46 protein-coding genes and 1 other RNA gene (2 of these 47 running past the window's edge) are annotated in these 57,671 nt (G+C 46.9%); 25 read left to right on the top strand and 22 right to left on the bottom strand.

All coding sequences use genetic code 11. The annotated features are described in order from the left end of the window. Both H3L97_RS10970 and H3L97_RS10965 read right to left on the bottom strand, forming a co-directional pair. Window positions 1–1,298: the beginning of a S6 family peptidase gene (locus tag H3L97_RS10970; protein ID WP_182073074.1), read on the bottom strand. 7,645 nt of this gene lie to the left of the window's left edge; 1,298 of the gene's 8,943 nt are visible here — the first part of the coding sequence; its start codon is at window positions 1,296–1,298; its stop codon lies beyond the left edge, outside the window. Between the two features lie 162 nt (window positions 1,299–1,460). After that, window positions 1,461–11,678, bottom strand: coding sequence for a S6 family peptidase (locus tag H3L97_RS10965; RefSeq protein WP_182073073.1), 10,218 nt, complete (start codon window positions 11,676–11,678; stop codon window positions 1,461–1,463). A 226-nt stretch (window positions 11,679–11,904) separates the two neighbouring features. On the opposite strand from H3L97_RS10965, the gene recG reads away from it, so the two are divergent. The 3 genes from recG to H3L97_RS10950 all read left to right on the top strand — a co-directional run bounded on the left by recG (window position 11,905) and on the right by H3L97_RS10950 (window position 16,439). Continuing rightward, a complete protein-coding gene (gene recG, locus H3L97_RS10960) occupies window positions 11,905–13,950 on the top strand; it encodes an ATP-dependent DNA helicase RecG (protein ID WP_097114493.1) in 2,046 nt (681 codons plus the stop codon). Between the two features lie 91 nt (window positions 13,951–14,041). Further along, window positions 14,042–14,983: a LysR substrate-binding domain-containing protein gene (locus H3L97_RS10955; protein ID WP_097114492.1), complete on the top strand. Its 942-nt coding sequence runs from the start codon at window positions 14,042–14,044 to the stop codon at window positions 14,981–14,983. Window positions 14,984–15,068: 85 nt separating this feature from the next. Continuing rightward, on the top strand, window positions 15,069–16,439 hold the full coding sequence (locus H3L97_RS10950; protein WP_224446346.1) for a YihY family inner membrane protein: 1,371 nt from the start codon (window positions 15,069–15,071) through the stop codon (window positions 16,437–16,439). Here H3L97_RS10950 and H3L97_RS10945 read toward each other — a convergent pair. The 4 genes from H3L97_RS10945 to H3L97_RS10930 all read right to left on the bottom strand — a co-directional run bounded on the left by H3L97_RS10945 (window position 16,370) and on the right by H3L97_RS10930 (window position 21,475). Then, window positions 16,370–16,993: an NUDIX hydrolase gene (locus tag H3L97_RS10945; protein ID WP_224446347.1), complete on the bottom strand. Its 624-nt coding sequence runs from the start codon at window positions 16,991–16,993 to the stop codon at window positions 16,370–16,372. The genes H3L97_RS10950 and H3L97_RS10945 overlap by 70 nt on opposite strands. 329 nt (window positions 16,994–17,322) lie before the next feature. Further along, a complete protein-coding gene (gene prfB / locus H3L97_RS10940) occupies window positions 17,323–18,426 on the bottom strand; it encodes a peptide chain release factor 2 (protein ID WP_097114490.1) in 1,104 nt (367 codons plus the stop codon). A gap of 228 nt (window positions 18,427–18,654) precedes the next feature. Continuing rightward, window positions 18,655–20,076 carry a basic amino acid/polyamine antiporter gene (locus H3L97_RS10935; RefSeq protein ID WP_097114489.1) on the bottom strand — a complete coding sequence of 474 codons (1,422 nt, stop codon included), beginning with the start codon at window positions 20,074–20,076 and terminating at the stop codon, window positions 18,655–18,657. A 505-nt stretch (window positions 20,077–20,581) separates the two neighbouring features. Then, on the bottom strand, window positions 20,582–21,475 hold the full coding sequence (locus H3L97_RS10930; RefSeq protein ID WP_097114488.1) for a homocysteine S-methyltransferase family protein: 894 nt from the start codon (window positions 21,473–21,475) through the stop codon (window positions 20,582–20,584). A gap of 66 nt (window positions 21,476–21,541) precedes the next feature. On the opposite strand from H3L97_RS10930, the gene H3L97_RS10925 reads away from it, so the two are divergent. Together H3L97_RS10925 and H3L97_RS10920 are read left to right on the top strand one after the other, a co-directional pair. Continuing rightward, a complete protein-coding gene (locus tag H3L97_RS10925; RefSeq protein WP_097114487.1) occupies window positions 21,542–21,958 on the top strand; it encodes a CopD family protein in 417 nt (138 codons plus the stop codon). 3 nt (window positions 21,959–21,961) lie between these two features. Further along, window positions 21,962–22,429: a CYTH domain-containing protein gene (locus H3L97_RS10920; RefSeq protein WP_097114486.1), complete on the top strand. Its 468-nt coding sequence runs from the start codon at window positions 21,962–21,964 to the stop codon at window positions 22,427–22,429. Window positions 22,430–22,483: 54 nt separating this feature from the next. Here H3L97_RS10920 and H3L97_RS10915 read toward each other — a convergent pair whose 3' ends face one another. From H3L97_RS10915 to H3L97_RS10900, 4 genes are read right to left on the bottom strand one after another with little or no spacing between them, the layout of a single operon-like run. After that, window positions 22,484–23,677 carry a heme biosynthesis HemY N-terminal domain-containing protein gene (locus H3L97_RS10915; protein WP_097114485.1) on the bottom strand — a complete coding sequence of 398 codons (1,194 nt, stop codon included), beginning with the start codon at window positions 23,675–23,677 and terminating at the stop codon, window positions 22,484–22,486. Between the two features lie 14 nt (window positions 23,678–23,691). Next, window positions 23,692–25,713 carry a uroporphyrinogen-III C-methyltransferase gene (locus H3L97_RS10910; RefSeq protein WP_097114484.1) on the bottom strand — a complete coding sequence of 674 codons (2,022 nt, stop codon included), beginning with the start codon at window positions 25,711–25,713 and terminating at the stop codon, window positions 23,692–23,694. 9 nt (window positions 25,714–25,722) lie between these two features. Next, complete coding sequence (locus tag H3L97_RS10905) at window positions 25,723–26,445, bottom strand: uroporphyrinogen-III synthase (RefSeq protein WP_097114483.1); 723 nt, start codon at window positions 26,443–26,445, stop codon at window positions 25,723–25,725. A 41-nt stretch (window positions 26,446–26,486) separates the two neighbouring features. Continuing rightward, window positions 26,487–27,872 (bottom strand): sensor histidine kinase, encoded by a 1,386-nt coding sequence (locus H3L97_RS10900; RefSeq protein ID WP_224446348.1) that lies wholly within the window; start codon window positions 27,870–27,872, stop codon window positions 26,487–26,489. Window positions 27,873–27,895: 23 nt separating this feature from the next. Between H3L97_RS10900 and H3L97_RS10895 the strand changes: the two genes are divergently transcribed. Further along, window positions 27,896–28,561 (top strand): response regulator, encoded by a 666-nt coding sequence (locus H3L97_RS10895; protein ID WP_097114481.1) that lies wholly within the window; start codon window positions 27,896–27,898, stop codon window positions 28,559–28,561. 485 nt (window positions 28,562–29,046) lie between these two features. Here the strand turns inward: H3L97_RS10895 and fic are convergent, their stop codons facing one another. The 12 genes from fic to ssrA all read right to left on the bottom strand — a co-directional run bounded on the left by fic (window position 29,047) and on the right by ssrA (window position 39,427). Further along, entirely contained in the window at window positions 29,047–30,156 is a 1,110-nt protein-coding gene (fic, locus tag H3L97_RS10890; RefSeq protein WP_097114499.1) for a protein adenylyltransferase Fic, read from the bottom strand. 176 nt (window positions 30,157–30,332) lie between these two features. Next, complete coding sequence (locus H3L97_RS10885) at window positions 30,333–32,129, bottom strand: DUF927 domain-containing protein (RefSeq protein WP_097114480.1); 1,797 nt, start codon at window positions 32,127–32,129, stop codon at window positions 30,333–30,335. A gap of 227 nt (window positions 32,130–32,356) precedes the next feature. Beyond that, window positions 32,357–32,974, bottom strand: a complete 618-nt coding sequence (locus tag H3L97_RS10880) for a hypothetical protein (RefSeq protein WP_097114479.1) — start codon at window positions 32,972–32,974, stop codon at window positions 32,357–32,359. Window positions 32,975–33,135: 161 nt separating this feature from the next. Continuing rightward, window positions 33,136–34,221 (bottom strand): DUF7146 domain-containing protein, encoded by a 1,086-nt coding sequence (locus tag H3L97_RS10875; RefSeq protein WP_097114478.1) that lies wholly within the window; start codon window positions 34,219–34,221, stop codon window positions 33,136–33,138. A 98-nt stretch (window positions 34,222–34,319) separates the two neighbouring features. Continuing rightward, window positions 34,320–34,670, bottom strand: coding sequence for a hypothetical protein (locus tag H3L97_RS10870; RefSeq protein WP_097114477.1), 351 nt, complete (start codon window positions 34,668–34,670; stop codon window positions 34,320–34,322). Window positions 34,671–34,757: 87 nt separating this feature from the next. Further along, window positions 34,758–34,922, bottom strand: coding sequence for a hypothetical protein (locus H3L97_RS10865; protein WP_179655845.1), 165 nt, complete (start codon window positions 34,920–34,922; stop codon window positions 34,758–34,760). A gap of 667 nt (window positions 34,923–35,589) precedes the next feature. Next, window positions 35,590–35,793, bottom strand: coding sequence for a hypothetical protein (locus tag H3L97_RS10860; protein WP_097114476.1), 204 nt, complete (start codon window positions 35,791–35,793; stop codon window positions 35,590–35,592). 180 nt (window positions 35,794–35,973) lie between these two features. After that, the gene (locus H3L97_RS10855) at window positions 35,974–36,213 is read right to left on the bottom strand and encodes a helix-turn-helix domain-containing protein (protein ID WP_179655844.1); all 240 of its coding nucleotides are present in this window, start codon (window positions 36,211–36,213) and stop codon (window positions 35,974–35,976) included. After that, window positions 36,210–36,455, bottom strand: coding sequence for a helix-turn-helix transcriptional regulator (locus H3L97_RS10850; protein WP_097114475.1), 246 nt, complete (start codon window positions 36,453–36,455; stop codon window positions 36,210–36,212). Before H3L97_RS10850 ends, H3L97_RS10855 begins: the two co-directional genes overlap by 4 nt. Window positions 36,456–36,568: 113 nt before the next feature. Continuing rightward, window positions 36,569–37,345, bottom strand: a complete 777-nt coding sequence (locus H3L97_RS10845) for a hypothetical protein (protein ID WP_097114474.1) — start codon at window positions 37,343–37,345, stop codon at window positions 36,569–36,571. Window positions 37,346–37,637: 292 nt separating this feature from the next. Further along, entirely contained in the window at window positions 37,638–38,837 is a 1,200-nt protein-coding gene (locus H3L97_RS10840; RefSeq protein ID WP_097114473.1) for a tyrosine-type recombinase/integrase, read from the bottom strand. 229 nt (window positions 38,838–39,066) lie between these two features. Next, window positions 39,067–39,427: a transfer-messenger RNA gene (gene ssrA / locus H3L97_RS10835) on the bottom strand. 87 nt (window positions 39,428–39,514) lie between these two features. Between ssrA and H3L97_RS10830 the strand changes: the two genes are divergently transcribed. From H3L97_RS10830 to H3L97_RS10740, 19 genes are all read left to right on the top strand, one after another. Continuing rightward, on the top strand, window positions 39,515–40,018 hold the full coding sequence (locus H3L97_RS10830) for a DUF1841 family protein (RefSeq protein WP_097114497.1): 504 nt from the start codon (window positions 39,515–39,517) through the stop codon (window positions 40,016–40,018). A gap of 93 nt (window positions 40,019–40,111) precedes the next feature. After that, window positions 40,112–41,035 carry a CRISPR system precrRNA processing endoribonuclease RAMP protein Cas6 gene (gene cas6, locus H3L97_RS10825; protein ID WP_097114472.1) on the top strand — a complete coding sequence of 308 codons (924 nt, stop codon included), beginning with the start codon at window positions 40,112–40,114 and terminating at the stop codon, window positions 41,033–41,035. A 530-nt stretch (window positions 41,036–41,565) separates the two neighbouring features. Continuing rightward, window positions 41,566–41,865 carry a CRISPR-associated protein Csx16 gene (csx16, locus tag H3L97_RS10820; RefSeq protein ID WP_097114471.1) on the top strand — a complete coding sequence of 100 codons (300 nt, stop codon included), beginning with the start codon at window positions 41,566–41,568 and terminating at the stop codon, window positions 41,863–41,865. Further along, entirely contained in the window at window positions 41,862–42,107 is a 246-nt protein-coding gene (locus H3L97_RS10815) for a CRISPR-associated ring nuclease (protein ID WP_097114470.1), read from the top strand. Before csx16 ends, H3L97_RS10815 begins: the two co-directional genes overlap by 4 nt. A gap of 137 nt (window positions 42,108–42,244) precedes the next feature. Then, entirely contained in the window at window positions 42,245–43,399 is a 1,155-nt protein-coding gene (locus H3L97_RS10810) for a Card1-like endonuclease domain-containing protein (RefSeq protein ID WP_097114469.1), read from the top strand. After that, window positions 43,399–44,751, top strand: coding sequence for a type III-B CRISPR module RAMP protein Cmr1 (cmr1, locus tag H3L97_RS10805; protein ID WP_097114468.1), 1,353 nt, complete (start codon window positions 43,399–43,401; stop codon window positions 44,749–44,751). The genes H3L97_RS10810 and cmr1 overlap by 1 nt, the downstream gene beginning before the upstream one ends. Before the next feature lie 10 nt (window positions 44,752–44,761). Next, the gene (gene cas10, locus H3L97_RS10800; RefSeq protein ID WP_097114467.1) at window positions 44,762–46,561 is read left to right on the top strand and encodes a type III-B CRISPR-associated protein Cas10/Cmr2; all 1,800 of its coding nucleotides are present in this window, start codon (window positions 44,762–44,764) and stop codon (window positions 46,559–46,561) included. After that, on the top strand, window positions 46,554–47,714 hold the full coding sequence (locus tag H3L97_RS10795) for a type III-B CRISPR module-associated Cmr3 family protein (RefSeq protein WP_097114466.1): 1,161 nt from the start codon (window positions 46,554–46,556) through the stop codon (window positions 47,712–47,714). Before cas10 ends, H3L97_RS10795 begins: the two co-directional genes overlap by 8 nt. An 18-nt stretch (window positions 47,715–47,732) precedes the next feature. Beyond that, window positions 47,733–48,617, top strand: a complete 885-nt coding sequence (cmr4, locus tag H3L97_RS10790) for a type III-B CRISPR module RAMP protein Cmr4 (RefSeq protein WP_097114465.1) — start codon at window positions 47,733–47,735, stop codon at window positions 48,615–48,617. A 7-nt stretch (window positions 48,618–48,624) separates the two neighbouring features. Continuing rightward, entirely contained in the window at window positions 48,625–49,140 is a 516-nt protein-coding gene (cmr5, locus tag H3L97_RS10785) for a type III-B CRISPR module-associated protein Cmr5 (protein WP_224446349.1), read from the top strand. Beyond that, window positions 49,133–50,254 (top strand): type III-B CRISPR module RAMP protein Cmr6, encoded by a 1,122-nt coding sequence (gene cmr6, locus H3L97_RS10780; RefSeq protein ID WP_097114463.1) that lies wholly within the window; start codon window positions 49,133–49,135, stop codon window positions 50,252–50,254. Before cmr5 ends, cmr6 begins: the two co-directional genes overlap by 8 nt. Before the next feature lie 96 nt (window positions 50,255–50,350). Then, window positions 50,351–51,229, top strand: a complete 879-nt coding sequence (gene argB, locus H3L97_RS10775) for an acetylglutamate kinase (RefSeq protein WP_097114462.1) — start codon at window positions 50,351–50,353, stop codon at window positions 51,227–51,229. A gap of 100 nt (window positions 51,230–51,329) precedes the next feature. After that, complete coding sequence (gene queD / locus H3L97_RS10770; RefSeq protein ID WP_097114461.1) at window positions 51,330–51,755, top strand: 6-carboxytetrahydropterin synthase QueD; 426 nt, start codon at window positions 51,330–51,332, stop codon at window positions 51,753–51,755. Then, window positions 51,752–52,369, top strand: coding sequence for a 7-carboxy-7-deazaguanine synthase QueE (locus tag H3L97_RS10765; protein ID WP_097114460.1), 618 nt, complete (start codon window positions 51,752–51,754; stop codon window positions 52,367–52,369). Before queD ends, H3L97_RS10765 begins: the two co-directional genes overlap by 4 nt. A gap of 19 nt (window positions 52,370–52,388) precedes the next feature. After that, entirely contained in the window at window positions 52,389–53,477 is a 1,089-nt protein-coding gene (tsaD, locus tag H3L97_RS10760) for a tRNA (adenosine(37)-N6)-threonylcarbamoyltransferase complex transferase subunit TsaD (protein WP_097114459.1), read from the top strand. A gap of 19 nt (window positions 53,478–53,496) precedes the next feature. Next, window positions 53,497–54,210, top strand: coding sequence for a phosphoribosyltransferase (locus H3L97_RS10755; protein WP_097114458.1), 714 nt, complete (start codon window positions 53,497–53,499; stop codon window positions 54,208–54,210). A 223-nt stretch (window positions 54,211–54,433) separates the two neighbouring features. Beyond that, window positions 54,434–56,290: a lipid A export permease/ATP-binding protein MsbA gene (msbA, locus tag H3L97_RS10750; protein ID WP_097114457.1), complete on the top strand. Its 1,857-nt coding sequence runs from the start codon at window positions 54,434–54,436 to the stop codon at window positions 56,288–56,290. Window positions 56,291–56,345: 55 nt separating this feature from the next. After that, entirely contained in the window at window positions 56,346–57,164 is an 819-nt protein-coding gene (locus H3L97_RS10745; protein ID WP_179655843.1) for a glycosyltransferase family 2 protein, read from the top strand. 17 nt (window positions 57,165–57,181) lie between these two features. Beyond that, on the top strand, window positions 57,182–57,671 hold the 5' portion of the coding sequence (locus H3L97_RS10740) for an HAD family hydrolase (RefSeq protein WP_097114455.1). The gene runs 1,475 nt beyond the window's last position; the window shows 490 of its 1,965 coding nt (coding positions 1–490); the start codon lies at window positions 57,182–57,184; its stop codon lies off the right edge, out of view.

Genomic DNA, 57,671 nt, shown 5'->3' with positions numbered 1-57,671 from the left:
ACATTAAGCGTCCCTTGCCCAATTTTGGACAAACGGTCGCCTTGTGGATTATGCACTTGCCAATCCACCGTTTTATCTTGGGCAACATTCACGCCAGCCCCCAGCCAAGTGGCATTGTGGCGTGAACCGATGACCGTCATATTATTGTGAAAATGCAACGCCCCAGCCCCTTGATGAATGTCGCCACCCAAACGCAAAGTTGCCGATTCGCCTGTAAAATGAATGCTTTGTCCGTGATTTAAATCAGGGTGAGAACGCACATCATTGGGATTGGCTAAACTTTCATCACGCAAATTGACCGTTTGACGCAAAGCATTATCGTGTGGACTGGTAATGGTGGAAGTTTTGCCATTGGCAAGCCAGTTAATGCGTGCATCTTTGACTTTATTGTCAATGGTGATGTGGTCTTCTTTGATTTTTTCATCAATAAAATCATTTTGATGTAACACCACCCAGTTGCCATTGGCACGGTTGCCAGCACGATGAACGGCAATGGCAACCCATTGTTGTTGTTCGGCATCGTAAGCCAAAACTGGCGAACCGCTATCGCCCCCCACCGTAATGGTTGGCAAAGGTCCATAACTGCTGGTATTGACCGCATCTTGGCGATTGGGTGAACCGATGTGCAGCACGCCATTGTTTTGCACATTGATGCCATTCATAATGTTGCCGCCAATCAAATAGGTGTAAGGGTCTGCCAAATGCGTGTCATCGCCTTCGCTGGGGCGAAGCCAATGTGCACCTGCCCCGTTGCGAACAATATGCGGAAAGCGTTTGCGGTCTTGCAACACTTTCCAATCATCAACACGCAACACGGGAATGGTGGCGGTTTCGGTAACCAATTTGTGCAAACGGGGAATGTGGTAATCGTCTCGGTCGGTTTCTTTGCCGTTGTCGCCACTGGCGGGTTTGTTGTTTCTGTCCACCAGCAAATAATTGAAATTGGCTTCTGGGTGGCGATTGAGCTGGGTTTCGCCAAATTGTACCGATGTGTAACCTGAATTGTGTTTGACGCTGGCAATGTATTGTGGGTCTATCAAATGTGCCACGCCGTTGTTGCTGGAAGTCATTGACCAATCGGGCATAGGAGTGCCATCAGCAAACAATGTGCCACGAGAAACGCCTTTTTTATCAATCACTTCAATATTGCTTGCTCCCACCGCAAATTTGCCTTTGTTTTCGGCAAAATCCCTAAAATATTGGTAATCTATGGTGTCGGTTACGGTGGCGGCATAGGTATCTAGGGCAATCAGGCTGATTGCGCTGGTTAAGAGGGTTTTTTTAAAATGAAATGACATAATCAATATCCGTAATTTGTAATGGAATGAAATTGTAATACAAGGCTGATTGGGATTCATCTGTGCTGATGAATGAATTTTTAATGGATGTGATTAAAAAAAGGCTGCCTGAATCCCCATTTTCGGTTTTCAGGCAGCCTGATTGCACTCAATCCATCACAATCAGAACTTCCAATTCACGCCCAACAATGCCGACTTTTTCTCGCCCGACTCATTGTTTTTCGCATAATCGGCTTTCAGTTGCACTTCCCAACTGCCTTTGCCCACGCTCACGCCCACTTGTCCTTTGACTTCGTTGGCGAATTTTTGCGTCAGCTCTTGACCGTTGATGGCAACTTTCGCGCTGCTGTTGTTGTGGCGATACGCCACCCCTGCGTGTGGGCGGATTTTCACGCCATTGGCGGTTTCCACCGTTTTGCCCACATTCACGCCCGCTTGATAGCTGGTGATGCCAATTTTGCCTTGTTGGACTTGAACTTGGCTACCGTCTTGTGCCTCAATCGCGTAATCCGCTTTGCCCAAGTGCTGATGGCGAACGCCCGTATGTGCTTGAATTTCCACACCGCCCACGTTCCAATCTTGCGAAATGCCCACGCCCACGCTGCCCACATCGCGTTTGATGTCGGATTTTGGCGCAGAGGCATGACGTGTCGTCAATTCCGATTTGGCTTGACCTGCCGACACGTCCGCATTCACAGCAAAGCCGCTTTCGCCATGCCATTTGCCGTAAACCGTGCCTGTGGTGGTTTGACCTTTACCTTTGAAATCATCGGCATAGCTGGCATCGTAACGCAAATGATTGAGTGCGGCACCCACCGTCAGGCTGCCTGTACCGATTTCCACCGTTTTGTCCAAACCGATTTGCGTGAGTTTGCTGTCTTGCTCATAACCGCGATATTGGTCGGATTGATGTTGGGTTTTGCTGGTATCGGTTTGCGCCCAAGCACCCGAATTTTTGCCATTAAGATGTTGTAAACGCTCATCAATTCGGCTGGCGATGTGTTGCTGTTGGTGTGCCGTTGCCGACACTTCCGACAAAGCCGCATTCGCATATTGGCTGATGATTTCAGACTGCTTTTTCTGCTTGGCGGCTTCGGCTTGCTGCTTGGCAATTTCGGCAGCGAGTACCGCTCTTTGGCGTTCCGCTTCCGCTTGGGCGGCAGCCAATTCCTGTTCTTTTTCTTGGATTTGCGCCAATGCCAAGTTGGTTTGAGCCTGCGCTTGTGCCAATTCGCCCGCTTGGGTTTGGGCTTGGTTCAAAGCCTGCGCCAATTGTTTGGCGATTTGGTCGCGTTCGTGTTCCAACTGGGCTGCTTGGGCGATTTTCTCTTGTGCCAACTGTTCTGCTTGGGCAAGTGCTTGCTGTGCCTGTTGTTTTTCGCGTTCAGACTGGCTTTGTGCCGCAATCGCGTTCAACTTGGCTTGTTCGGCTGCTTGCTGTACTTGTTCGGCAGCTTGTTGGGCGATTTGCGCTTGCTCGCGCAAAGTTTTCTCCTGATTGAGTTGCGCCTGAATTTGCGTGTTTTGTGCTTGCACCTGAGTCAATTGCGCCTGTTTTTGCGTCAAATCTTGCTGGGCAGCCTGAACCGCTTGGGCGGTTTCATTTGCCAAAGCCTGCGCTTTTGCCAATTCATTGCGGATTTGTGCGATGGTTTGCGCGTCCGCTTGGGCGGCTGCCTGCAAACGCTGATTCCAAGCCTCCAATTCAGCCTGTGCCGTTTGCGCCTGTTTGAGTGCCAACTGTGCCACTTGCTGTGCGGCTTCGGCGATGGCTTGGGCTTTTTGGGCATTTTGCGCTTGCAGTTGCGCGGCTTGTTTGGCGATTTCAGACTGTGCCGCAGCCGTGGCTTGACGCGTGGCTTCCACTTCGGCGCGTTTTTGCGCGGTTTGGGCTTGCTGGGCGGCTAAATCGGCTTGCAATTTGGCTTGTTCCGATTTTTGTTTCGCCAAATCAGAGGTTTGCTTATCTTGTTCCGCTTTCGCTTTATCCGCTTGCGCTTGCGTTAAGGCTGCCTGAATTTGCGTCAAAGTCTGCTCTGCGTCCGTTTTGGCTTTTTCCGCTTGTGCCAGAGAAGTCAAAGCGGTATCACGTTGATTCTCTGCCAATTTTTGAGCGGATTCAGCCGCTTGCTGTGCGTTTTGGGCTGCCTGTAAAGCCTGTTCCTTATCTTGAACAAGTTGGTTTGCCTGTGCCAAATCGCTTTGCAATTTCGCCACATCTTGATTGCCACTGTCTTGTGCCAATTTCAAAGCGTCTTCGGCGATTTTTTTGTCGTGAAGGGCGGTTGCCAATTCGGATTCCGCTTGTTTTTGAGCGGTTTCAGCCGCAGTTTTGGCGGTTAAGGCTGCCTGTAATTGGTTTTCGGCATTTTGTCGTGCGGTTTCAGCCAATTCTTTGGCAGATTCAGCAGCCGTTTTGGCAGCTTCGGCTTTTGTCAAGTCGGTTTGTGCTTGATTTTTCGCGTCTTCTGCCAATTTGAGGGCGTTTTGTGCGGCAACTTTAGCGGTTTCGGCTTGACGAGCCAATTCAGCTTGACGCTCGGCTTCTGCAATGGCGTTGGCTTTGTCTTCTTCGGCTTTTTGTTTTGCCAAATCGGAGGCTTGCTTGTCTTGCTCTGCTTTAACTTTATCTTCTTCGGCTTTTTGTTTCGCCAAATCAGACGCTTGTTTATCTTGTTCCGCTTTCACTTTATCCGCTTGTGCTTGATTTAAGGCTGCCTGAATTTGCGTTACAGCCTGCTCTGCGTCCGTTTTGGCTTTTTCCGCTTGTGCCAGAGAAGTCAAAGCGGTATCGCGTTGGTTTTCTGCCAGTTTTTGAGCAGATTCAGCCGCTTGCTGGGCGTTTTGGGCTGCCTGTAAAGCCTGTTCCTTATCTTGAACAAGTTGGTTGGCTTGTGCCAAATCGCTTTGCAATTTCGCCACGTCTTGATTGCCGCTATCCTGTGCCAATTTTAACGCGTCTTCGGCGATTTTTTTGTCGCGCAGGGCGGTTGCCAATTCAGTTTGGGCTTTGGTTTTCTCGGTTTCTGCGACATCTTTTGCGGTTAAAGCTGCCTGTAACTGGCTTTCGGCATTTTGTCGTGCGGTTTCCGCCAATTCTTTGGCAGATTCAGCAGCCATTTTGGCGGCCTCGGCTGTTGCCAAATCAATTTGTGCTTGATTTTTCGCGTCTTCTGCCAATTTAAGGGCGTTTTGTGCGGCAACTTTGGCGGTTTCGGCTTGACGTGCCAATTCAGCTTGACGTTCGGCTTCTGCAATGGCGTTGGCTTTGTCTTCTTCGGCTTTTTGTTTTGCCAAATCGGAGGCTTGCTTGTCTTGCTCTGCTTTAACTTTATCTTCTTCGGCTTTTTGTTTCTCCAAATCGGAGGCTTGCTTGTCTTGTTCCGCTTTCGCTTTATCCGCTTGTGCTTGCGTTAAGGCTGCCTGAATTTGCGTTACAGCCTGCTCTGCGTCCGTTTTGGCTTTTTCCGCTTGTGCCAGAGAAGTCAAAGCGGTATCACGTTGATTCTCTGCCAATTTTTGAGCGGATTCAGCCGCTTGCTGGGCATTTTGGGCTGCCTGTAAAGCCTGTTCTTTGTCTTGAACAAGTTGGTTGGCTTGCGCCAAATCGCTTTGCAATTTCGCCACGTCTTGATTGCCGCTGTCTTGCGCCAATTTCAAAGCGTCTTCGGCGATTTTTTTGTCGCGCAGGGCGGTTGCCAATTCGGATTCCGCTTGTTGTTGAGCGGTTTCAGCAGCAGTTTTGGCGGTTAAAGCTGCCTGTAACTGGTTTTCGGCATTTTGTCGTGCGGTTTCCGCCAATTCTTTGGCAGATTCAGCAGCCGTTTTGGCAGCTTCGGCTGTTGCCAAATCGGTTTGTGCTTGATTTTTAGCGTCTTCTGCCAATTTGAGGGCGTTTTGTGCGGCAACTTTGGCGGTTTCGGCTTGACGAGCCAATTCAGCTTGACGTTCGGCTTCTGCAATGGCGTTGGCTTTGTCTTCTTCAGCTTTTTGTTTTGCCAAATCGGAGGCTTGCTTGTCTTGTTCCGCTTGTTGTTTAGCCAAATCAGACGCTTGTTTGTCTTGTTCCGCTTTCGCTTTATCCGCTTGCGCTTGGGTTAAGGCTGCCTGAATTTGCGTCAAAGCCTGCTCTGCGTCCGTTTTGGCTTTCTCCGCTTGTGCCAAAGAAGTCAAAGCGGTATCGCGTTGGTTTTCAGCGATTTTTTGAGCGGATTCAGCCGCTTGCTGGGCGTTTTGGGCTGTCTGTAAAGCCTGTTCGTGTTCACGAACTTTGGCATTGGCAGCGTCCAAAGCCTTTTGTGCGTCAGCAAGGACTTGACCGCCAGTAGCTTGGGCGTTTTGCAGGGCTTTTTGAGCGTCTTCCTTGTCTTTTAAGGCTTGTGCCAATTCAGTTTGGGCTTTGGTTTTCTCGGTTTCTGCGACATCTTTTGCGGTCAGGGCTGCCTGTAATTGGTTTTCGGCATTTTGTCGTGCGGTTTCCGCCAATTCTTTGGCAGATTCAGCAGCCGTTTTGGCGGCTTCGGCTGTTGCCAAGTCGGTTTGTGCTTGATTTTTCGCGTCTTCTGCCAATTTGAGGGCGTTTTGTGCGGCAACTTTGGCGGTTTCCGCTTGACGAGCCAGTTCAGCTTGACGTTCGGCTTCTGCAATGGCGTTCGCTTTGTCTTCTTCGGCTTTTTGTTTAGCCAAATCAGACGCTTGTTTATCCGCTTGTACTTGGGTTAAGGCTGCCTGAATTTGCGTTATAGCTTGTTCTGCGTCCGTTTTGGCTTTCTCCGCTTGTGCCAAAGAGTTCAAAGCGGTATCGCGTTGGTTCTCTGCCAATTTTTGAGCGGATTCAGCCGCTTGCTGGGCGTTTTGGGCAGCTTGTAAAGCCTGTTCTTTGTCTTGAACAAGTTGGTTTGCCTGTGCCAAATCGCTTTGCAATTTCGCCACGTCTTGATTGCCGCTGTCTTGTGCCAATTTAAGCGCGTCTTCGGCGATTTTTTTGTCGCGCAGGGCGGTTGCCAATTCGGATTCCGCTTGTTGTTGAGCGGTTTCAGCAGCAGTTTTGGCGGTTAAAGCTACCTGTAATTGGTTTTCGGCATTTTGTCGTGCGGTTTCCGCCAATTTTTTGGCAGATTCAGCAGCCGTTTTGGCAGCTTCGGCTTTTGTCAAGTCGGTTTGTGCTTGATTTTTCGCGTCTTCTGCCAATTTAAGGGCATTTTGCGCGGCAACTTTGGCGGTTTCGGCTTGACGCGCCAATTCAGCTTGACGTTCGGCTTCTGCAATGGCGTTCGCTTTATCTTCTTCGGCTTTTTGTTTTGCTAAATCAGACGCTTGTTTATCCGCTTGCGCTTGGGTTAAGGCTGCCTGAATTTGTGTCAAAGTCTGCTCTGCGTCCGTTTTGGCTTTCTCCGCTTGTGCCAAAGAACTCAAAGCGGTATCGCGTTGGTTCTCTGCCAATTTTTGAGCAGATTCAGCCGCTTGTTGTGCGTTTTGGGCAGCTTGTACAGCCTGTTCGTGTTCACGAACTTTGGCATTGGCAGCGTCCAAAGCTTTTTGAGCGTCAGCAAGGGCTTGACCACCATCCGCTTGGGCATTTTGCAGGGCTTTTTGAGCGTCTTCCTTGTCTTTTAAGGCTTGTGCCAATTCAGCTTGGGCTGTGTTTTTATCGGTTTGGGCTTTTGCCAAATCAGCTTGTGCTTGATTTTTCGCGTCTTCTGCCAATTTGAGGGCGTTTTGCGCGGTAACTTTGGCGGCTTCGGCTTGACGTGCCAGTTCAGCTTGACGTTTGGCTTCTGCAATGGCGTTGGCTTTGTCTTCTTCGGCTTTTTGTTTCGCCAAATCAGACGCTTGTTTATCCGCTTGTGCTTGATTTAAGGCTGCCTGAATTTGCGTTACAGCCTGCTCTGCGTCCGTTTTGGCTTTTTCAGCTTGTGCCAGAGAAGTCAAAGCGGTATCGCGTTGATTCTCCGCCAATTTTTGAGCGGATTCAGCCGCTTGCTGGGCGGTTTGGGCTGCCTGTAAAGCCTGTTCGTGTTCACGAACTTTGGCATTGGCAGCGTCCAAAGCCTTTTGTGCGTCAGCAAGGGCTTGACCGCCAGTAGCTTGGGCGTTTTGCAGGGCTTTTTGAGCGTCTTCCTTGTCTTTTAAGGCTTGTGCCAATTCAGCTTGGGCTGTGTTTTTATCGGTTTGGGCTTTTGCTAAATCGGTTTGTGCTTGATTTTTCGCGTCTTCTGCCAATTTGAGGGCGTTTTGCGCGGCAACTTTTGCGGTTTCGGCTTGACGAGCCAATTCAGCTTGACGTTCGGCTTCTGCAATGGCGTTTGCTTTGTCTTCTTCGGCTTTTTGTTTCGCCAAATCAGAGGCTTGTTTGGCAAGTTCCGCTTGACGTGCCAATTCCGCCTGACGCGCACTTTCGGCTTCGGCTTTTTCTTTGGCATCTTGCAATTTGGCGATTTCGTTTTGAGCGGCAGTTTGGGCATCTTCTGCGGCTTTTTGGGCGGCTTCGGCTTGCTCACGGGCGGTGTCGGCTGCCAATTTTTGTTCTTGCAAGACGCTTAATTGTTGCTCGGCTTGGGCGGTTTGCGCTTCGGCATCGGCAAGCTGTTGGGTGGTTTGATTTAATTTCGCCTGAATTTGGTCTTTTTGCTGTTGCAATGCCGTGGCTTGCTCTTCCGCTTCATCTTTTTTGCGGCGGGCGGTTGCTAAATCATTTTGTGCTTGGGTAAATTGGCTTTCTGCCTGTTTTTGGGCATTTTCAGCTTGGGTTTTGGCGGTCTCTGCTTGTTCTTTGGCAGTGTTGGCTTGATTGAGTGCCTGTGTTTTCTCATCAAGTTGTGTGTTGGCTTGGGCAAGTTGTTCACGCAAAGCCGCCAATTCTTCGCCACTTGCCGTTTGTGAATTTTGGGCATTGGTAAGCTGTCGTTGCAATTCCGCTTTTTGAGCTTGGGCTGCCTGTAAATCTTGCAGGGCTTTGGCTTTATCGGCATCGGCTTGTCGTTGAGCGGCTTGCGCGTTTTGCAAAGCGGTTTGGGCTTGATTTTGGGCTTGCTCGGCTTCGTTTTTGGCGTTGATTGCCTCTTGCAAGGCGGTTTGTGCGGTGTCGGCGGCTTCTTGGGCTTGTTGTTTTTGTGTGTTTGCCTCGTTAAGTTGTTGTTGCAGGGTATTTTTTTCTGATTCAATTTCTTGTTTTTGCGCTTCGGCTTGTTCTTTGGCTTTTTGCGCGGCGGTTAATGAATCAAACATTTCTTGCATGAGTTTTTGAACGGTCTCTTCTTGACGCTTGGCTTCTGCCAATTCGGTTTTGGCTTGCTCGGCTTGTTTTTCGGCTTGGGCAAGTTGTTGGCGCAATGCGTCCAGTTGGGCATTGTTGTTGCCTGTTTGGGCGGCAGCAAGGGCGGCTTCGGCATCGGCTTTGGCTTTTTGTGCGTCTGCAAGGGCTTGTTTGGCTTTTTCGGCTTCGGCGGCGGCTTTTTTGGCTTCTTCTTCACGCAATTTGGCAAGTTCTGCTGCGCGTTTGGGGTTGCTCAAATAGTATTCTTTGCCTGCGTCATTTTTGAGGGTGTAGCGATACGCGCCAGCATCCACATAGCCACCCGATAATTGGAAGGACACATCATCGCCATTTTGAACGGCATTTTGCAATTCAACCAAAGTCAGTTTTTGAATATTGGCTTCTGCGCCTGTGTTGCGTACGGACAGGGTGTGGTCGCCTGCGGCATAGCCTTTGACCACCAATTTGTCGGCTTGTTGTTGTGCCACATTGCTCAAATAATTGAAATGAATGTTGCCGTCTAAATTGCCGTTTACGGTTAAAGTGTTGAATGATGTGGCTGTTTCTACGCCTTCTTTATTTTGGGCGTTGAGCGTGATTTGGCTGCCTGAAACGCCGTCCAAATTGCCAATGGCTTGGCTGGACGGTAAAGTCCAATGACCGTTGTTGGCAAGTTCAATGGTGGTGGCGTTGCTGGCGGTGATGTTGCGGTCGTAATCCACATTTAGGCGCAAGGTGGCATTGTCGCGCAAATTGATGTTGCCATTGACGCGGGTTTCGGGAATGTATGCCAAAATGTCTGCGTCATAGGTTTTGTTTTCGGCGGTGGTGATGCCTGTGTGCAATGAACGGGTGTAGATTTCTTCGCCATTGACAAAGCCCAATTCGGCACGGGCATTGCCCGATACGCTGATGTTGGCGGTGATGTTGCCCACGTTGCGGCTGGTTTTCAGGCTGCCTGAATCCACGTTGATGTGGGTGGCGTTGAAATCGCGCGTTACCCAATCGTGGTCAAGCATGACTTCGGTGCCGTTTAAGTGGTCGTAGGCATGAGGCGTGGGTGTGCCAGATAACACCAGCGTGCCGTTTTGAACGCTGATGTTGCCATTGAGATTGCTGCCACCGTTTAAAATGTAAATGTCGTCTTTTAAGCTGGGATTGAAATGCACGTCCAAGCGACCGTTGGGTAAAGTGGCGTTGGTTTCGCCCAATTTGCCGAAAAATGCGTCTTTTTTGGCAAGCAAAGGTGCGTTGGCTTTCATTTTCAAGAAAATATTGAGTGCTTCATCGCGGTCGCTGCTCAAATAACGCCACGTTGCACCGTTGCTTTTTTGAGCAGGAAAGCCCACGCTGGCAGGATTGCGCCCTTCATTCACGGCATAGTAATCAATGGAACCATCGCTGCGTTTGGCAAGATAAATCGCATAATCGTGTTTTTTGTTGCGATTTTCTTCAAAAACCACATTTTGTGGCGTCACTTCTTTGCTGCGTGCAAGGGTAACGCTGGCTGCCTGATTGGTATTGTGATTGACAATTTGTGCGCCATCATCGGTATTTTGAATGCGTTCAAAAGTCAAATGGTTGCCATTCAAATCCAAGCGTCCACCGCGTGAACCAAAATAAATATTATTATTGTCAAGTAATTGTTTGTTGTCGCCCAACACCACCGTACCGCGACCGCTTGTTAAACCCACTTGGCTGAATGCCTGTTTTTGTCCTGTCGCGTCTGCTTGTTGATTTAAAACGACTTTACCATCGCCCACGCTGATTGAGCCTTGGTTCATGCCCACGCCTGTGATATTCAGCGTACCGCCACCAATTTTGGATAAACGGTCGTCTTTGGGATTATGCACTTGCCAATTCACGGTTTTGCCGTTGGCAACAGATACGCCTGCGCCCAGCCAAGTGGTGTTGGCTTGGCTGCCTGAAACGGTAAAATTCGCGTCAAAATACAAAGCCCCTGCGCCTTGATTGATGTCTTGTGTCAAATGCAAAGTGCCGTTGCTGCCTGAAATATTGACGGTTTTGCCATGATTGGCGCTGGGAATGTGGGGCGAGCCTGTGGTGGGTTTGGGCAAAGCGTCATCACGCAAATCCACTTTCAACGTGGTGCTGCCACCTGTGATGTTGGAGGTGTTGCCCGTTGGTGTCCAGTTGTAGCGTTGATTATTGACGCGGTTGCTGATGTTGCCCGCAATGTCTTCTTTCACACGTTCTTCAAAAAATGCTTTACGCGCAATCATCGCACGACCCCATGGAATGCTTTCATTGCCATTGGACGATTGATGATGTGCTACCGTAACCCATTGATTTAATGTGGTATCAAAGCCCAAAATGGCAGAGCCACTGTCGCCTTTGCGCGGTTGGGTTGCCAAGGGGTCCACGCCATCGGTAAACAAGCCTTTGGTGGCGTTGTATTCCACCGCCTCATTCATCGCGGTGGGAATAAAGGGCAGCAATGAACCACCAGCCAAGTAATTGTAAGAATTGCTGACTTGGTTGGGTTTTGCACCTGCTGCGTCAATGGTAAATTGTCGTCCTGCGCCAATGCGGGCAAAGGCGGCAAAACGTGGGTTGTTGATGAGTTCTGTGTTGCTCAATGAGATGTTGGCAATGGGGGCGGGTATGGCTTCGGTGACCAATTTTTCCAAACGTGGTGTGCCATAATCCCAATGTGGGATATTTTTATCGGTTTTTTCGGCATCGTTGCGGTCGGCAAGTTGGTAGTGGTAGCGATTGGAATCGGGATTGAGTTTGCCCGTTTGCCCAAAGCGCACACCTGCATTGACGTTGTGTGCCACCGTGCCGTAATACTGCGGTGTCATCATGATGCCCAAACCTGCTTCCACAAATGTGCCAATTTGCGGTACGCCAGAAAAATCGGGCATGGGCAAGCCTTTTAGGGTTACGCCCAAGTTGTTGCCTTTTTTATCGTAAACTTCAATGTTTTGTGTGCCTGCGACAAATTGCCCTTTGTTTTCGGCAAAATCGCGGAAATATTGGTAATCAATGTCGCTGCGAACAATGGAGGCGTGCGCTGATGTTGCTGCCAATGAAATCAGCGAGGCAAGCGCGGTGCGGCGAAAGGTTTGATTTTGATGACGTTGGGTGGATTTCTTTTTCATGATGGATTCGCAATTTAAATAATAATCAAATTTGGGGTTGAAATTGGCGTAAAAGTTCTATTTTAAGCCATATTTTTCCGTATTTTACGTCATTTTGGGGATAAATATGGCAGATTTTTTTCTATTTGTGCGATTGGGTTTTCAGGCTGCCTGAAACGCTTTTTTCCCCCCATGGCGCAATTTGTGTTAAAACACGCCCCATTGACAATGATGTTTGTGGAAAATCATGCTGCCTGAAACCCGCCAACTGCTCAAAATCACCGACCACACCGCCGATAAATTGCACAAACTCCACTTAAACAGCGCTTGGGATTTGGTGTTGCACCTGCCACTTCGTTATGAAGATGAAACGCAAATTGTCCCCATTGCCCACGCGCCTTTGGGCGAACCTTGCCAAGTGGAGGGCGAAGTGGTGCATTTGCACGTTCAATATCAGCCACGCAAACAACTCATTGCGCGGATTCAAGATGAATCGGGTGCGATATTGAATTTGCGTTTCATTCATTTTTATCCCAATCATGTGAAACAGCTTGCGGAGGGGCAAATGGTTCGTGCTTTGGGCGAAATCAAGCACGGTTATCATGGCGATGAGATGATACACCCCAAAATCAAATCGCCCGATAAAACGGATTTGGCGCAAAGCCTTACCCCCATTTACCCCACCACGCAGGGTTTGAATCAGCCCATTTTGCGTAAAGCCATCAATCAGGCTTTGGAAACGGTGGATTTGCAAGAGGTGTTGCCCAGCGACATTTTGCACGATTTAAGGCTGCCTGAATTGGCGGAAAGTTTGCGCGTGTTGCACAATCCGCCGCCGCATTTGGACATGAAAACGCTGGCAAATGGTGCATTTCCCGCGTGGCAGCGTTTGAAATTTGATGAATTGCTGGCGCAGCAGCTTTCCATGCGTTTGGCGAAACAAAGGCGGCTTTCAGGCAGCGCGAAACCTTTGCGTGGCACGGGCGAATTATCGGCAAAACTGTTGGCAAAATTGCCGTTTACGCTCACGGCAGCGCAGCAAAGGGTGCTGGACGAAATCGCGGCGGATTTGGCGCAAACCACGCCCATGCACCGCTTGTTGCAAGGCGATGTGGGCAGTGGCAAAACCATTGTTGCCGCATTGAGCGCATTGGTGGCTTTGGAAAGCGAGGGCGATTTTCAGGCAGCCATCATGGCACCCACCGAAATTTTAGCCGAACAGCATTATGTGAAATTCAAACAATGGTTTGAACCTTTGGGCATAGATGTGGCGTGGCTTTCAGGCAGCCTGAAAAAAAAGGAAAAAGACCAAGTCAAAACCCAACTGGCAAACGGCACAATTCGCTTGGCGGTTGGCACACACGCGCTGTTTCAAGACGACGTGGTGTTTCACAATTTGGGTTTGGTGATGGTTGATGAGCAACACCGTTTTGGCGTGGCACAGCGTTTGGCTTTAAAAAACAAAGGGCAAGACGTACACCAACTGATGATGTCTGCCACGCCCATACCGCGCACTTTGGCGATGAGTTTCTTTGCCGATTTGGACGTTTCCGTGATAGACGAATTGCCACCCAATCGCACCCCCATTCAAACCAAGCTGATACACAGCGCAAGGCGCAGCCAAGTAGAAGGCTTTGTGCTGAACACCTGCCAAAAAGGGCAACAAGCCTATTGGGTCTGCCCCCTGATTGAAGAAAGCGAAACCCTACAACTGCAAACCGCCACCGAAACGCTGGAAAATTTACAGGCAGCCTTGCCCAGTCTCAACATCGGTTTGGTACACGGGCGCATGAAAGCTGCCGAAAAAGCAGCCGTCATGGCAGAATTTATTGCGGGAAAAATCAACGTGTTGGTTGCCACCACCGTGATTGAAGTGGGCGTGGACGTGCCAAACGCCAGCCTGATGGTGATTGAACACGCCGAACGCATGGGTTTATCACAACTGCACCAATTGCGTGGCAGGGTAGGGCGTGGCGTGGCAGCCAGCAGTTGCCTGCTCATGTTTACCGAGCCATTGAGCCAAATGGCGCGAGAACGCCTGAAAGTCATTTACGAAAACACAGACGGTTTTGAAATTGCCCGCCACGATTTGAATTTGCGCGGGCCAGGCGAATTTTTGGGCGCAAGACAAAGTGGCGCACCCATGTTGCGTTTTGCCGATTTGCAAAATGATTTGATTTTGTTGGAAAAAGCACGCGAAATCGCCCCCAAGCTCATCGCCCAACACCCCGAAGTGGTCGCGCAACATTTGCAACGCTGGTTGGGCAGCCGCGAAGGTTTTTTGGCAGCCTGAAAGCATATCGCACATAAATAAAAAGTCTTTCATTTTCGCCAAGGCTTGTTTTAATATGGCAGATTGGTTTGTCAAGAAATAGAGAATAAACGTGAAATTACAACAACTTCGCTATGCCGTAGAAACCCATCGCCGCAATTTGAATGTGTCGGAAGCCGCCGAAGCCCTGTTTACATCGCAACCTGGGGTGTCCAAACAAATCCGCTTGCTGGAAGAGGAATTGGGCGTGCAAATTTTCATACGCAGTGGCAAACGCATGGTTGCCGTTACCCCAGCAGGACGTGCCGTATTGGAAATTGCCGAGCAAATTTTACAAAATGTCCAAAAAATCAAAGCAGTGGGCAGTGAATTTGCCAACCAAGATTCAGGCAGCCTGAACATCGCCACCACCCCCACCATTGCCCGTTATGTGTTGCCCAATGTGTTGCGCCAATTTATGCAACGCCACCCCAGCGTCAAATTGAATTTGCGCCAAGCCCACACCGAGCAGCTCAATGAAATGGTGTTGCATGGCGAAGTGGATTTTGCCCTTGGCAACCAAAGTGGCGGCAATGCCAACGAAGTGCGGCGTTTGTTGGGCAAACCGTGGGCGTGTGCGCTGGTGTTGCCGCCTGACAACCCATTGGCGCAGCAAAACCACATCGCATGGGAACACATCATCAGCCAGCCCATTTTGACTTACGATGACGCGCTGTTGCCCCAATCCGCCTTGCACAAAGCCCTGAATAAAGCAGGACAAAACGATGCCCACATCGCCTTTGCCAGCAACGACCACGAAACGCTGTTTGATTACATTCGCTTGGGTTTGGGCGTGGGCATTGTGGACAAAATCGCTTGCCAACATTTGCACGATTTGGCAGTGCGCGACATCAGCCATTTGTTTGAACCCATGCACTTGCAAATTTTGTTGAGACAAAACAATTTATTGCGTACACTTGCCTACGATTTTATTGAATTGTTGCAGCCTGAATGGCAACGCAGCGCAATCCAAAATCTGCTTTACGCGCCTGCTGTGCAGGATTTTTCCATTTAACACAACGTGAGTTTGGGATAAAAATCATTGATAAATGTAAGTAACTTTACGCCCTCTCCCAGTGGGAGAGGGTTGGGGAGAGGGTATGCTGCTCAACCAACCCTCTCTCCAACGCTTTCCCATAGGGAGAGAGGGCTGCTTGGTTGGCAAATGGACAGTTACTTATTCCGAGTCCACGTTAAAACAAACACATCAAAACATGAGAATCGTGAATTTACCCCAACAGCGTTGGTTTCAATTTGCCCTGTTTATTTTGCGCCGATTCAATCAAATTGGCGTGGCGCAAGTGGCAGGCAGCCTGACTTTTACCACACTCTTGGCACTGGTGCCTGTGCTGACGGTGATGTTGGTGGTGGTGGCAGCATTTCCCATGTTTGAAGATGTGTCGGCACAATTTATGGAAATGGTGAACGATGTGCTGGTGCCAAGTGGCGCATCAACCATCATGGCATACCTGAATCAATTCAAAGACAAAGCCAATGGTTTAACCGCCATCAGTTTGCTGGGCATGGGCATCACGTCCATTTTGCTCATTCAAACCATAGACCAAACCTTCAACCGCATTTGGCGCGTCAAAACCACACGCTCCCTGTTTCAACAAATTCCGATTTATTGGGCATTGCTCACGCTTGCGCCTGTGGCATTGGGTTTGGGCGCATCGCTCACGCGCAAAATTCAGGCAGCCCTGCCGCATTTGTCGGACGGTGCGATTGGGCATTTGCCACAACTTTTGTTCACACTTGCGGTGTTGTATTTTGCCTATCGCGTGGTGCCAAATCGCTATGTTCCCAGCAAACACGCTTTGTGTGGCGCGTTCATGACCGCGCTGGCGGTGGAAATTGCCAAATGGGGTTTTGGGATTTACATTCGCAATTTCAACAGCTACGAACTCATTTATGGCGTGTTTGCGGCTGTGCCTGTGTTTTTGATTTGGTTGAATGTGTTGTGGATTTTGGTGCTGACGGGGGCGGTGATGACCGCCAGTTTTTCGTATTGGCGCGGCAATGCTTTTTTACGCAGCCGCATGAAAAACCACAGTTTTGATGAAGTTTTGACCTTGCTGTTGTTGTTGAAACAAGCGCATTTGCAAGGTAAAAGTTTGTCGTTGCCCGACTTTCGCCAACACGTTCACATGGGCTATGATGAATTGGGCGATTTGCTGGAAACTTTGGCGCAACACGATTATGTGAGCCAAGACAAAAACCGTTGGGTAATGAAAAAATCATCTGAAAACATCATTTTATTGGATTTGGCGAATATTTTTGTGTACAAGCTGCCTGAAATCCACACGCCCATTCAGGCAGCTTTGCAGGATTTGGTGCGGCCTTGTGTGCAATCGCTCAATGTGAATTTGGACGAATTTGCCAAGCAACACGATTTGCACGCTCAACCGATTTTGCCTGCGCGTTTGTCCAAAATGCTGTCGGATTTGGCAGACCAGCATTCCGCCAAATAATGCAACATCAAAGCGGTTGCGCCCCAAATGTCGTAATGCAAATGGGGCAGGGCGGGCAAATTGGCGCGGCTGGTGTAGCGCGATGCGTCCACCGCAACATCAAGTGGCAACCAAAAAATTTCTGCCACTTCTTGTGCATTGGCTTGGGTTTCAGGCAGCCTGTCGCAATGCGCCAACACGGGCGTGATGGCATAGCCCGATGGCGTACAACACACAGGCAGGCAGCCTGAAACGCGCCAAACATTTGGCGAAATGCCTGTTTCTTCAAACGTTTCGCGCAAGGCGGTGGCGATGGGGCTGGGGTCGTTGGGGTCGCATTTGCCGCCAGCGAAAGCGATTTGCCCCGTGTGGTGGCGCAAGGTTTCAGCGCGGCGTGTGAGCAGAATTTGCCATGCACCCGTTTTCGCGTGTGGCGCAATGCCGATTAACACCGCCGCCGCACGATGTTGTGGCGAACAGAGCGTTTGGCTGCGTTGCTGTAAGCGCGACACAATCGGCACAGACACGCAATATGCCAAAAAATCGCTTAAATCGTCTTCATTGAATATCATCATTTTGGGGGTTTCAGGCAGCCTGAAACCTTTGCAAAACCTACTTTTAAACTGACGTAGGGGCGGATTTCATATCCGCCTCTTTTCAATTTATGTAAAAATAGGACGAGTGTAGGGTGCAACTTGTTGCACCATTTTCCTGATAAAACATGTATTTGGTGCAACAAGTTGCACCCTACATGGCGTCCCAAAAATAAAAATTTCTGCAAGTCTAAACAGGGCAAATATGAAATCTGCCCTTGCGAACCGAGTTTTGCAAAGGTTTCAGCCTGAAAATGGAAAAAAGGTTCAATAAGAGAAAGGGGCAGATGTAAAATCTGCCCCCATTTTTGTTACACGCCCTGTTTCAGGCTGGCTTCAATAAAACCGTCCAAATCGCCGTCCAAAACCGCTTTGGTGTTGCCCACTTCATAGCCCGTACGCAAATCCTTAATCCGTGAAGAATCCAACACATACGAGCGAATTTGGCTGCCCCAACCCACGTCCGATTTGCCGTCTTCAAGGGCTTGTTTTTCTTCATTGCGCTTACGCATTTCCAATTCAAACAATTTGGCACGCAACATTTCTTCACACACGCGGCGGTTTTCGTGTTGCGAGCGGCTGTTTTGCGATTGCACCACAATGCCCGTTGGAATGTGCGTCATGCGCACGGCAGAATCGGTTTTGTTGATGTGCTGACCGCCCGCACCCGATGCGCGGTAAGTGTCGGTACGCACATCGGCAGGGTTGATTTCAATTTCAATGGAATCATCAACTTCGGGATAAATGAACACAGACGCGAAAGACGTATGGCGTTTGTTGTTGGAGTCAAATGGCGAGTAGCGCACCAAGCGGTGTACGCCCGTTTCGGTTCGCAATAAACCGTAGGCGTATTCGCCTTCCACGCGGATTGTGGCGCGGTTGATGCCCGCGATTTCGCCATCGTCTTCTTCCAAAATTTCAATTTTGAAACCTTTGCGCTCGGCATAACGCGAATACATGCGAAACAGCATACCAGCCCAATCTTCCGCTTCCGTGCCGCCTGCGCCAGCCGTGATGTCAATGAAACAGTTGTTTGGGTCGGCAGGCTGGTTGAACATGCGTTTGAATTCCAAATCCGCCATTTGCTTTTCCAATTCGGCAACATCGGCAACAATGGCGGCAAAGCCGTCTGTGTCGTTTTCTTCCACCACCATTTCAATCAATTCGCGGTTGTCGGCAATGCCGTTTTCAATGTTGTCCAAAGTCAGCACCACGCCTTCCAGCAGTTTGCGTTCTTTGCCGATTTCTTGGGCGCGTTTGGGGTCGTTCCACAATTCGGGGTCTTCCGACAAGCCGACCACTTCTTCCAAGCGGTCTTTTTTGCCTTGATAGTCCATGTAGTTGCGAATGTCGCGGTTGCGTTGGGCTAAATCGTCTAATTGGTTGTTTAATTGGTTGATTTGTTCGGTTTCCATGTTTCTGTATTCCTTGAAAAATTTTGGGGCGTATTGTAACGTATTTTTCAGGCTGCCTGAAACTTTTGCAAAAATCGGTTCGTAGGGGCAGATTTCATATCTGCCCCGTTTGAGCTTGTGGCAATTTTCATTTTTATCAATAAATTGAAAAAAGGGCGGATATGAAATCCGCCCCTACGTCAGCTTGCAAGTGGGTTTTGCAAAGGTTTCAGCTTAAAAAATGTGTTTTTACTGCGCCAAAAACATCTTCACAGCAGGCACTGCCAAAATCAACAACACCGCCACAATCGCCCATTCCGCGCGTTTAAATGGCAATTTGCCGTGAAACTGTTTTTGCGAATAGGCAAACAATGCCACGCCCACAGCATACAACAACACAGAAAACAGCAAATATTTCACCCCAGCCGCATACACAATCCACAAAGCATACACGCTGGCGATTGCACCAATCGCCTTGTATTTGAACGCCAAATTCTGCTTCATCGCCTGTTGCAACAAAAACAAGCCCACCAACAAATACGGCACCAAAATCATGGACGTGGAAATCAACAACAAGGCTTGGTAACTGTTGCCCGTTTGCCAAACCAAAAACAGGCAAAGTTGCACGGTCAAAGTTGTGAACAACAAAGCGTTTTTCGGTACAAGATTGCCGTTTAAAGTCAAAAATGATTTGGGGAATGCGCCATTTTTCGCGCCCAAATGCGGAATTTCGGTCGCGTACAAAGTCCAGCTCAAATAAGACGACAACACCGACACAATCAAACACACGCTAATCAAAATCTTGCCCCAATCGCCCACCATGTGCGCCAACACCCCAGCCATAGATGGATTGGACATTGTCGCAATCTCGCTGCGCGGCAACACACCTTGCGCCAACAGCGTGATTGCCACATACAACACCAGCACCAAACCCACACCCAAAATGGTTGCTTTGCCCACATCGCTGCGGTTTTTGGCGTGTTTGGACAACACAGACGCGCCTTCAATACCCGTAAAAACCCATAATGTAATCAACATGGTATTTTTGACTTGGCTCATGATGCTGTTGTCTGCGCCTTCTTCGGGGACGATGCTTGCGCCTGTCCAGTCTGCCATAAAAATGTCTGCGCGGAAAAAATACACCGCCAAACCCACAAACACCATCAAAGGGAAAATTTTAACCACAGTCGCCAACAAATTGATGCCAGCCGCTTCACGAATACCGCGTGCCACCAAACCGTAAATCAACCATGCCACCGCGCTTTCGCCCACAAACGCCCAAAACGTGTTGCCCTGCCCAAACAGCGTGAATTGTGGCGTATCGGTAAATGTGCCGACCGCTTCAAACGCCACCACCAAATAGCCCACAATGCCAATCGTGGTACACAACCAATAACCCCACGCCGACAAAAAGCCCACCAAATCGCCAAAACCCGCACGCGCGTAGGTGTAAATGCCGCCGTCCAAATCGGGGCGCAATTTGGCAAGACAAGCGAATGAAATCCCCAAGAAAATAATCCCAAAGCCCGTAATCAACCAACCGATTAACAAAGCCTGCGAACCCGCCACCGCCGACATATTTTGCGGCAGACTGAAAACGCCTGAACCGACCATGGAACTGATGACCAAAGCCGTGAGCGCGGTCAAACCAATTTGTGTTTTGCTAGACATAAAATACTCTGATTATTAAAAGAAATTTTGAAAAGAAAAGCCGCGATTTTACCGCATTTTTTTGATTTTGATGATGAAATGATTTTTGATGTACCGCAATCTCATTCCCTCTCCTTGTGGGAGAGGGTTAGGGAGAGGGTAAAACCGTTGAGTTTGTGGCACTTTTGCCCTCTCCCCAGCCCTCTCCCACAAGGAGAGGGAGCAAAATGCTGGCACGATAACAATTTCTGGCAATCATGATGTAGGGTGGACACCGTCCCCCCCCAAAAAAAACCAGACTTGCCAAGTTCTGTACTTCGTAGGGGCAGATTTCATATCTGCCCTTTCTACGATATTTGAATTGTGGTACTTCCCACAGGGCGGATATAAAATCCGCCCCTACGACACGATGAGAACTTGGCAGGTCTGGGGTGGGGGTTAGAAACCCAAGGTGCCACCCCCACCCTAACCCTCCCCCGCCAGACGGGGGAGGGGACAAATTGCAGGCAGCCTGAAAGCCGTAGATTCAACGACAGTTCAAATACCGCGCCAACATCTCAATGTGTTCAGGCGCAATCCCACAGCAACCGCCCACAATATCCGCCCCTGCGTCCACCCAAGTCCGCGCCCACGCCACATAATTTTCGGGCGAGTTATCGGTGCGAATGGGGTCAAGTTCGCCATTTGCGTCATTCATTTCGCCCTGTACAGGCTCAAAGGCATTGGCATACACCCCAATTTTCATGCGATTGTGCAAAACCTGTTTGGCGGCAGCAATCGCGTTTGCCATGATTTCAGGCTGGCTGCAATTAAACAAAATCGCGTCAATATCCCAATTTTTGACTGTTTGGGCAGCCTGAAACACCGTTTCGCCAGAACGCAAAACCGCCTGTTCATGTTGTTTCGTGTCGTCTAGGGTAAACGACAACCAAATCGGTTTGCCTGAATGTTTCAATTTGCCATACCAAAATGCCGCTTCTTGCAGGCTGCTGACCGTTTCCGCCAATGCCATATCCGCATACGGCAACAAACCGTCCAACAAAGGTTGAGCCAATTCATCGGCGCGATTTTCATCAAACAAATCAGGTCTGTACGAGCCAAAAAGCGGCGGAAAAGACGCAGCAATTTGCACTTTTACGCCACATGCTTGCACCGCCTGTTGTGCCAATTTTCCAGATAAATCAGCCAGTTGTCGCGCTTCATTCGCAAAACGCGTTTCGCCAATGTGAAACGGCACAATCGCATAACTGTTGGTTGTGATGACTTGCGCTCCAGCACGAATAAAATCCGCATGAACCGCTTGTACGCTTTCGGGCGACTCGGTCAATGCCAAAGCCGACCATTCGGGTTGGCGAAACGGTGCGCCACGCCGATGGAGTTCGCGCCCCATGCCACCGTCCAAAATGATGATGTTTTTCATATCAATCGTCTCAAAGCAAAATATCGCGTAAAATAACACGTTTTAACGTTTCAGGCAGCCTGAAAAATGTATTTGTGGTTGAAATTGTTTCACATTTTTTTCATTGTCGCGTGGTTTGCGGGATTGTTTTATTTGCCGCGCCTGTTTGTCAATTTGGCGATGGCAGCGCAGCCAGCCGAATACGCCCGATTGTTGCAAATGGCTGAAAAATTGTTCAAATTCATGCAACCGTGGGCGGTGGGCAGTTTGGCTTGCGGTTTGGCTTTGCTCATTACCCAATTTGGTTTTCAGGCAGGCTGGGCGCACGGCAAATTGCTGATTGGCTTGATTTTATTGGCATACCACATTTATTGCGGCAAATTGCTGGGCGATTTTCGCCACAACCGCAACATTCGCAGCCACAAATGGTATCGCGTGTTTAACGAATTGCCCGTGTTTGCCCTGTTGTTTGCCTTGTATCTTGTTATTTTTAAACCATTTTGAATCATGAATCATATTGAAATAGAACGCCGTTTTCTGTTGAAAAACGACAGTTGGCGACAACACGCCAGCGCACCCCAAATTTTGCAACAAGGCTATTTGTCGGTGGAAAAAGCATGCACCATGCGCGTCCGCATTGTTGGCGAACAAGCATGGCTGACCATAAAAGGCTATGTGAGCGATGTGAGCCGCAGCGAGTTTGAATACCCCATTCCACTTAACGATGCCCAAATGATGTTGGCGACTTTGTGTCCATTTAAATTGGAAAAACACCGCTACACCGTGGCGTATGAAGGTTTTGTGTTTGAAATAGATGAATTTTTTGGCGAAAACGCGCCCTTGATTGTTGCCGAATTGGAATTGCCCAGCGAAGATGCCGCCTTTGCACGCCCCGATTGGTTGGGCGAAGAAATTACATCACATGGCAAATTCACCAATGCCTATTTAAGCAAACACCCTTATTCAACGTGGTAATGCCACAATCATAAAGGGCAGATGTGAAATCTGCCCTTTTTTGTGATTGTGGTTTTATTGTGCCACTTCGTTCAAAACCAAACGGCGTTGTTCGGCAGCCAAAGTTTCCACATTCATTTCATCAAACACTTTTGCCAAAGCCAAACGCGCTTGCACGGTCGGTTTTACGGCAATGCTGGCTTCCAAATAGCTTTGCGCTTTGCCCCAAAGTTGCTTATTGAACGCCATTTCGCCCAAATTCAACAACAAAGCCGCGTCTTTGGGTTTGTGTTTCAGCCAGCCATCGGCAAGGTCAATGGCGCGGCGTTGTTCCGCATCGCTCAAATAGCGCACGCTGCGTACAAAGGGTTGCAGCAAGCCTGATTTTTGCGTGTGGGGATAATAACTGCTCACCCACGCCACCGCATCGCCATATAAACCCAATTTTTCGTATTGCTCGGCAATGGCAACGCACAATTCGTTGGCTCTTTGTGCATCGGGAATGCGCTTGATGGCGGTTTTCAGGCTGCCTGAATTTTGCGCTTGGCGCACCAAGGTTTCATACGCCACATTGCGGTGTTTCATGGCTTCGCTTTCGGTCATGGCGTTGGCTTTTTGCAGCTTGTCGGTTTTGTCCAGCACCGAAAGCGCATCGTTTTGCGCCAAAGCATAATTTAATTGCAAGCGCACCAGTTGGGTTAAATGGCTGTCCAGTTTTTCGGCAGCCTGTAAATGCTCGTTGGCGGTGGCATAGTCTTGATTTGCCAAAGCACTTTCAGCCACCAGCAAATGACGTGGCAATTGCGATTTATCGGGCAAATGTGTGGCAATGTCGTCCAAATATTGATTGCGTAAATGGTGGTCGCCATTTTTGTCGGCGGCTTGGGCGGCAATCATCAATGCCAAAATGCGGTTGTCGCCAGCGTGTTTGTTGCCCAACACTTTGGCGGCTTCGTGTTCCGCTTTTTGGTAGCGACCTTCAAAAAACGCCACACCTGCGGCGTGCAAGGCTTCCATGGCTTTGCGACTTTTGCGGCTGCTGCCAAAGCGGCTCATTTTGCTGGGGGTGGCGATTAAGCCAAAAACGATTTTGACCAAAAAATACAAGGCACACACGCCAAGCAATAAACCAACCACAAACAAATGCAAATTCAATCGGATAAGTGTTTGCTCAATGGCAATATACACATTCCCCGAATAGCTGTGTACGCCAATTGCCGCAGCAACAGCAATCAAAAACAGCACAATAATCCAAATGAGACTTTTCATCTCTGTTCCTTACATTAACTTGATTTTTTGAGATTCAAATCACGCAAAACAGGGTCGCGTTTGCCGCCAAATGTTTCCAAGCCGTCAATTTTGTTGCGTAAAATGGGGCGAGGTTGCACCACTTCCACATTGGCAAAACGAACGGCATCTTTGGGATTGATGAAACCTTCGCGCACCACCGTTTGGGTTTTGGGTGGATTGAATGCGCGTTCAAGGTTTTGGCTCAATTCGGTTTTGGGCGATTTGGGGGCGGGGGGCGATTTTTTCGCTTTTTGGGCAACCAACTGCGTTTCAGGCTGCCTGAACGCTTTGTTTGGCGCAATTTTGTTGGTTTTTGCCTGTTTTGCGATTTCAGGTGCGGCTTTTTTGCTGGGCGCATTTTTGGGCGCAGCTTTTGCCGCAGCCTGAATGTGATTCAAATGAAGGGCATGGGCGGGTTTCACCAGTTCAGCTTTCGCCGATTCAGCAGCAGCACGGATTGGGGCTGCAAGAGCAGACGATGCCACGTCTGCTTGCTTACTGGTTTCAGGCTTTCCCGCGTTGTTTGCCTTTTTTTCTTCTGATTTTTTATCCGATTTTTTGTCATCGGATTTTTTTTCAGCAGGTTTGGGTTTGGGCTTGGTTTCGCGTTCTTTGGTTTCGGTGGCTTTGGCAGGTGATGACGCGCTGTTGGCGTTGGCTGCCATTGCTGCCGTGGTTGCGGCTGCCACAGGTGCGGCTATGCCCATGTCCGTGTTTTCACTTGCTGCTTGTGCTTTGGGTGCCGATGCGGGCGTGGCAACAGGCGACAATGCCACAGCAGGCAGCGAAGCCGCTTTGGGCGTGATGGCGGGTACGCTGGCTGCCTGAATGGGTGGAATGTGCGCCGTGTGGTTGTTTAAAGTAACAGACGCAAGCGGCTCAACAGGCGTTAAATTCACAGGATTGGCGGTGCGTGAATTATTTTGGAAATTGCGTACGGCAGCTTGGCTTTGTTTCAAGGCTTCATCGGAAACCATGTGTACATCTAAATTTTTTAAGGCAGCCAAATCGTCCAACCATTTTTGGGTGCTGGGCGATTGGGTGTCAAAATACTGTTTGACGGTGCTTTCCACGGCGGTTAAGTTGTTTTTGTACACTTCGCCATTGTGTTGCAACAGTGCCAAACGCGCATCAAGCAAGCGCAAACGCAAATTGGAACGCACAAAATAGATTTGTTCGGGCGCGAGCAACATGGCATCGTTGCTGTCAAGTTTGCGGATTTCCACCATGCCTTTTAATACGCCCAAGGTTTTGTCCCAAGTGCGCGTCCAAAAATCGGCAGAAGTGGGCGTGGCAACTTCTTGTGTGGGCGAGGCTTGCAAAGTGCTGTCCACCAACAGGGGCAGGGCAGGTACGCCTTTTTCCAAGCTGTCCAGTTTCAACACGGTGCCTGATACGTCCAAATAGGGGCGTTGTTTGAGCAATGCCAAATCTGCGCTGATGGCTTTTTTGATTGGCAACAAATCGGATTGTTCAAAGCGACTCAAACGCTGTTCAATGCTTTCCAGCACGGTAATTGCCACTGGCACATTGCCCGACAACAGCAATTGTTGTGAGGCAACATTGAGGGTCACTTCCACCTCATCAACCAGCCAATTAACGCGACCTTTGAGCAATTCTTGGTAGCCGCGTTGCACATCGGCAATGTGGTTGCGGTTTTGCTGTGCGCCTGCGTCCAGTTGGCTGACCATTTGGTTCAATTTGGCTTGTTCGTCCAATGAATTGGCAAGTTTGCGTGCGTTTTCGCTTTCGCCCAAGGCGGCGTTGTCCAATTCTTGTTTCAGGCGCAATTCTTGTTGGTTGAAGACGTTTTGTCCTTGCACAAACAAAAATCCGCTTGCGCCCAAGGCGATGATGGACAATATCAAGGCACCTGTTGCCAAGCCTTTGCCACTGCTTTTTTGTTCAATCACAATGGGGTGCTGGGTGGCAACAACGGGCTTGCTGGTGGATAGGGCAAGGTTGTTGGGCGGCACGGCAGCAGGCGTGATGTCGTTGTTTTGATTATCGGACATGGTTTATCCTTATGTTTTATTTATGTGTTTGAGTTGATGGAGTGCGTTTTGCAAATGCTCAACTTGATAAATTTGGGTGGCGTGGTATTCGCGTAATCGCTCTACAATGCGCCGATGATGTGTGAAGTATATCAAGGATTTCAGGTTTTGCGTTAGTGATACGTTGGCTTGTGTAAAAAGTAAATCTGCTAATTGTGTTGATGTTATCCACGCGGCGTGAATTTGGGCTGCCTGAAAGGCTTGCCAATCGGGGCTTTGGGCAATGCGGCGGTAGATGGGGGCGTATTGGATTTGAAAGTGCATTTGTTGTAAATGATGGGCGAGTTCTTCGCGTCCTGTGTCGCCGCGTATGATGATGATGGTGTGGTTGGCAGGCAGCGTTTGCCAAATGGGTAGGGCGAGTGCGGCGGTGCTGTCGTTGCCGTGCGATGAGACGTGTATGTTTTGTGCGCCTGCTTGTGCCAAGGCGTGTGCGGTGGCTTTGCCCACGGCAATATGTGGCAGGGCGGTGGACGATAAGTCGGCATATTGTGCGGCAATTTCCACCGCGCTGGGGCTGACCCAAAAGGCGGCGCAGGCTGCCTGAAAATATTGGGGTAATTGCCGTAAAACTTCGTGTTGGTGTGCCAGTTTTAATAGCGGAAAGGGCAGGGCGGCAATGCCGTTTTGTTGGCACAATGCAACATCTTGGGCAAGGCGGTTTTCGGGGCGGACGAGCAGTAGGGTTTTCATCAATTTAATCCATTTTTATTTAAATCAATGTGTTGGTTTGTTCAGGCTGCCTGAATGCTGGTGGCGGCTTTGCTCAAATGCACTTGTACCCACAAGCCGTGGGTGAATTTTTGGCTGTTGTGCAATTCAATTTTGCCGTCATGGTTTTGTGCGATGGTGTGGGCGATTGCCAAACCCAAACCTGAACCTTCTTGTTCGTTGCCCAAAATGCGGTAAAACGGGTCAAACACGCGCAATCGTTCGTGTGGGGGTATGCCTATGCCGTTGTCTTCAATGTGGATAATCCATTCGGTGTCGGTTTCGCTTAACGACAAATCAATTTGCCCATTTTCGGGGGTGTAGCGTATGGCATTGTCGCATAAGGTTTTGATGAGTATATACAAATCGGTTTCGTTGGCAAACAGTTGTGCGTTCCATTCGCTGCTCACGCCCAAATCTTGCATTTTGCTTTGGGCGAGTGGCAGCAAATCTTGTATCACTTGGCGAAACAGGGTTTGTATGGCAATTTGGCTTTTGGGGCGTGAGCCATCGGGCGATTGGGCGCGGGCGTGTTGCAGCAATTGTTCTAAAAGTTGGCGATTGCGGCGTATGCCTTGTTGCAAGTCGGCGAGCGGCTGGCGCAGGTTTTCGGGCAGGGTTTCGTGTTGCAGGCGTTCGGCTTGTACCGACAGGGCGGTCATGGGGGTACGCAATTCGTGGGCGGCATCGGCAATGAAACGTTGCTGTTGGTTGAGGGTGTGTTCGGTGGTGTGGAGCAAATGGTTGAATGATTTGATTAAATCATGCAATTCCACAGGAATGTTGTTTAAAGACAAGGGGCTTAAATCGGCAGAGGTGCGCGTTTTCAGGCTGCCTGAAAGCTGGGCAATGGGCGCAAGCGTGCGGCGCACCACCCACCAAGTCAGCGCGTAAAACAGGGGAATGAGCAACAACAAGGGCAAAATGCTGTACAAAACCGATTGCCAAATCAACTCGTTGCGCGTTGCCATGCTTTGCCACACCACGGTGGGTTGCGGTTCGGTGTCGTGAATGTAAACGCGATACCAAGTTTGTTGGTGCAAAATGGTGTGGTAGCCGCCGCCCAATCCTGCCACGTTCAAACGCTGCTGGCTGGGCGTGTTTGCCGTTTGGGTGTGAATGGGGGCATCGTCATCATCGTCTTCATCATCATGATGAATGGGCGTGTTGGGCGCGAGGTTTTGGGCGACTTGTTTGAGTAAATCGTCTTGAAATTCATGGGTTTCATTGTAGCTGTCTCGCGCAACCAGCACGGCGGCGGTCAGCGCAAACAGCAATGCCAATGCACTCAACGAACGGCTCAATCGCCCCTGAATGGAGTGGGTGTGGGAAAACATAACAAAATGGCAAAAAGGGTGGTTCAGGCAGCCTGAAAATTGGATTAAAATCGGATTTGAGATTATACCCACTCATGTGATTTTGGTAGATAAAAATGCGGATTTTATTGGTAGAAGACGACAAAATGATTGCCCACACCCTTTCAGGCAGCCTGAAAGACGTGGGCTATGCCGTAGATTGGGTCAATACGGGCAAATTGGCATTGTCGGCAACGGCAGCGCAGGCTTACGATTTGATTTTATTGGATTTGGGGCTGCCTGAAAAAGACGGTTTACACGTTTTGGCACAATGGCGCAGCGAAAACAATACCACGCCCATCATCATCTTAACCGCGCGTGATGACATACACAGCCGACTGGCAGGTCTAGACGGTGGTGCAGATGATTATTTGGTCAAACCCTTTGATTTGTCAGAACTTCATGCCCGAATGCGTGCCGTGTTGCGCCGAAAAAGCGGCAACGCCACCCCAAAACCCAGCAACGGCATTTTGACGCTTGACCCCACCACTTACCAAGTACAAATCGCAGGGCAGCCTGAAAGCATATTATTGAGCAACAAAGAATTTGCGATTTTGAACGCCCTGATTTTGCGTGCAGGTATCATTCATTCGCGTGCCGAATTGGAAGACAAATTGTACGGTTGGGGCGATGAAGTGGAAAGCAATGCGGTGGATTATTTGATACACGCCCTACGCAAAAAAATCGGCAAGGAACACATCAAAAACGTGCGTGGCGTGGGGTGGTTGGTAAGTAAGGAGTGAGTGGTGGGGTTTTAGGCAGCCTGAAAATGCAAAATCCCTGAAAATCAGCTGATTTCAGGGATTGTGTGAATTTGGTGGAGGCGGCGTCTTTTGAACTGGCAATTTAAGGTATTGAAATATTGATATTTTATTTCAGGTATATGCTTAAATGTACCTAAATTTGTACCTAAAAATCTTTATGCTACCCCTTTTTTAGGGGTGTTTTTCTGTTAAATCCCTTTGGCATTATCGCATAAAAAATCGTGTGACAATTTTCATTTTTCAGGTAGCCCGTTTGCCCAAAAACAAATAATACATATATGCAAAAAAGTGGTGTGATGAGTGTGATATGTGTGATTTTATTTAAAATCAATTACTTAAAAAATAAATTGGTGTGATGACGGTGTGATGAAAGCCATTTTTGAGTGTGATTTCTTTTAAAATCATAATGTTGCTGGTGTGATGAAAATCAAAACACCAGCAAAACGCGCTTGCTGGTGTTGTGTTTAAAATGGGGTAAATTCGTTTTCATTGCCACGCAATAAATTCATCAAGCGCGGATTGATAAACAGTTTATCCCTGCCAATTTGCACTTCATTCAATACGCCTAAATCGTTCAATTCTTTCAGATATTTTGAAGCAGTCTGTCGTTTGGCAATGCCTGCGCTTTCCAAGTTAGCAATGCGTGTGTAAGGCTGCTCAAACAGCAAATTCAATAATTCATGCGTGTAAATATGTGGGGCGTGTTGCTGCACATATTGGCGCGTTTGTTCAAAAAGTTGGCGTATGGCATTGATTTTGTTTACCGTCCAATCGGCGGTTTCTTGTACGCCTTTCAGTATGTAGATAATCCAGCTTTCCCAATCCTGCTCACTGGTTACGCGCAACAAAAGATGATAGTAATCTGCTTTATTTTCAATGATGTATCGGCTTAAATACAAAATCGGTAAAGACAATAAACCTTTATCAATCAACAATAAGCTGTTTAAAATTCGCCCTGTTCTGCCGTTGCCATCTGTGAATGGGTGGATTGCTTCAAATTGATAATGTGCGATTGCCATAATGATTAAAGGGTCTAAATCATCGCTTTCATGGATAAATTTTTCCCAATTTGCCAATTTGTCGCGGATAACGCTTTCACTTTCGGGTGGCGTATAAATGGTTTTGCCTGTTGTGCCACTTTTTAGTGCTGTGCCTGTTGTTTGGCGGATTGTCATTTCATGCGGCTGCTTAATGGCATTGCACACCAATACAGCCGTTTGTGTGCAAAGGGGTAAACGTGCCAACGATTGAAAGCCTTGAAATAGGGCGTTTCGGTATTGCAAGGCTTCTTTGGTGGCTGGGTCTATGTTGTCGTTGTCCAGTTGCAAAGATTGAAACAGTTTGTCGGTGGTGGTTACGATGTTTTCAATTTCGCTACTGGCTCGCGCTTCCATAATGGGCAGCGTGTTAATCAACATACTTTGATTGGGGATAAGTTCTGCTGCTTGTTTGAGTTGTGCCAATGCTGCTCTTGCTGTGATACAATGTTTTAAAATATTTTTTGTTTCAATGTCTTGCTGTGGTGGTAAATGGGGTAAATCATTGTAGGGAATGTGGGCTTGCCATTGTGTCATGTTTAAAAAATCCGAAAATTTAAAGATGTGGGGCAGTATATGTTTATCGCGTAAACATATCAAGGCGGATATGTTTAAAAAATGGCGATTTTTAAACATGACAAAAAACACCAGCAAAAAGGCGGTTTTTGCTGGTGTAATATTAAGTTTTATTAAGTTTTCAGGCTGCCTGAATGTCATTCGTTGCGGTCGGGTGGTGTGCTGCCATTGAATTGCATATATCGCCTACCGCCCATGTGTTTGCGGTTTTTTTGGTGTGCGCCATAGTGCTTTTTGTCGCTGCCCATAATCAGCCACTTGGCTGCTGCCAACACATCAACGGCTTTTCTTGGCTCAAAGCGTTGGGCAATTTCATGCTTGAATGCGGCATACACCACCCAATAAATCCAATCATCGCCATGCCTTTCTTTAAAACCTGCGTGGTGTTCTCCTGCTCGCTCAAAATCACCCAATAAATCCAAATCAGCAAAACGGTGGCTGAATGCGTGTAAATCAAAAAAATCCTGCGCGTTTTCAATAATCTGCTGCGTTTCGCTTTTTTCCATGCCGTTGCGGTCTAGCCATGCGTGAAAGCATTGCAACAATGGCGCAAGGCTCGCCCCTGCCTGAAAGCCTGTTATGCCGTATTCGCTCGCCAATTCCAGAGCGGCATACACCAGCGCAAAGCGTTTGCCTACGGTGCGAATTTGTCCGTTTAAATCGTGGGGCAGCTTGGCTAAAAAGGCGTTCATGTGGGCTTGAATGCGCTGCTTGTGCTTGGGGTCGGACTGCAAGGCGATTATCCACGCTTGCCCTGCTGTGCCATAAAATTGTGCGGTGCTGTCGTTCAAATGGTCGCCAAATTCGGCTGCTGTGGCAAAGTGGTGGATTGTGTCGTATGCCTGATAGCCTTTGCCTGTGTCGCTGGGTATGCTTGCCAAGCGTACGGCTTGCCCTGCGTTCCACAATTCGGGATTGCCATTTTTGATGTAGGTATCAAGCGGCTTTTCGCCTGTGGAAAAAAATAGGGTTTTGAAGTTAATAGTGGGGCGATTGCCACCGTCTTTGTGGGCTTGTCCTTTGTTTTGCCCATTGCCCAAACTGTATGCGGCTTGCGCCACAATGCGCGTATCGCGCTGTTCCCCAATTTCGTCCAACATCATGAAACAGTCGTTTCTGGCACACGCGGAATTGATGATTGCCAGCGCGGTGCTGTTCCACGAAACTTTGCTTTCTCGGCTGCCCCACACGCTCGCGCCAACGTAGGCGGCTGTGCTTTTGCCGTCTCTGCTGTCGCCAAACAGATGAAAGCCGCCATTTTCCATGTTCAAGCCGCGCAATAAGGGGGCTGCGAATGCCGTACCCAATGCCAACATCAGGCGGCTGTTGCCAATGGCATAGTGGGCAATGTGGGTTTGCCAATCATTCAGGCTGCCTGAAATGTGGTATTCATTGGCTTTGCTGGTGTCGCCCATGTAAATGATTTTGTGGCGTTCGTGGTCGTTTGGCGTGATGATTTCGCCGCTTGGAAAAAAGTAGTTTTCGCCTTTCCAGCCTGTTGTGTGGCGTATTTGGTATTGGGTTTGCTTGCCTGAAAATTGCAAATAATTTGCCACACGCTCGCGGCTTTTGCGGTCGCTCATCACGCCTACGCCCATGTTTTGCAAATCATACCAGCCTTTGTTTGTGCCAATATCGGCTTGTTTAATGGCTGTGGTTTGAATGTGGTGCGTGAATTTGTTGCGGTATTCAATGACGATGTAGGCGGCTTTGCTTTCGTCTTGCCCTATGCCAATCACGCGCAAATGGTCGCTGATTTTAATTGGTGTTTTTTCTTGGATTTCGCCTGTTTGTTTGTCGGTTTGAATGTCTATGAAATACACGCCATTGTGTCGGGTTTCGGTGCGTGGTTTCAGTTCAAATGTGGGGATTGTGTCGGGGTCAATCATGATGTTTTGCGATTGATTGATGATGTTTTGAATGTCGGTTTGCATGATGAAGTTTTCCTTTAAATGGGTGGAAAAGGGAACTTCTCGTATTTGAGAAGCGCCTTGAATTTCAGCGGCTGGATTTTAAAATCCAAGTAATTGATTTTTAAAAGCTGACGGATTTCCGTCAGGTGGTTTCAGGCTGCCTGAATTGCCTTTTTTTTTGGACTTGCAAAATTCAAAAAAAGCCTTTTTTATGGACTGAAAAAATTCAGGCTGCCTGAAAGCGGTGTTTATGTGCCATTTTCGCGTTGGCGTTGGTCGTAGGCGCGTTTTCGTGCTGCGCCGTCTGCGTGTTTGCGTGGTCTGCCACCCTTGCGTTTGGGTGCGCCAAGTAGCGGTATTTGCGGCATGGCACGGTGTGGATTGGGTGCGACTGGGCTAACATCAATCACATCATCGTCATCATGCCCCCAAAATGGCAAACGTTGGCGCGGTGGCGGTTCACGGCGTGGCTCGGTTACGACAATCACACGTTCACGTTGTGGTGGCTCGTGGTGCGTTTCAGGCTGCCTGAATGCTTGGCGTGGTTCGCGTTGTGGGATTTGGCGCGGTGGTGGCGTGGTGTAATTGTGTATGCGTAGCGGTGGTGTTTCACGCGGTGGGGCAACATAGCCCAAACGCTTGTTGATTTGATAATCAATAAATTCTTGGTCGTGGCGGCAAACGGTTTCCAATAGGTATTGCATGGTGCGTTGTCGCCGTGTTTCGGAAAATGCCACATATTCGCGCAATTCTTCATTTTGTTTGGCAATGCCATAGTGTTTGACTGTAAGCGCAAAGGCGGCGGCTAATGATAGGGCTGCCAAAACAAAAAACAGCGTTACACCAATGATTTGTTCAAGGGTCATGGGGTGTGCCTTTCTGCCCTACCCTGCTGCTGGTGTGGTAACGAAACTGGGTAAAAGTGGGGTTTCGTTACTGCCCCAATGGGGTAGGGCGGTTTTTGGGGGTTTCGTTACAAGGTTTCGTTACCTTTTGGGGTGGTTTCGTTACCATTTTTGGGGTTTCGTTACTGCCCTTTTGGGGTCTCGTTACCTGAAAAAAGGGTTTCGTTACCGCATTTGGCGCGTGATTTACGCTGGTTTAATTCGTCCAGCGCGTCTTGCCCTGCGTGTTCAGGCTGCCACACTTGCACATGAATGCCCTGCTTGCTCGCTTGTACCGCCAAATCACGCGCTGCCCTAAAACCTGTTTCGCTGTGGTCGTTGTCGGCGGCAATCAACAATCTTTTCAGGCTGCTGGGCAACACCAGCCGCGCCATATTGCCAGCGTTTACCGTTGCCCATGTTGGCAGGGGAAACAGTTCACGCGCGGCAAGGGCGGTTTCTATGCCTTCTGCCACCAGCAAAAAGCCTGTGTCGTCCAATTCGTCAATGTGAACAGCCGTGCCGCGTGTGCTGCCTGAAAACCGCGCCATTTGCTTTTTGCAATCCAGCGTGCTGCCTGTTTCGGGGTCATGGATAACCGCCTTGCGCCATTTGCCTGTGTTGGGGTCTTGCTGAATGTACACGCGCTGAATGCCTGTGATTTCGCCTTGCGTGTCGTGCATTAAGCCAAGCAAGGCTGTGTATTCGCCCAAACATTTGCCGTTGTGCCAATAGGCTAAATGGCTGTGGCAGCGCAAATTCATGCTGTTTGGGATTGTGCCAATGCCACGCGCCACAAGGTAGCGTTCGGCTGGTGTGCCAATAATGGGGGTGGCAGCGTTCCACACGTTCAACAGCTTGGCTAATTCGTCTTTGGGTGGTGTGGGCGGTGGGGTTTCGCGTTTGGGCGGTGTGATGTGGGGTGTGGCATTGCCTGTTTCGCCCATGCCCAAAATTTGTGCCACCACCGCCACCGCATTGCCAAATTTGTTTAAATTCAAATGTTTTTGCACAAAGGTAAAGCCATTGCCTGCGCCACATTGATTGCAAAAATAAGTGCCATTGCCGCCTTTGTTGTCAAAGCGGAAACGGTCTTTGCCACCACAAAGGGGGCAGGGTTGATGTTGGTTTTTCAGGCTGGCTGGGGCAATGCCAATGCTGCCCAAAATGTGCTGCCAGTTGTGTTGCGCGGCTGCCTGAATATCGTCAAAAGTGTAACGGTATTTCATGATTATTCCTTTAAATCAAATTCTTGTGTTTTTAAGCAGTTTGCAAAAAGCCCCCTTGCTGATGAAAACACCAGCAAAGGCGGCGTGTGCAAGGGGGTTTAGGAATGGGTGTGATTGATGTTTTCAGACAAGCGGGTCAAGAATGGCAGCAGTTCGCCTACGGTCATGGCAAAATCGGCAACAATGCTGGGTGTGATGTGTTCGCAATCATCATTTGCTGCGAAAGATAAGGCGGTCAAAACATCGCCAAAAACATTGGCTGTGTGTTGAATATCGGATTGCAAGCGCGAAACGCATTGGCGTGGCATGGGGTAGCTGTAATGGTCGGCGATTGCCAGCAAGGGGGCATTTTGCAATAAACTTGCCAAGCCTGTTGCTGCGCTGGTGTTCAGTTGGACATTGATGTGAATGCCATTGATGAATAAGGGGATAGATGATTGATTTTGCATTTGAAATGCTCCTGTTGTGTTTTAGAGAATTGAGAAACCCAAATTGGGGGCGGTACTCTCTCTTGGCAACAGTTCCAAGCCCACGCCTTACGGTTGGTGGATACCGCCATAAACTTTTTTGAGATTGGCGTGTGAAACGTGTAGATGTGTTTCAGGCTGCCTGAAAAAGGATAAGGCGATAAAAAACGGCTTTTCAACCCATGCCGTTATGGGACTGTTGTTTTTTTGAGAGAACGCAAAATATAACTTCAATTCTCGTTTGGTTCAATGGGGTTTTTCGGTTTATGCCAAAAAACATTGTTTTATCAAGGTATTTCTTTTTCTAAAATTTGAGAAAAAGGTCGGAAAGTGGTAGGAAAACGGTCGGTAAAGGGTAGGTGAGCGAATTTTCGGAGTCCATAAAAAAGGCTATTGGGCTGAAAAATGCGACTTCCTACGATGTGCATAAATTCCTTTTTGGCGCACAAAGGGGGCTATTTTGCGCCTAGATTGCGCTGGCTGCTGAAATGGGTAAACACACCAGCACAATCATTCAAATGCGCCTGTGGGCAAAATAAATGATAGGTTTTGCTAGGTTCTCGCATTTGAGAGGCTGCCCTGCGTGGCTTTTCAGGTCGGGCTGCCTGAATTTCATCACACTCATCACACTTTCATCACACCATTTTTATGCGCTTGGTGTGATGAAAAAATCATTTAAAATAAATGAATTAACCTATATTTTTCTATATATCACACTCATCACACCATTTTTTATTACGCATTAGCAAAAATGGCTTTTCAGGCACACAATACATATATGCAAAAAAGTGGTGTGATATGTGTGATATGTGTGATTTTATTTAAAATCAATTACTTAAAAAATAAATTGGTGTGATGACGGTGTGATGAAAGCCATTTTTGAGTGTAATTTCTTTTAAAATCATGATGTTGTTGGTGTGATGAAAGCCAATGCCAAGCTACTGAAATTCCAGTAGCTCATTTCAGGCTGCCTGAATATCGCGCGTAAAGGGGGCGTGGTTTGCGCGTAGATTGCGTTGGTGGCTGCAATAGGAAACACACCAGCCCACGCCGCCAATGCGCCAAAAACGCGATTTTGGGGCAAAGTACGCGCTTTGGTACGCACTCAAACGGCTTTTCAGGCTGCCTGAATTTTGTTACCATGCGTTTGCGCGATTCAGTTCGTTATCAATGGGGCTGAATTTTCGGAGCAGTACGCACACGCGCGTGGGAGTGTCTTTGAACACCAAAAAATAGAGTATCCTTGAATACCGAAAGGGCATTGTGTAATCGGCGCAATGCCCTTTTACTTTGTTTCCACAAGCCAATATTCGCGGTGTTCCACGTTCACGCCAAACTGGTTTGGGGCGGTAACGTCTTGATGTGCAATGTGGTAGCCGTCTTTGCGTAGCTCGCTGATACGCGCGGTGGGGCTATTGATACCAAGCTGGAAAATATCGCGTACGGTAACACGCTCGCGGCTGCGTAACAGTTGCAATACACGCTGTTTTTGGGTGGGTGGTTTGGGTTTTGGGGCTGGTGTCATGGTGTTACTCCTTGTGCTTGTTGTGCCAGCCATGCTTTGACTTCGCCAGCAAGGTAGAATTTGGCGCGTGTGCCTGTGATTTCACGGCTTTTGGGGAACAATCCCTGTGCTTCAAGGCGGCGGATTTGGCTGCCTGAAAGCCGTGTAATGCCTTTGCGGTTACGCGCTGCGCTGGTTTCCAATTCGGCAAGGGTTAATTGCGCGTGGTCGGGCAGGGTGTCAATATTGATGATGTTTTGCATGATTTGCCTTTCGTTTCGTTAATGCGCTGTGTTGCGCTGGGGTTTCGGAACGGCAAAAGAATAACCGCCCTTGTGGGGCGGTTTTAAGGTAGCTGCGTGTTAATTTCGGGAAATTAGCTCGTTGATTTCGTTTCAATGTATTTGGCAATCCACATTTCTACTGTTCGCTCTGTGGGGATATTGGGGGCTGTGATTCGGTTTTCAGTGATTAAATCCAAAATCATGCGGCATAATGCGGCTTTACCGCCACGCTGTTGCAATAAATCTTGTTTTTCATCAAGCAAGGCATTTACAGCGTGGATTGTCCCCATTTTTTCGTATGGGCTGCGTTTATTCAGCCCTGCTTTTCTCGTATATGCTGAACGGGCTTTTTTGGCGATTTCGCTAATGTCTTCTTGCAATAGCCTATCAAACCCTTGTTCTCTAATGATATTTAAGAATTTTGATTTATCGGCAAGGCGCAATGTGGCAAATGCACGAAACATATATTCATCATAGTATCTATGTCCTTCTTTGAAATAATGTGCAAAATCATTGCAATATTGGTAAGCCAAAACAGCAAATAATTCATGTTCTTGCCATTTTTCATTGGTATTTTTATCACTATTGATGGAACACCATTGATTATCAAGCAAAATACTTAAAAGTTCATATTCTTGCAATCTATCCAATGGGGGTAGGTCGTGTATTTCTTTGAAGATGTAGCGATTTTTATAATCATGGTAATTGGTTTCATAGTCATTTTTTGCCAAATAAAACCAATTTAAGGCATATTCTATTTCTTGATGTGTTCTATTTTTTAAAAATTCTTCAATAGAATGCAATACATAAAATATTTCTTGTGAGTACCAAAATGGGGGTACTTCTCTAATTTCTTCAAATGTCAGCATGATTTCAATCCCTTTAAAATCCAATCCCTTAAATAAAAGAAAACCACACCAGCAAGGCAGGGATTAAAAACCTTGTTTTCGCCCTTTGGTAGCTAATCAAGGGGCTAGGTGTGGTTTGTGGCTCATGGTTTCAGGCAGCCTGAATTTCATCACACTCATCACACTTTCATAACACCATTTTTATGTGCTTGGTGTGATGAAAAAATCATTTAAAATAAATGGATTAAGCTGTATTTTTATTTATATCACACTCATCACACCATTTTTTATTACGCATTAGCAAAAAGGCTTTTCAGGCTGCCTGTTTCAGTTGGTCTAGGTAGTCTGCCCATTCTTGCAACATGGTGGCACGTTGTTCAAGATATTGGGCATAGTTGTAACTGGCGCGGCTGCTGTTCTTTTCCTTGTGGGCTAGCTGGTACTCTACCCAATCGCCCCTATAATCCATTTCGTTTAAGCGTGTGCTGGCTGTGTGGCGAAAACCGTGTGGGGTAGCAATGTCTTTGTAACCCAATCGCTGCATGGCTTTGCTTAATGATTCTGTGGTTATGGGTTTGCCTGTGCTGCGGTTGTGGAACACATATTCATAATGCCCTGTAAACGGTCGCATACTTTCAATTAAGGCAATGACTTGGCGTGAAAGCGGTATCACATGGGCAATGCCGTTTTTCATTTCTGTTTCGTCTTTGTGCCACAAGGCTGCCTGAAAATCCAATTCGCCCCATTTCATGCCACATAATTCATTGGGTCGCACAAACACATAAGGCGCAATTTGTAGCGCGGTACGCACGGTTGGCATGCCGTTGTAGCCGTCTATTTGGCGCAATAGCTCGCCAATTTCTTTTGGGTCGGTTATGTGTGGGAAAGCCTTTTGTTTGACTTGTGCCAGTTCGGTACGCAATTCCGCTACTGGATTAAACACACACAAGCGCAAACGCACGGCATAAGAGAACACCTGATTAACCACATCATAGACTTTATGGGCGGTATCGCGTTTGCCAGCGTGTTCAATGCGTTTGAGTAGGGTTAGCACGTCAAGCGGCATGATGTCGGCAATGGGGTGTTTACCCAAATCGGGGAATATGTGGATTTCAAGGCTGCGTAATACGCGGTGGGCGTGTGCTGGTGTCCATTTATCGCCTTGTTTAGCGCGGTCGCTGTGCCATGTTCGGGCGATGTGTTCAAAGGTATTTTGGATTTTCTCGTTAAAGCCTTTCTTTTCAGCTTGTTTCTGTTCGCTGGGGTCTATGCCGTCTGAAATCAATAATTGGGCTTTTTGGTTGGCAAGTCGTGCGGCTTTCAAGCCCATATCGGGATAAGTGCCAATGTGCAAAATGGTTTGTTTTTTGGTGGTGGGGCTGGTGTATTTGCGTTTCCAATACTTTTTACCGCTTGCACGGATTTCTAGGTACAAGCCACCGCCGTCATTGAGTTGCTTTGTGCCTTTGCTAGGTACAAGGGCGTTTTTGACTTCGTTGTCGGTTAGTTTCATGATTTCAAATAGTTAGGCTGTGGATTAGGTACATTTGCTTAAAAAATGGCGCAAAAATGGCTGTTTTGGGGCTGGATTTGGGCTGTTTTGGTGGTGTGTACCTAGAAATGTACCTAATATTGTATGCGCTGTCCAGCGCACCCCAGCATATTGTAGATAACAAAAAAGCCTTAAAATCAAGTGATTTCAAGGCTTTTAGGTGTGCTAGGATACCCTAGAAAATTGTGTTTGGTGGAGGCGGCGGGAATTGAACCCGCGTCCGAAAGTCCTCTACAAAGTGTTCTACATACTTAGTCTTATCTACTTATTGTCTCATTCCCATTCCGCCGACAGACAGGCTGTTTGGAAACCAGTTACCTACAATCTCATTCCCTGCCAAGTAACCCGACAGAAAACCAGTCAATGTAAATGACGTTGCAGTGGGTTGCCCCACACAGCCCATTGACCAACTGCTGCAACGGCTGGCATTAAGCTGCCAAAGCGTAAGTTTCGTCGTTTGCGACTATTTTCGTACAGTGTTTAACGCGTAACTGAAAACGCGGTATGCCCACATTTGCTTTGCAACCCCCGTCGAAACCAAGGTCGCCCCCAAATGAGAAACGGCATTGTACCTGCTTTCAGGCTGCCTGAAAAGACTTTGTCGTGTTAAAATGGCTTTTTTTGGCAAAAATACAACCATGTATGACGTAAACACCCACGATGTGCGCCGATTTTTCGCCCAAGTTTGGCAACTGCGCTTTGCCCCCGTGCAACTGGACGCGCTGCAAACACGCGCTTTGCGGATTATCCAAGCCCACCCCGAATATAGCCCCATTCTGGAAAACATTGAACAATATCTTGACCACAACTGGACACCCGAACAAGGGCAAACCAATCCCTTTTTGCACATGTCCATGCACCTGTCTATTCAAGAGCAGGTGGGCATAGACCAGCCCTTTGGCATACGCGCCATTCACGCGCAACTGTGCGCCAAACACAACGATGATTGGCACGCCGCCGAACACGAAATGATGGACGCGCTGGCTGAAACATTGTGGGAAGCCCAACGTTTCGGTCGCGGTTTGGACGTGAACAACTACATGACCAAATTGCGAAAATTGGTCAATTTGGGCGCAGAAGATGAGGCGCGTCTCAATCCGCATGAAGTGGGTTTGTCGGATAAAATCAGTATGCGAGAATAATCACTTGCGTTCATCATCTTAATGGATTGATTTAATTGTCAATTAAAGCAAGATGCCATTTCTTAACCATCAAACTCCATTCAGAAACACAAAATGCTGATTTTGCCCAATACCTTACCCATTTCCCGCTACCGTTTCACATTCCGCATCACACAAAATTTGCGTTTGCCGCCCTTTGCAGGTTCAACTTTGCGCGGTGTGTTTGGGCATGCTTTGCGTGAACAAGTTTGCACCTGCGGACAACCCGAAATCCACTACCACAACTGCCCATACAGCCACATTTTTACCGCGCCCCACAACCACGAATTGCACCGCAGCCAACAAAACACCCCACCTCAACCCTATGTTTTTGAACCCCCTTTAAACGGCAAAACCCACTATGAGGTGGGCGAAGACTTGACCTTTAATCTGGTTTTATTTGGGCAAGTGCGTTTGATGTTGCCATTGATTGTGTCGGCATTGCGCCATGCCTTTGCCAAAGGCGTGGGCGAACGCAATCGCGGCACAGGCGAATTAAGCCACCTGGCTGTACAAAATGGCGATGAATGGCACGAAATTCAGTCTGCCCAACACATAATCCCACACACAAATCACCTTGTTTTGCCAACAGAATTTTCGTCCGATTTACGCTTGTATTTCTACACACCGCTACGCATTCAGCAACACGGCAAAATTGTGCAGCCCGCGCAAATGTCGCCCGATTTGATTGCGCGACAAACCATGCGGCGCGTGTCCACCATTGCCCAGCTTTATTTTAACGCGCCCTTGCAAGCCGACTATGCCGCATTGAGCGCACAAGCCGCCACCCTGCGCGGCGAACACACATGGCATTGGCACGATTGGCAACGCTATTCCAACCGCCAACAGCAAATGATGAAATTGGGCGGCATTATGGGCGAAAGCGTGTGGCGCGATGTACCCCGCGAATGGGCGGCATTGTTGCACATAGGGCAATGGCTGCACATTGGCAAAGAAACCGTGTTTGGATTGGGTGGCTACCGCGTTCAGGCTGCTTGAAAAAATAGGGCTTGTCAATTTGAGTAAATTTGCGTAAAATGCGCGACACAATCATTCTGACAAAGGCTGATGTGATTTGTCTCGTTCTGGTTGTTTTCTCTGTTCAATTTTGTTAAAAAGTATATTCGTTTGTGAAGATTTTTGGCATAAAAAATTCAGCTTATAAGTATATGATTTTACAAGGTGAAAATAAGAGAGTGCAGTCAGAATGATTGCCCCATTCATCGGGGATTAAGACATTACTTTTCTGAGGATGTTTAATGCACCATTTAAAGTCAGAGTGATTGCCCCATTCATCGGGGATTAAGACTCAGAGTTATACTCTTTTACGACATTATCTTCGTCAGAATGATTGCCCCATTCATCGGGGATAAAAAAACCAAGTCAGGCAGTCTGAAAACAAAACACCGTTTTCAGGCTGCCTGATTTTTTGCCCCCATTTTGATGCACACAAATTTGTTTTGCTCACGCAATGGTCGCGTTTTGGCGTATGATTTCATTTTCAAATTTCAAACAAGGGAATGGCAAATATGGCAACTTTATTTGTGTCGCGCCACGCTGGGGCGATTGAATGGATAGCGCAGCAAGCCCATTGGCACATTGACGAAATCGTGCCACATTTGGATTTGGCACAAGTGAATGCGGGCGATGTGGTGGTCGGTACGCTGCCTGTGCATTTGGCGGCGGCGGTGTGTGAAAAAGGGGCGCAGTTTTACTTTTTGCAAATGCCCCAACAGTTTGCCACGCGCGGCTCGGAATACAGCGCAGCAGAAATGACGGCTGCTGGCGCAAGTTTGGTGCGTTTTGATGTGAAAAGGATTGCAGAATGAAACAGAAAATTTTGGTTGCTGTAACAGGCATGACACCGCAAATTGTTACCGAAACGGTTTACGCATTGCACAAAAATCACAATTGGCTGCCTGAAAAAATCATTGTGCTGACCACTTTGGAAGGCAAAAAAAGAATTGTGGAACAATTATTGGGCGAAAAGGGCTATTTTACCCGTTTGCTCGAAGATTACAGGCTGAAACCTTTGCAAAACCCTATTTTTTTGAACTTTTCTGAAAAATAAATTTATTAAAATTCAACATATTAAAATTTTGAAAAATCAAATTTTAGGAGTTTTGCAAAGGTCTCAGGCTGCCTGAATGAATGGTATTTTGATTAAATTTATGTTAAGATTTGTTTTATTGAATTTAGGCTCTAAAAATGAAATTTGACGTTCATGTTTGTTTGGTTTCTGGGCAGCCTACGCCCAATTTGGTGCCTATTTGGGCAGAAGAATTTCGTCCGCAAAAAGTGATTTTGGTGGTAACACCCAAAATGCGACAAAATGCCAGTGCGCTTGAACACGTTATCAAACAGCGTTGCCAAATTCAAGTGCAGCAAATTTACATTGAAAATGAATATGATACGGCAGGAATTGGCGAACATTTGTTGAATTTATTGGCGGACGAAGACAAAGAAAAAGTCGCGCTCAATGTTACAGGTGGCACAAAATTGATGGCAATTGGTGCGTATAAAACATTCAGCGATTTGGGCTATCCTGTTTTCTATTGGACAGAAAAAGGACAAATCCAAATTTTGGATACCGACCAAATGGTTGAAGTCAAAAATCCCAAAATCCGCATTGAAGATTATCTTGCCTTGCACGGTTTTTCGGTATTGGAAGGCAAAGCCAAACGCCAAATCAATACCAACTGGTTGCCTGTTGCACAAGAATTGATTCAGGCGCGAAACAGTTTAGGTGGCGTATTGGGCACATTGAATTTTGCCATCAGCAAAGCCAAAGAACACAACCCACAAACCACAACCATTCAATTAGACCGTTTGGACAATCAAAATTTGGATTATTTGATTCAAATTTTGGAAAAACACCAATTAGCCAGCTTTAAAGATAATGTGATTCGTTTTGAAAGCATTGACGCGCGAGATTATATTGCAGGGGCTTGGTTTGAAGAGTATGTGTTTGATTGCGTGAAAAAAATCCCCAATATTCAAGATTGCGCCATGGGCGTGCAAATTGATTCGGTTGATTTGCAAGAAAAAAACCGCAATGAATTGGACGTGGTGGTGATGTACAACAACAGTTTGCATATTTTGGAATGCAAAACCATCAATTTTCAATCAGAACATTTAAGCAATGCCCAAAGAAATGAACCCATTTATAAATTGGAAACTTTGAAAAAGTTGGGTGGATTAAAAACGCGTAAAGCCCTAATTTCTTATCGCGCTTTAACGGGTAAAGCCAAATACATGAAAAAACGCGCTGATGGCTCGGAAATTCATATTTTGGAAACCAAAGATTTGGGCGGTTTAAGCACAGAATTGGCAAATTGGTTCACGAACAAAGGGAATAAGTGATGAGCTTACGAAAAATTGATGAAAAAATTGCGATACCTAATTTGGCGGATTTTCAGGCTGCTGTACCGAAATGGGAAAGCATTCAATGCCGCTTGGTTACGCCCATGTATGGCGGTGGCGTAAAATCTGCCGAACCTGATATTCAGCAACCCATTCGCGTAACGGCAATTCGTGGGCAATTGCGTTTTTGGTGGCGATTATTGGCTTCGCAAAAAGTTTTCAGGCTACCTGAAAATTTAAACATTCGCCAAGCAGAGTTTGCTTTGTGGGGCGGTATGAATGATGGCGATGAAAGTGGTAAAGCCAGTGCAGTTTTTTTGCGAATTAAACAATTCAGTTCGCCAAAAAAAATTGCTTATTTTAATCAGTGGGATAATGATAAAAAAACGCGTTTAAGAAACAGAAATAAAGAATTATTGCCCAATAGCTATGTATTATTTGCAATGGATAGTGAAGATGACCCAAATAAAACCAATTTAATTGATAAGGATTTAACTTGGGATCTGGAATGGTATTTAGATAGAAATGCTGATATTTTTTGGTCTAAAAAGAAAGAAAACGGTCAAGAAATCCGTGACCAATTTTTAACTGAAAAATATCAAGATACTTTATCACAAGTCATTGAAACCTTGCGCTGGTGGACAACTTTTGGAGGCATGGGGGCAAGAACGAGACGCGGTTGTGGTGCATTTATGGTGGAAAAAAGCACGCTGCCTGAAATTCAAAAAGCGATTTCAATAGATGAAATTCAGGGTGCAAATTGCAAATTATCGGTTGCCAATTCAAATTCAAATGACGCAATGGATGCATGGAAATTGGCGGTAAAACGTTTAAGAGATTTCCGTCAAGGTGTCAATGTGGGGCGCAATGAGCCAAGCCCAGAAGCCAAAGCTGCTAGAAAACCAGCAGGTCGCAGCCGTTGGACAGAACACGATGCCATTCGCCGTCTTACCAATCAATATCCAAATCAACACAAACCTGAGCATGAAGGTGGTAATAATCAATTTCCGCGTGGGATGTTTGGTATGCCGATTATTTTTTACTTTGTTGATGGTGGTGAGCCAAGTGATACCAGTCTGCAGCCAGTTGGAAAAGAACGCATGGCAAGCCCCTTAATTATTCGCCCCATTTTGCAAAATGGGCAATGGAAAGCTGCTGCATTATTGCTACCACATGATTTTTCTAATTTACAAGTGGAATTGAAAATAGATAACAATAATAGGAGACCCGTTGTTCTTTTGGATAAAGGCAAAGCCAATGACATTAAACCCATTGCTGGTAATGGTGGCGGAGACCCTTTAAGCGCGTTTATGAATTATTTTGCTAATCCCACCACACAACAGTCAGATTAAGGAAAATACAATGAATTCATACGTTTTAACCTTTACCATTGGACCCGTGCAGGGCTTTATTGCCTCTGCCAGACGCAGTCGTGATTTGTGGGCGGGGTCGTGGCTGTTGTCGGAATTGGCAAAAGCGGTGGCAAAAAATTTGCACGACAAAGGTGCAGAATTGATTTTCCCTTATGTGGAAAATCCCGATGATTTGCAGCCTGAAAGCGAATTTTCTGTTGGCAACAAAATTCAGGTGGTGGTTCAAGCCGAAAATGCAGCGCAATTAACTGAAATTGCCAATCAAGCCAAAGCGGCTACCAATGCTCATTTCATTCAGATTGCCGATAAGGTATGGGACAATTTGAGTCATTATCACAATGATTTACGCCAAGAAATTTGGGAAAAGCAAAAAAATGATTATGTGGAAGTGCAATATGCGTGGGCGCGTATTTCAAATGATAATGGCGATAACAAGGCGTATTTGAACGCCAGCCAAAAAGCCGCACAATTATTGGCAGCACGCAAAGCCACACGCGATTTTACGCAACAAACTGGCGATTTTCTGCCCAAATCATCATTGGACGGTGCGCGTGAAACCGTATTGCTTGAAGAAAAAAACATCAGCAAAACTTTGCGTAACAAACTGGGTTTAAGCCAATCGGAACAGTTGGATTGTGTTGGTGTGGTTAAGCGTTTGTGTGGCACGCCTGAACAATTTACGCCCATTACGCGCGTGGCGGCAGATGATTGGCTTAATGAAATCAAAGTACATGAAAATTTTGCTTTGGTAAAAAAAGCTTATAAATCATTGGTTGAGAGTGAGTTGGCAACCCGTGTTCTTGGCAACAAAGGGATTTACGATGATTTTCCGTATGACGCGCAATTTTGTTATTCATCGCGTTTGAATGCCGCATTGGTTAAGGCAGATGAAAAAACATATCGATTGTTGATTGATTTGCAGGCTGCTTTAAAACCAATTTGGCGCGAATTTGGCGAACCCTGCCCTTATTTTGCCATGCTTTTGGCAGATGGCGACCGCATGGGCGAATTGTTGGATAAAGCCGAAACCCAAGAAAATCATCAAGACATTAGCCAAAATTTGTCTGTATTTGCACAATTTGTTCCCAAAATCATGCGTGAAAATCGGGCGCAATACATTTACGCAGGGGGCGATGATGTGTTGGGTTTGGCTTCATTAAACAATGCCGTGAAAAGCGCGAAAATGCTGAAAGACCAATTTTCAGACAGTCTGAAAACCATTTCTGCTCAATTGGGCGCAGAAACCCCCACTTTATCGGTGGGTTTGGCGATTTGCCACATTCAAAATCCATTGGGCAATATTCGTTCGCTGGCAAAACGTGCCGAGAAAATTGCCAAAGGCGACAATGCCCCCCAACCACGCAATGCTTTGGGGATTACGCTGGCGGTTCGTTCTGGTTCAATTTCGGATATGCGTTGGCGTTGGGACGATAAAAAAGCGCAACGGTATTTTAAGTATTGGATTAAATGTTATAAATCCCATAAATTAAGCAGTCGTGTTGCATATGATTGTCGTGATATTTTTATGCGTACCGATTTTCCACCAAATGAGATGAATGAAAAAGAACAAGCCGATTTATTAGGGAAAATTCGTTTTGCGGAAATGAAAAGAATGTTGGACAAAGCACAAACATCACTGGGTAAGCCTTTGGATAAAATAACCAAAGCGATTTTGATGTGTCGTTTTGATGCTTTGAATGGGGATTTGAATGCTTTAGCAACTGAACTCATCATCGCACGTTGGCTCGCCGCCAAAACACAACGCGATTTAGGGAGAGAAAATGGCTAATCAATATTATTGGATAGACGCGCTTGCGCCTTTGGTGTTTCGCAGTGGTAAGCCGTTTGGGGCGCAGTCGGACACGGAAGACATTGTTTTTCCATTGCCTTCGGCGGCGGCTGGTTTGATGCGGACAATTTCGGCACAGCAGCAAGATGGTTTTACAGGCGAATTTGACAGCGGAAGTTTGAAACAAATTCGCAGCAATGGTTTGTTTTTGGCGCAAAAAGACGGTTCAGGCAGCCTGAAACTGTTTGCGCCCAAACCTGCCGATGCCATCTATTTGAAAAACAAAGCAACAAATCAAATAGAAATTATCCGCTTATCGCCAAAAGACATGAGCCACACCGATGATTGCGGTTGCGATTTACCCCATGCCGATTTGCAACCCGTGCAAATGGACGGTAATCAAAAAAAATCGCCAAGCGGCAAAACATTTTGGGCATTAGATGATTATTTAGCGTGGTTGAATGGCGAAAACATTTCGTTTGCGCAAGTGGATAAAAATGGTGCAACTTTGCCCGCGATTGAAGTCCGCACCCATGTGGCGATTGACGGCGAAACAGGCACAAGTCAAGACGGTTTGCTTTTCCAAACTGCCGCCTACGATTTTGCCAACCCCAAAAAAGACCACCACACAGGTTGGCACGACACACAAATGGGCTTTGTGATTGCCAGCGAATGCGTGTTGCAAAAGGACAATGATTTGGTACGCTTTGGCGGAGAGGGTCGTTTGTCGTATTTACAAAAAGTCGCATTGCCAGCAGACACTTTCAGGCTACCTGAAATCAACAGTCGCTACATCAAATTGACTTTGCTTACCCCAGCCATTTTTGCACAAGGTTGGTTGCCTAAATGGTTGAATGAAAATGATTTAATAGGCGAATTGCCCCACACTTCGTTGAAAGTCAAACTGAAAGCGGCGGCGGTGGAACGTTGGCAGCCTGTATCGGGTTGGGATTTGGCAAATCATCGCCCCAAACCCATGCGTAAAGCGGTGGCGGCTGGTGCAGTGTATTGGTTTGAAATTGAAGAAAATCAATCAATTAACATTGAATCTGAATTGAAAAAATTGGCATATCAGTCGGCTTGCGATGACGAACAAGACAAACGCGATGGTTTTGGCATTGTTGCCGTATCTGAGTGGAAAAATAATTTTTAAAATCAAGGAGTTGAAAGGATGAAAACACGTTTATTTCATTTACACGCATTATCGGCTTTACACGTTGGTACAGGTCAAGGTGTGGGTGCGGTGGATTTACCGATTGCGCGTTCGCGTGCGACCAATTTGCCGATTGTGGCAGGCTCGGCGATTAAAGGCGTGTTGCGCGATGAATTTGAAAATGAAAAATCGCCAAATAAATTAAAAACATCAGATATTAAAACCTTATTTGGTGCATCTGCAAATGATGAAAATCAAAATGCGGGCGCTGTGGCATTTGGCGATGCGCATTTATTGCTTTTGCCTGTGCGTTCGTTTGCAGGTACGGTGGCGTATGCGACTTGCCCATTTATTTTGAAGCGTTATCAACGTGATTTGCAAAATACAGGAGATGACAATATTCCAAAATTGCCACAACCAAGCAAAGATGCACAAACCGTTTCAGACAGCCAGATTTTAATTGACGGCAACAAAATCGCTTTGGAAGATTTGGACATGAATGCAAAAGTGGATAAGTTGGCAGAAGAATGGGCTGCAAAGATTGCGGAAGCCGTTTATCCCGATAATCAAGACAATTGGCGACAAGAATTAACCCAACGCTTTGTGATTTTGCCCGATGATGTGTTTTCATTTTTGGCTGATACGGCAACCGAAATCCGCACACGCATTAAAATTGACCGCGAAAAACGCATTGTAGATAAAGGTATGTTGTGGACGGAAGAAAATTTGCCTTGCGAAACTGTGCTGTGGGGCGTGTTTGGTGTGGCGGTTTCACGCGACAGAAAAAATCCTAAAACAGCAGATGAATTGAACCAATTGTTGCCTGAAAAAGAATTGCACATTCAATTGGGTGGCAAACACACGGTTGGACGTGGTTTGTGTCGTTTGTTAATTGGTCAATAAGGGGGCGATGATGAACAATATTCGTTCACAAAAAATGGCGCAGGCTGCCTATCCTTTGGTGGAAAAAATGCAGGCAACTCATTTAAAAGATGAGTATTTCAAAAATGAAGAATCCGATGAAAAAGCATTAAAAATGGCGCAATCTTTATCTGCCAAATATCGCACATTGGCACTAAATTTTCCAAGCATGATTTTGCAATCGGGTTTAAGTCAAACGATTGGTTTTTTATTGGCAAAAGGCAGCCTGAAAGAAAATGAACCAGCCGAAAATAAACACGATAAAGATAAAAGTAAAAAAACGAAAGTCAATGAGCATTTATTATTGTTGCGACATTTGGCTAAATTATTGAGCGATGAACAAAACAAATATGATGAAAACAGTCTGCATGAGAAAATTTTGCAAGCTGATTTAGCTGAATACCAATTATTGACGCGCAAGGCGTTAGATGCGAGTTCATGCTTGAAACGTTACACACAAGCCTTATTGGAAAGCGAAAAAGACAAAGGAAAAGCCAATGAGTGAAACCGCAAAAGATGTTGATTTAATGCGCCCAAGTTTGCAGGAAATCTTTTCAGGCAGCCTGAAAAATCCACACGCAGGTTTATTATTACAACGTGGTTTGAAAAAATACGATGCAGCCAGTGAAAAACCCACTAAATCAGATTTAATTAAAAAGATAAGCGCAATTCAGATTAGCACTGATGAGAAAAATCTGTATTACAAAGCCTATCAACGTTGGCAAAACATCACATCTGATGAGCAACGTTTTGCCGTTACTGCCGCCAAAATTGTGGGGCGGCTGTACACGGGTTTGAGCAGCGCAGGCGCATTGGAAACAGGCTTGACCACGCATCACACTTACGGCATGCTGATGTTGGCAGGTTCAAGTGTGAAAGGTGCAGTGGCAAGTTATGCCGAAAAAGTCGGGCTGCCTGAAAATGTCCGCCAAATTTTGTTTGGCGATGAAGACAATGCGGGTGCTGTGGTTTGGCACGATGCTTGGTGGATACCCAATGATAATAAGCCGTTTGTGGGCGAAATCATCACCACCCATCATCAAGATTACTACAATGGCAAACAAGAACACGCCGATGAAATGGAAAACCCCATTCCCAATCAACAAATTGCGTGTCAAGGCAGTTTCTATTTTGTAGTAGAATGCGATAACACGGCTTGGGCGAATTTTGCCAATCAGTTGCTGTTTGAAATGTTGCAAAATCAAGGCATGGGCAGCAAGACGGCTTCGGGGTATGGGTATTTTACCCTTGATGAATCCGAGCAAAATCGTTTCAATGCCCAACGCGAGGAACAAGCCAAAAAACGTGCAGAAGAAGAAACAGCAGCATTGGCAGCCATGCCAGAGCATGAGCGTTTGGTTGCAGAATGGCTGGAAACATTAGACGGCAAAAAATACACTGCCAGTGATACAGAAGGTTCAAAAAAATATGTTGCGTTTAAGTCTGCTTTGGAAAAAGCCCATGCTGATTTTGATTTGAAACAGCAAAAGTGGATTGCTGAAAAACTGGCGTTCAAATCAGTTTTACAGGCAAAGCAGCCCAAATGGTTTGAGGGGAAACGTGAAAAGGAAATCAAAGCATTGTTGGCAAAATTGCGTGGTGAAAAAAATAATAGCTGATAAATCCCCTTTCAGGCTGCTTTGGCATTTCAGGCAGCCTGAACATTCATTTCGCCAAGCCCGATTTTTAAATCAACAAATTCAGAGAGATAAAATATGACTAACCCCATTCCCCCCCACGAAAAAGCCAGCATTTTGGCAGAAGCCTTGCCCTATATTCGCCGCTTTGCGGGCTGTACGCTGGTCATCAAATATGGCGGCAACGCGATGACCGAACCGCATTTAAAAGAAGGCTTTGCCAAAGACATTGTTTTGCTGAAATTGGTGGGGATTAACCCCGTGATTGTGCATGGCGGTGGACCCCAAATCAATGAAATGCTGGAAAAAGTCGGCAAAGTGGGCGAATTTGTGCAAGGCATGCGCGTTACCGACGCCGAAACCATGAACATCGTGGAAATGGTGTTGGGCGGTCATGTGAACAAGGAAATTGTGTCGCTGCTGAATCAGCATGGCGGCAAAGCGATTGGCATGACGGGGCGCGACAGCCATTTTATCCGCGCCAAAAAATTGACCGTGGACACCCCCGAACAAAAAGGCGTGGACATCGGACAAGTGGGCGAAATTGACAGCATGGATTGCACGCTCATCAATCAGCTCACACAAAATGGCTACATTCCCGTGATTGCGCCCATTGGCGTGGGCGAAAATGGCGAGGCGTTCAACATCAATGCCGATTTGGTGGCAGGGCGTTTGGCGCAAGAATTGAATGCAGAAAAATTGGTGCTCATGACCAACATCACAGGCGTGATGGACAAACAAGGCAATTTGCTGACCAATTTAAGTCCAAGTAAAATCAATGCTTTGGTGGAAGATGGCACTTTGAGTGGCGGCATGTTGCCCAAAATTTCATCGGCTTTGGAAGCGGCACAAAATGGCGTGAAAGCGGTTCACATCATTGACGGTCGCGTACCCAATGTGCTGTTGCTGGAAATCTTTACCGATAGCGGCATTGGCACGATGATTTTGGGCGAATGATTTTTGATGTTGAAATGGGTTTTCAGGCAGCTTTTGATGATGAAAAGGCTGTCTGAAAACCTTTTTTAACGTAAAATCGCGTTTTGCATAAAGGAAAAGTATGTTTAAAACCGCCAAACAATTCACATTTGACATGGCACACATGCTGGACGGTCATGACGGCAAATGCCAAAATTTGCACGGACATACCTATGTTTTGCAAGTGGAAGTTTCAGGCAGCCTGCACGAAACAGGCGCAAAAAAAGGCATGGTCATGGATTTTGCCGATTTGAAAGACATTGTCAAAACACATATTTTGGACAAAATGGACCACGCCTTCATTTACGACAACACCAATGAACGCGAAACACAAGTGGCTGATTTATTAAATAAACTGGATTCCAAAACCTATGGCATTGCCAGCCGTACCACCGCCGAAGAAATGGCACGACACATATTTACCGTGTTGAAAACACAAGCAGATTTGCCCGTGAGCCTGATTCGTTTGTGGGAAACCCCATCATCGTATTGCGAGTATGCCGAATGAGCGAACCAACTTACCGCATTGTGGAAATTTTTGAAACATTACAAGGCGAAGGCTACAACACAGGTATGCCCAGCGTGTTCATTCGTTTTGGTAAATGCAATTTGGCTTGCCATTGGTGCGACACCAATTACAATGAATTTGGTTTCATGAGCTTATCGCAAATCATGCAAAAAGTTCATCAATTTGCGGCACGAAACATCATCATCACAGGCGGCGAACCCACCATACAGCCCCAAATTGAAATTTTGTTAAATCAATTAAAATCAGAGTCTTACTTTATTGCCATAGAAACCAATGGCTTGAAAGATGTGCCAGCGCAAATTGATTATGTTGCCACCAGCCCCAAGCGTTTGTATGCCCAAGCCTATGAAAAACGCTGCCTGAAACGCGCCGATGAAGTCCGCATTGTGGTTGATGGCGATGATGTGTTTGATTTTTGTGAACAAATTGAGCAAAAAATTCAATCGCCACGTTATTATTTGTCGCCATGCGAACACCATGGCGAAATGAATGTGTTGCAAACCATTGCTTTATTGGGCAAATTGAATGCGCGTGTGGCAAAACCACATTGGCAATTAAGTATTCAAACACATAAATTATGCGGTATTGATTAGTTATTGAGATGAATGAATCATGTTGGTATTGGGAATAGAAACATCATGCGATGAAACAGGTGTCGCATTATACGATACGGAAAAAGGCTTAATTGCCAATCAGTTACACACGCAAATGGCTTTGCACGCTGAATACGGTGGCGTTGTCCCAGAATTGGCGAGCCGCGACCACATTCGCAGATTGGTGCCGCTCACGCAGGCAGCCTTCAATGAAGCGGGCGTACAATATGCCGATATTGACGCGATTGCCTACACGCAAGGACCGGGTTTGGGGGGCGCATTGTTGGCTGGTGCGGCTTATGCCAATGCTTTGGCGTTTGCGCTCAACAAGCCGATTTTGCCTGTTCATCATTTGGAAGGGCATTTGCTTTCGCCGCTTTTGGCTGATGAGCCGCCTGAATTTCCCTTTGTTGCGTTGCTGGTGTCGGGGGGGCATACGCAATTTATGGCGGTGCGTGGCGTGGGCGATTATGAATTGTTGGGCGAAACCGTTGATGATGCGGCTGGCGAAGCATTTGATAAAACAGGAAAATTATTGGGTTTGCCCTACCCCGCAGGGGCGATTTTGTCGCAATATGCGAAATTGGGGCAGCCTGAAACCTTCCATTTTCCGCGCCCCATGTTGCACAGCGCTGATTTGCAAATGAGTTTTTCGGGATTGAAAACCGCCGTTTTGACAGCTGTGGAAAAAACACGCGCAGAATTGGGCTTGTCGCCACACGATACGCTGCCTGAAACGGTTCGCAACGACATTTGCCGCGCATTTCAAGACGCGGTGGTGGACGTGCTGGTGGCAAAATCGCAACGTGCTTTGTTGCAAACGGGTTTTCGCACTTTGGTGGTGGCAGGCGGTGTGGGTGCGAATTGGAAATTGCGTGAAATTTTGTCGCATTTGCAGGTTCAGGCAGCACCCAAATCGCCGCGTGAAAATGTGAAAACGCATTTCCCGCCCCTGCCTTTGTGTACCGACAATGGCGCGATGATGGCGTTTGCAGGCGCAATGCGTTTGCAGCATGGCGTGCAAGTGGCTGAACCATCAGGTCAATTTGATGTGAAACCGCGTTGGTCTTTGCGCGAAATTGTGCGCGATGGTGTTCAGGCAGCCTGAAAATGGGGAATGGGATTGAATGAAATTCAAAATTGTTCATCAAACGGTGCAATGCGTGCCAAGCGAAAAACCTCAAACATTGCACCAAATCCAACTGTCTCATGATGTTGATTTGTATTATGTTGTACCCAGATTTAAGCGTGGTCGCTCCAAAAATCAAGTTGCTGTGTTGGGGGACAATTGCCCCTTTTTATATGGTTTAAAACAACTGGACGGTTTATCGGTTGAACCGCAATTTCGGGCAATGTTTTACGAAATTGCCACCCAAAGTGTTCGGCAGCATTTTCAAAATCATTTGCCATTTGATTATTTGGTTTTGTTGCCATCATCACACCGCATCTGCCAAGATTGGGTGGCACAATTTGATTATGATGTACCTGTTTTGAATCACATTTTTAGAAAAAAGCATGTTGGCGAAATTCAAGAAGAAATGAATTTTCTTTATCAAAATGGTAAGGTAAATCAAAAAATTCATGAAATCATTACGCAAAAATGTGGCGCAGCGCAAGACATTTTTTCATTGAAACACATACCTGTGGCATATCGGCGTTGGGTGCAGCCGTTTGCATTGAATCAGCAGGAAAATCCTGATTTATCAGGAAAACGCATTTTGTTGGTTGATGACATTTGTTCCAGTGGCAGCAGTTTGTTACAGGCTGCCGATTTGTTGAAACAGGTTTATTGCGTTCAACAAATTGCGGCTTTAACCCTTTTTGGCAAAGTGCCAGCATGATGATTGACAATGTGGGCATACACTTATAAAATTCAATTACTAAGCAAATGTCTCCTTAGTAAATGTTGTTGTTGATTTAGAGACCCGCAATACAAATGTTTTTTAGCAGGCGCGGCTGTTAAAACGATGAGCGATGATTTCTATGGAATCATCGCTCTCCTGTTAAGAAAAGGCATGATTTGATTTCAGGCAGCCTGAAAATCACAAAATTGAAAGAAAACAAATGATTAGCAAACTGACCTTTGGCTTATTTTCCAAAGAAGACAGCAAAAATTTCATGCGCTTGATGAAATACGTTAGCCCATTCAAATGGCGCATTGGTTTTGCGCTGTTGGCGATTATGGGCGTGGCGTTTACCGAAAGTTATTTGGCGGCATTTATCGCGCCGCTTGTGAATCAGGGCTTTGCGCCCCCTAGCGAACCCCCCGTTCTGCAAGACCCCGAAAGCATGGTCGCCATTTTGACGAATTGGAAAGACCAATTCATGTATCTGATTTGGGGTACGCCCGATAAAGTGTGGGTTGTTCCCATTTTCTTTATGAGTTTGGTGATTTTGCGTGGCGTGTGCCGTTTTGCCAGCAGTTATTTGTTGTCGTGGGTGTCGGTGGTGGCGATTAGCCATTTGCGCCGCGATATGTTTCAAAAAATGCTTTTATTGTCATCAAAATACCACCAAGACAATCCATCTGGTACGGTGTTGATGAACATCGTGCAAATGGCAGAAAGTGCCATCAGCAATGCCAGCAATGTGTTCATCACACTCACGCGCGATACGATGATTGTGTTGGGTTTGGTGGGCGTGTTGCTGTATTTAAACTGGCAGTTGAGCTTGGTGGTTTTGTTGATGTTTCCTGTGTTGTCCATGTTGTCGCGTTATTATCGCAATCGTTTGAAAAAAATCATTGCCAGCGCACAGTTGAGCATAGGCTCGCTCAACAACACGGTGAATGAAATTCATCAAGGTCATCGCGTGGTCAAAATGTTTGGCGGACACGCTTTGGCAGAAAAACGTTTTGCCGATGTGAACAGCACGCTGGTTCGCCTGAATAAAAAATTGACCCAAGCCTCATCAGCGCGTTCGCCGTTCAGCGAATTGATTGCGTCTGTGGCTTTGGCGATTGTGATTTTTATTGCGCTGTGGCAGAGCCAAAATGGGGTAACAACCATAGGCGAATTTATGGCATTTATCGTGGCGATGTTGCAAATGTTAAGCCCAATCAAAAACTTGGCAAACATCAGCATTCCCATGCAAGCCATGTTTTTGGCTTCGGACAGCGTGTGTGCTTTTTTGGACGAACCTGTGGAAAAAAACACGGGTCATGTTTTGCTGGACAAAAAACAGGTTTCAGGCAGCCTGAAATTGGCAAACGTGAGCGTAGAATACCAAAAAGACAAAGGCAAAGCCTTGGACAATGTGAATTTGGACATTCGTTCGGGCGAAAAAGTGGCGTTGGTGGGGCGTTCAGGCAGCGGCAAAACCACGCTGGTCAATTTGCTGCCGCGTTTTGTGGAACCCAGTTCAGGCAGCATCAGTTTGGACGGCGTGAACATTGAAGACATGGAATTGCACAATTTACGCAGCCACATTGCGCTGGTTTCTCAAGACACGTTTTTGTTTGACGACACTTTACTGGAAAACGTGCGTTACAGCCGCCCCAATGCCAGCGAAGAAGAAGTGTTGGCAGCCTTAAAATCCGCCAATTTATTGGAAATGGTGGCAAAATCGCCAGAGGGTTTGCAGCAAAGAATCGGTTTAAATGGCGGTTTGTTGTCGGGTGGGCAACGCCAGCGCGTTTCCATTGCCCGCGCCATTTTGAAAGACGCGCCCATTTTGTTGCTGGACGAAGCCACCAGCGCATTGGACAATGAATCAGAACGCTTGGTGCAACAGGCTTTGGAAAACCTCATGCGTGGGCGCACCAGCATTATTGTTGCCCATCGTTTAAGCACGATTGAGCAAGCCGACCGCATTATCGTGATGGACGAAGGCAAAATTGTGGAGCAGGGCTCACACCGTGAATTGTTGGCGGCAAATGGGTATTATGCCAAATTGCGGAGTTTGGGGAATGTGAATGCTTGATTTCAGGCTGTGGCTTTTTTCTTTTATGTGATGATTTTTATTTAAGGAAATGAAGATGTTATCTGTTGGTATTGTGATGCGCACCAAAAACCGTGCCGTATTGTTGAAACGCGCTTTGGAAAGTGTGTTGAACCAAACTTATCCACATTGGCAATTGGTGGTGGTGAATGATGGCGGCGAACCTGAAATGGTGGATAAATTGCTGGCACTTCACCAAAACAAATGGCAGGGACGCTTGACCGTGATTCACAATCCCAAATCGGTGGGCATGGAAGCGGCGAGCAATTTGGGTTTGGGCAAGCTGGATACCGATTTGGCGGTGATTCACGATGATGACGACAGTTGGTCGCCCGACTTTTTGTTGCGTATGAGCCAAACTTATGTGAAACAAAAGCAGGTGTTTCCAAATGTTGGTGGTGTTATTTGTCATATCAATCGGGTTTTGGAAGTAGTAGAAAATAACATTGTTCGTATTGAAAAATCAGAAGATTTTAATCAATGGGCAAATGAAGGATTTATGCCATTAAAATTTTTACTTCATCAAAATCAATTTCCGCCAATTGGTTTTGTATTTGAATTACCTATGTGTAAACAATTAGGTATGTATGATGAAGTATTGCCTGTATTGGGTGATTGGGATTTCCATTTGCGTTTTGCATTGGAACGTGATATTTGGGTTTTGCCTGAAACATTGGCATTTTATCATCATCGTTTAAATGCTACAGGCAGTTTGGGTAATAGTGTAATTGCAGGTGAAAAGAAACATCATTTGTATCGCATTTATTTAGAAAATAAATGGTTGCGTGAAGATTTAAAAACAGGAAAATTTGGTATTGGTGCAATGGTAACATTAACAGGATTAGCTCATAAATAACCTTTGGATTGAATGTTATGAATAAAGAAAACACACAACAAAACAAAACCATCAATCATTTCAACACCATCAGCTTTGATATTTTTGATACGCTGGTACACCGCTTAACTTATGCCCCCACCGATGTGTTTGACGCGGTACGCAGTGCTTTGATGCACACCGAATTGGCATTGTTGCAGCCTGAATTGATTGACAATTTTCCCCATTTGCGCCGATTGAGCGAACAACAAGCGCGTGAACGCCGTGTTAAAGATTTTGGTGGCGATGCCGAAATCACGTTTGATGAAATTTATGATGAACTGGCGCTGTTGCACCCCATTGATGATGCCACGCGCACCCTGTTGCAAAACAAAGAATTGGATTTGGAACGCCTGTTTTTGTATCAAAGCCAAGACGGTTTTGCCAAATACAGCGAAGCCATTGCCCAAAATAAGCAGGTTTTGTTTATTTCCGATATGTATTTGCCGCAGGATTTTTTGATTGATGTTTTGCAAAAGCTGGGTTTTC

Source organism: Alysiella filiformis (assembly GCF_014054525.1).
In the GTDB taxonomy this organism is placed as follows: domain Bacteria; phylum Pseudomonadota; class Gammaproteobacteria; order Burkholderiales; family Neisseriaceae; genus Simonsiella; species Simonsiella filiformis.
This window is presented reverse-complemented; position numbering and strand designations above follow the sequence as displayed.

What these genes read in the sequence shown, in the direction of transcription:
- cmr6 (WP_097114463.1), top strand. Translation starts at nt 49,133, where the DNA reads ATGAGTGAAACCGCAAAAGATGTTGATTTAATGCGCCCAAGTTTGCAG.
- H3L97_RS10830 (WP_097114497.1), top strand. Translation starts at nt 39,515, where the DNA reads ATGTATGACGTAAACACCCACGATGTGCGCCGATTTTTCGCCCAAGTT.
- H3L97_RS10840 (WP_097114473.1), bottom strand. Translation starts at nt 38,837, where the DNA reads ATGAAACTAACCGACAACGAAGTCAAAAACGCCCTTGTACCTAGCAAA.
- tsaD (WP_097114459.1), top strand. Translation starts at nt 52,389, where the DNA reads ATGTTGGTATTGGGAATAGAAACATCATGCGATGAAACAGGTGTCGCA.
- H3L97_RS10745 (WP_179655843.1), top strand. Translation starts at nt 56,346, where the DNA reads ATGTTATCTGTTGGTATTGTGATGCGCACCAAAAACCGTGCCGTATTG.
- cmr5 (WP_224446349.1), top strand. Translation starts at nt 48,625, where the DNA reads ATGATGAACAATATTCGTTCACAAAAAATGGCGCAGGCTGCCTATCCT.
- prfB (WP_097114490.1), bottom strand. Translation starts at nt 18,426, where the DNA reads ATGGAAACCGAACAAATCAACCAATTAAACAACCAATTAGACGATTTA.
- H3L97_RS10855 (WP_179655844.1), bottom strand. Translation starts at nt 36,213, where the DNA reads ATGACACCAGCCCCAAAACCCAAACCACCCACCCAAAAACAGCGTGTA.
- H3L97_RS10910 (WP_097114484.1), bottom strand. Translation starts at nt 25,713, where the DNA reads ATGTCCGATAATCAAAACAACGACATCACGCCTGCTGCCGTGCCGCCC.
- csx16 (WP_097114471.1), top strand. Translation starts at nt 41,566, where the DNA reads ATGGCAACTTTATTTGTGTCGCGCCACGCTGGGGCGATTGAATGGATA.
- H3L97_RS10905 (WP_097114483.1), bottom strand. Translation starts at nt 26,445, where the DNA reads ATGAAAACCCTACTGCTCGTCCGCCCCGAAAACCGCCTTGCCCAAGAT.
- H3L97_RS10870 (WP_097114477.1), bottom strand. Translation starts at nt 34,670, where the DNA reads ATGCAAAATCAATCATCTATCCCCTTATTCATCAATGGCATTCACATC.
- H3L97_RS10925 (WP_097114487.1), top strand. Translation starts at nt 21,542, where the DNA reads ATGTATTTGTGGTTGAAATTGTTTCACATTTTTTTCATTGTCGCGTGG.
- H3L97_RS10950 (WP_224446346.1), top strand. Translation starts at nt 15,069, where the DNA reads ATGCTGCTCAACCAACCCTCTCTCCAACGCTTTCCCATAGGGAGAGAG.
- H3L97_RS10945 (WP_224446347.1), bottom strand. Translation starts at nt 16,993, where the DNA reads ATGATGATATTCAATGAAGACGATTTAAGCGATTTTTTGGCATATTGC.
- H3L97_RS10915 (WP_097114485.1), bottom strand. Translation starts at nt 23,677, where the DNA reads ATGAAAAGTCTCATTTGGATTATTGTGCTGTTTTTGATTGCTGTTGCT.
- H3L97_RS10880 (WP_097114479.1), bottom strand. Translation starts at nt 32,974, where the DNA reads ATGACCCTTGAACAAATCATTGGTGTAACGCTGTTTTTTGTTTTGGCA.
- H3L97_RS10895 (WP_097114481.1), top strand. Translation starts at nt 27,896, where the DNA reads ATGCGGATTTTATTGGTAGAAGACGACAAAATGATTGCCCACACCCTT.
- H3L97_RS10875 (WP_097114478.1), bottom strand. Translation starts at nt 34,221, where the DNA reads ATGAAATACCGTTACACTTTTGACGATATTCAGGCAGCCGCGCAACAC.
- msbA (WP_097114457.1), top strand. Translation starts at nt 54,434, where the DNA reads ATGATTAGCAAACTGACCTTTGGCTTATTTTCCAAAGAAGACAGCAAA.
- cas6 (WP_097114472.1), top strand. Translation starts at nt 40,112, where the DNA reads ATGCTGATTTTGCCCAATACCTTACCCATTTCCCGCTACCGTTTCACA.
- H3L97_RS10930 (WP_097114488.1), bottom strand. Translation starts at nt 21,475, where the DNA reads ATGAAAAACATCATCATTTTGGACGGTGGCATGGGGCGCGAACTCCAT.
- H3L97_RS10965 (WP_182073073.1), bottom strand. Translation starts at nt 11,678, where the DNA reads ATGAAAAAGAAATCCACCCAACGTCATCAAAATCAAACCTTTCGCCGC.
- H3L97_RS10755 (WP_097114458.1), top strand. Translation starts at nt 53,497, where the DNA reads ATGAAATTCAAAATTGTTCATCAAACGGTGCAATGCGTGCCAAGCGAA.
- H3L97_RS10810 (WP_097114469.1), top strand. Translation starts at nt 42,245, where the DNA reads ATGAAATTTGACGTTCATGTTTGTTTGGTTTCTGGGCAGCCTACGCCC.
- fic (WP_097114499.1), bottom strand. Translation starts at nt 30,156, where the DNA reads ATGACACAATGGCAAGCCCACATTCCCTACAATGATTTACCCCATTTA.
- H3L97_RS10885 (WP_097114480.1), bottom strand. Translation starts at nt 32,129, where the DNA reads ATGCAAACCGACATTCAAAACATCATCAATCAATCGCAAAACATCATG.
- H3L97_RS10850 (WP_097114475.1), bottom strand. Translation starts at nt 36,455, where the DNA reads ATGCAAAACATCATCAATATTGACACCCTGCCCGACCACGCGCAATTA.
- cas10 (WP_097114467.1), top strand. Translation starts at nt 44,762, where the DNA reads ATGAATTCATACGTTTTAACCTTTACCATTGGACCCGTGCAGGGCTTT.
- H3L97_RS10935 (WP_097114489.1), bottom strand. Translation starts at nt 20,076, where the DNA reads ATGTCTAGCAAAACACAAATTGGTTTGACCGCGCTCACGGCTTTGGTC.
- H3L97_RS10795 (WP_097114466.1), top strand. Translation starts at nt 46,554, where the DNA reads ATGGCTAATCAATATTATTGGATAGACGCGCTTGCGCCTTTGGTGTTT.
- H3L97_RS10920 (WP_097114486.1), top strand. Translation starts at nt 21,962, where the DNA reads ATGAATCATATTGAAATAGAACGCCGTTTTCTGTTGAAAAACGACAGT.
- argB (WP_097114462.1), top strand. Translation starts at nt 50,351, where the DNA reads ATGACTAACCCCATTCCCCCCCACGAAAAAGCCAGCATTTTGGCAGAA.
- cmr4 (WP_097114465.1), top strand. Translation starts at nt 47,733, where the DNA reads ATGAAAACACGTTTATTTCATTTACACGCATTATCGGCTTTACACGTT.
- H3L97_RS10765 (WP_097114460.1), top strand. Translation starts at nt 51,752, where the DNA reads ATGAGCGAACCAACTTACCGCATTGTGGAAATTTTTGAAACATTACAA.
- cmr1 (WP_097114468.1), top strand. Translation starts at nt 43,399, where the DNA reads ATGAGCTTACGAAAAATTGATGAAAAAATTGCGATACCTAATTTGGCG.
- H3L97_RS10815 (WP_097114470.1), top strand. Translation starts at nt 41,862, where the DNA reads ATGAAACAGAAAATTTTGGTTGCTGTAACAGGCATGACACCGCAAATT.
- queD (WP_097114461.1), top strand. Translation starts at nt 51,330, where the DNA reads ATGTTTAAAACCGCCAAACAATTCACATTTGACATGGCACACATGCTG.
- recG (WP_097114493.1), top strand. Translation starts at nt 11,905, where the DNA reads ATGCTGCCTGAAACCCGCCAACTGCTCAAAATCACCGACCACACCGCC.
- H3L97_RS10845 (WP_097114474.1), bottom strand. Translation starts at nt 37,345, where the DNA reads ATGCTGACATTTGAAGAAATTAGAGAAGTACCCCCATTTTGGTACTCA.